The organism is Vibrio sp. V33_P6A3T137 (assembly GCF_009904835.1).
Lineage (GTDB): Bacteria > Pseudomonadota > Gammaproteobacteria > Enterobacterales > Vibrionaceae > Vibrio > Vibrio metschnikovii.
Genome location: NZ_WXWK01000010.1, coordinates 1 through 41,363 on the forward strand (window position 1 = coordinate 1; position 41,363 = coordinate 41,363).

Annotated in this window: 36 protein-coding genes; 13 read left to right on the forward strand and 23 right to left on the reverse strand. The window is 45.8% G+C overall.

What is annotated here, in order from left to right:
- Nucleotides 1–187: 187 nt before the first annotated feature.
- The 3 genes from CAG60_RS00725 to CAG60_RS00735 all read left to right on the forward strand — a co-directional run bounded on the left by CAG60_RS00725 (nucleotide 188) and on the right by CAG60_RS00735 (nucleotide 4,110).
- A complete protein-coding gene (locus tag CAG60_RS00725) occupies nucleotides 188–1,186 on the forward strand; it encodes an iron ABC transporter substrate-binding protein (protein WP_161438039.1) in 999 nt (332 codons plus the stop codon).
- A 231-nt stretch (nucleotides 1,187–1,417) separates the two neighbouring features.
- The gene (locus CAG60_RS00730) at nucleotides 1,418–3,022 is read left to right on the forward strand and encodes an ABC transporter permease (protein ID WP_158144708.1); all 1,605 of its coding nucleotides are present in this window, start codon (nucleotides 1,418–1,420) and stop codon (nucleotides 3,020–3,022) included.
- Nucleotides 3,019–4,110, forward strand: a complete 1,092-nt coding sequence (locus CAG60_RS00735; protein ID WP_154170210.1) for an ABC transporter ATP-binding protein — start codon at nucleotides 3,019–3,021, stop codon at nucleotides 4,108–4,110. The genes CAG60_RS00730 and CAG60_RS00735 overlap by 4 nt, the downstream gene beginning before the upstream one ends.
- Nucleotides 4,111–4,162: 52 nt before the next feature.
- Here the strand turns inward: CAG60_RS00735 and CAG60_RS00740 are convergent, their stop codons facing one another.
- From CAG60_RS00740 to CAG60_RS00750, 3 genes are all read right to left on the reverse strand, one after another.
- Nucleotides 4,163–5,392, reverse strand: a complete 1,230-nt coding sequence (locus CAG60_RS00740; protein WP_161438051.1) for an ammonium transporter — start codon at nucleotides 5,390–5,392, stop codon at nucleotides 4,163–4,165.
- A gap of 26 nt (nucleotides 5,393–5,418) precedes the next feature.
- Nucleotides 5,419–5,757 (reverse strand): P-II family nitrogen regulator, encoded by a 339-nt coding sequence (glnK, locus tag CAG60_RS00745; RefSeq protein ID WP_004394213.1) that lies wholly within the window; start codon nucleotides 5,755–5,757, stop codon nucleotides 5,419–5,421.
- A 206-nt stretch (nucleotides 5,758–5,963) separates the two neighbouring features.
- Nucleotides 5,964–6,350: a YacL family protein gene (locus tag CAG60_RS00750; protein WP_161425445.1), complete on the reverse strand. Its 387-nt coding sequence runs from the start codon at nucleotides 6,348–6,350 to the stop codon at nucleotides 5,964–5,966.
- Between the two features lie 140 nt (nucleotides 6,351–6,490).
- On the opposite strand from CAG60_RS00750, the gene CAG60_RS00755 reads away from it, so the two are divergent.
- The gene (locus tag CAG60_RS00755; RefSeq protein ID WP_161425446.1) at nucleotides 6,491–7,636 is read left to right on the forward strand and encodes a glycerate kinase; all 1,146 of its coding nucleotides are present in this window, start codon (nucleotides 6,491–6,493) and stop codon (nucleotides 7,634–7,636) included.
- A gap of 125 nt (nucleotides 7,637–7,761) precedes the next feature.
- On the opposite strand, the gene CAG60_RS00760 is transcribed toward CAG60_RS00755, so the two are convergent.
- The 16 genes from CAG60_RS00760 to hrpB all read right to left on the reverse strand — a co-directional run bounded on the left by CAG60_RS00760 (nucleotide 7,762) and on the right by hrpB (nucleotide 29,164).
- Nucleotides 7,762–9,957 carry a TonB-dependent receptor domain-containing protein gene (locus tag CAG60_RS00760; RefSeq protein WP_161438040.1) on the reverse strand — a complete coding sequence of 732 codons (2,196 nt, stop codon included), beginning with the start codon at nucleotides 9,955–9,957 and terminating at the stop codon, nucleotides 7,762–7,764.
- 313 nt (nucleotides 9,958–10,270) lie between these two features.
- Nucleotides 10,271–11,647, reverse strand: a complete 1,377-nt coding sequence (locus CAG60_RS00765; protein ID WP_161438041.1) for a HAMP domain-containing sensor histidine kinase — start codon at nucleotides 11,645–11,647, stop codon at nucleotides 10,271–10,273.
- Nucleotides 11,637–12,320 (reverse strand): response regulator transcription factor, encoded by a 684-nt coding sequence (locus CAG60_RS00770; protein WP_154170198.1) that lies wholly within the window; start codon nucleotides 12,318–12,320, stop codon nucleotides 11,637–11,639. Before CAG60_RS00770 ends, CAG60_RS00765 begins: the two co-directional genes overlap by 11 nt.
- Nucleotides 12,321–12,408: 88 nt before the next feature.
- Complete coding sequence (locus CAG60_RS00775) at nucleotides 12,409–13,302, reverse strand: metal ABC transporter solute-binding protein, Zn/Mn family (RefSeq protein WP_161438042.1); 894 nt, start codon at nucleotides 13,300–13,302, stop codon at nucleotides 12,409–12,411.
- A gap of 4 nt (nucleotides 13,303–13,306) precedes the next feature.
- Nucleotides 13,307–14,185: a metal ABC transporter permease gene (locus CAG60_RS00780; RefSeq protein WP_161438043.1), complete on the reverse strand. Its 879-nt coding sequence runs from the start codon at nucleotides 14,183–14,185 to the stop codon at nucleotides 13,307–13,309.
- Nucleotides 14,185–14,952, reverse strand: coding sequence for a metal ABC transporter ATP-binding protein (locus CAG60_RS00785; RefSeq protein ID WP_158139068.1), 768 nt, complete (start codon nucleotides 14,950–14,952; stop codon nucleotides 14,185–14,187). The genes CAG60_RS00780 and CAG60_RS00785 overlap by 1 nt, the downstream gene beginning before the upstream one ends.
- Nucleotides 14,952–15,884 (reverse strand): metal ABC transporter solute-binding protein, Zn/Mn family, encoded by a 933-nt coding sequence (locus CAG60_RS00790; protein WP_161438044.1) that lies wholly within the window; start codon nucleotides 15,882–15,884, stop codon nucleotides 14,952–14,954. The genes CAG60_RS00785 and CAG60_RS00790 overlap by 1 nt, the downstream gene beginning before the upstream one ends.
- 16 nt (nucleotides 15,885–15,900) lie before the next feature.
- Nucleotides 15,901–16,494, reverse strand: coding sequence for a DUF6162 family protein (locus tag CAG60_RS00795; RefSeq protein ID WP_161438045.1), 594 nt, complete (start codon nucleotides 16,492–16,494; stop codon nucleotides 15,901–15,903).
- Complete coding sequence (locus CAG60_RS00800; protein ID WP_158138867.1) at nucleotides 16,478–16,780, reverse strand: hypothetical protein; 303 nt, start codon at nucleotides 16,778–16,780, stop codon at nucleotides 16,478–16,480. Before CAG60_RS00800 ends, CAG60_RS00795 begins: the two co-directional genes overlap by 17 nt.
- 10 nt (nucleotides 16,781–16,790) lie before the next feature.
- A complete protein-coding gene (locus tag CAG60_RS00805; protein ID WP_154170192.1) occupies nucleotides 16,791–17,615 on the reverse strand; it encodes a DUF4198 domain-containing protein in 825 nt (274 codons plus the stop codon).
- 78 nt (nucleotides 17,616–17,693) lie between these two features.
- Nucleotides 17,694–18,206 (reverse strand): DUF2271 domain-containing protein, encoded by a 513-nt coding sequence (locus tag CAG60_RS00810; protein WP_154170190.1) that lies wholly within the window; start codon nucleotides 18,204–18,206, stop codon nucleotides 17,694–17,696.
- Between the two features lie 64 nt (nucleotides 18,207–18,270).
- A complete protein-coding gene (locus CAG60_RS00815; RefSeq protein WP_154170188.1) occupies nucleotides 18,271–18,897 on the reverse strand; it encodes a PepSY-associated TM helix domain-containing protein in 627 nt (208 codons plus the stop codon).
- 233 nt (nucleotides 18,898–19,130) lie between these two features.
- The gene (acnB, locus tag CAG60_RS00820; RefSeq protein ID WP_158138870.1) at nucleotides 19,131–21,728 is read right to left on the reverse strand and encodes a bifunctional aconitate hydratase 2/2-methylisocitrate dehydratase; all 2,598 of its coding nucleotides are present in this window, start codon (nucleotides 21,726–21,728) and stop codon (nucleotides 19,131–19,133) included.
- A 230-nt stretch (nucleotides 21,729–21,958) separates the two neighbouring features.
- Entirely contained in the window at nucleotides 21,959–24,268 is a 2,310-nt protein-coding gene (locus tag CAG60_RS00825; RefSeq protein ID WP_443275289.1) for a patatin-like phospholipase family protein, read from the reverse strand.
- Nucleotides 24,269–24,323: 55 nt separating this feature from the next.
- The gene (gene mrcB / locus CAG60_RS00830) at nucleotides 24,324–26,705 is read right to left on the reverse strand and encodes a penicillin-binding protein 1B (protein ID WP_161438047.1); all 2,382 of its coding nucleotides are present in this window, start codon (nucleotides 26,703–26,705) and stop codon (nucleotides 24,324–24,326) included.
- Nucleotides 26,702–29,164 carry an ATP-dependent helicase HrpB gene (gene hrpB, locus CAG60_RS00835; protein ID WP_161438048.1) on the reverse strand — a complete coding sequence of 821 codons (2,463 nt, stop codon included), beginning with the start codon at nucleotides 29,162–29,164 and terminating at the stop codon, nucleotides 26,702–26,704. Before hrpB ends, mrcB begins: the two co-directional genes overlap by 4 nt.
- A 229-nt stretch (nucleotides 29,165–29,393) precedes the next feature.
- On the opposite strand from hrpB, the gene sfsA reads away from it, so the two are divergent.
- The 7 genes from sfsA to panC all read left to right on the forward strand — a co-directional run bounded on the left by sfsA (nucleotide 29,394) and on the right by panC (nucleotide 35,418).
- On the forward strand, nucleotides 29,394–30,140 hold the full coding sequence (sfsA, locus tag CAG60_RS00840; RefSeq protein WP_161438049.1) for a DNA/RNA nuclease SfsA: 747 nt from the start codon (nucleotides 29,394–29,396) through the stop codon (nucleotides 30,138–30,140).
- A gap of 132 nt (nucleotides 30,141–30,272) precedes the next feature.
- Nucleotides 30,273–30,719 carry an RNA polymerase-binding protein DksA gene (gene dksA / locus CAG60_RS00845; protein WP_072671411.1) on the forward strand — a complete coding sequence of 149 codons (447 nt, stop codon included), beginning with the start codon at nucleotides 30,273–30,275 and terminating at the stop codon, nucleotides 30,717–30,719.
- A gap of 157 nt (nucleotides 30,720–30,876) precedes the next feature.
- On the forward strand, nucleotides 30,877–31,746 hold the full coding sequence (gene gluQRS, locus CAG60_RS00850) for a tRNA glutamyl-Q(34) synthetase GluQRS (protein WP_158138874.1): 870 nt from the start codon (nucleotides 30,877–30,879) through the stop codon (nucleotides 31,744–31,746).
- A 110-nt stretch (nucleotides 31,747–31,856) separates the two neighbouring features.
- A complete protein-coding gene (gene pcnB, locus CAG60_RS00855; protein WP_161438050.1) occupies nucleotides 31,857–33,227 on the forward strand; it encodes a polynucleotide adenylyltransferase PcnB in 1,371 nt (456 codons plus the stop codon).
- Nucleotides 33,224–33,715 carry a 2-amino-4-hydroxy-6-hydroxymethyldihydropteridine diphosphokinase gene (gene folK / locus CAG60_RS00860; protein WP_158138875.1) on the forward strand — a complete coding sequence of 164 codons (492 nt, stop codon included), beginning with the start codon at nucleotides 33,224–33,226 and terminating at the stop codon, nucleotides 33,713–33,715. Before pcnB ends, folK begins: the two co-directional genes overlap by 4 nt.
- A gap of 15 nt (nucleotides 33,716–33,730) precedes the next feature.
- A complete protein-coding gene (panB, locus tag CAG60_RS00865) occupies nucleotides 33,731–34,525 on the forward strand; it encodes a 3-methyl-2-oxobutanoate hydroxymethyltransferase (protein WP_040903811.1) in 795 nt (264 codons plus the stop codon).
- An 11-nt stretch (nucleotides 34,526–34,536) separates the two neighbouring features.
- Nucleotides 34,537–35,418: a pantoate--beta-alanine ligase gene (panC, locus tag CAG60_RS00870; protein ID WP_154170174.1), complete on the forward strand. Its 882-nt coding sequence runs from the start codon at nucleotides 34,537–34,539 to the stop codon at nucleotides 35,416–35,418.
- 113 nt (nucleotides 35,419–35,531) lie between these two features.
- On the opposite strand, the gene CAG60_RS00875 is transcribed toward panC, so the two are convergent.
- The gene (locus tag CAG60_RS00875; protein WP_004394238.1) at nucleotides 35,532–36,302 is read right to left on the reverse strand and encodes an ABC transporter permease; all 771 of its coding nucleotides are present in this window, start codon (nucleotides 36,300–36,302) and stop codon (nucleotides 35,532–35,534) included.
- Nucleotides 36,302–37,225, reverse strand: a complete 924-nt coding sequence (locus CAG60_RS00880; protein WP_154170172.1) for an ABC transporter ATP-binding protein — start codon at nucleotides 37,223–37,225, stop codon at nucleotides 36,302–36,304. The genes CAG60_RS00875 and CAG60_RS00880 overlap by 1 nt, the downstream gene beginning before the upstream one ends.
- Nucleotides 37,226–37,488: 263 nt before the next feature.
- On the opposite strand from CAG60_RS00880, the gene can reads away from it, so the two are divergent.
- Entirely contained in the window at nucleotides 37,489–38,157 is a 669-nt protein-coding gene (gene can / locus CAG60_RS00885; protein WP_004394240.1) for a carbonate dehydratase, read from the forward strand.
- Nucleotides 38,158–38,234: 77 nt separating this feature from the next.
- Here the strand turns inward: can and hpt are convergent, their stop codons facing one another.
- Nucleotides 38,235–38,765, reverse strand: coding sequence for a hypoxanthine phosphoribosyltransferase (gene hpt, locus CAG60_RS00890; RefSeq protein ID WP_004394241.1), 531 nt, complete (start codon nucleotides 38,763–38,765; stop codon nucleotides 38,235–38,237).
- A 386-nt stretch (nucleotides 38,766–39,151) separates the two neighbouring features.
- On the opposite strand from hpt, the gene CAG60_RS00895 reads away from it, so the two are divergent.
- Nucleotides 39,152–39,781, forward strand: a complete 630-nt coding sequence (locus tag CAG60_RS00895) for a LuxR/HapR/OpaR family quorum-sensing transcriptional regulator (protein WP_110167828.1) — start codon at nucleotides 39,152–39,154, stop codon at nucleotides 39,779–39,781.
- Between the two features lie 104 nt (nucleotides 39,782–39,885).
- On the opposite strand, the gene lpdA is transcribed toward CAG60_RS00895, so the two are convergent.
- Nucleotides 39,886–41,313, reverse strand: coding sequence for a dihydrolipoyl dehydrogenase (lpdA, locus tag CAG60_RS00900; protein ID WP_004394244.1), 1,428 nt, complete (start codon nucleotides 41,311–41,313; stop codon nucleotides 39,886–39,888).
- Nucleotides 41,314–41,363 lie beyond the last annotated feature (50 nt).

The following is a 41,363-nucleotide window of genomic DNA, read 5'->3' on the forward strand; positions in this document are numbered from 1 at the left end:
GTATTAAATCACATTCTTTCTTTTTGCAATTTTCCTCTCTGGGTAACTATTGACCCAGAGAGTACGATTAATAATAATTATCAAACTTATTTATACAATAGTATCGATAACGCTTAGTGCCATTCCATTGCAGTAAGTAAGTTAAATACCGTCGATTGTCCTACTCTTTGAGATAAAAGGTTTATTCATGCAAAAGAAGTTGCTCTCAACTGTCGCTTTAGTCAGTAGTTTCATCACCGCCCCATTACTCCACGCTCAAGACATCACGCTTTATTCAGGCCGTGGTGAAACGCTTGTTAAACCGATCATCGAACAATTTGAAAAGCAGAGTGGCATTAAAGTTAACGTACGTTATGGTGATACCGCTCAACTTGCGGTGTTATTGCAAGAAGAAGGCGCTCGCTCACCAGCTGATGTGTATTGGGGACAAGATGCAGGTGCGATGGGAGCACTGGCTAACGCAGGTCTCTTAGCCACGCTACCAGAAGCGGTTTACAAACAGCTACCTGAGATTTATACCAGTAAAACAGGTCAATGGGTTGCCGCCAGTGGCCGCTCACGCGTGATCGCTTATTCGACTGAACGCGCTTCTGCGGAAGATATTCCAGCCTCTGTGTTTGATTTAACATCAGAAAAATACCAAGGCCGTTTTGGTCTTGCACCAACCAACGGTGGCTTCCAGTCATTCGTTACCGCAATGCGTGTTGAGCATGGTGACGAGAAAACCTTGGCGTGGTTAAAGGCGATGAAAGCCAACCAGCCGAAAATTTATCGTAATAACACCACTCAAGTACAAGCCATTGGCGATGGCGAAATTGATTTTGCGTTGGTCAATAACTACTATTTACCACGCTTTGTTGCCGCCAATGCGAGCTTCCCAGCCAAGCAGACTTACTTTGCCGAAGGTGATATTGGTAACTTAGTTAATGTCGCGGGTGTTGCCGTGTTAAAAAGCAGTAAAAAGCAGCCTCAAGCGATTCAATTTATTGAGTACATGCTGTCTCCTGCCGCTCAGCAATACTTCACCTCAGTAGTTGGTGAATACCCAGTCACTCAGGGCATCATTCCTAACCCTGTGTTGGGTGAGCTAGATACACTATTGCAAGCAGCACCCAGTATTGACCTCGATCAACTGGCTGATTTACAAGGTACCTTAAAACTGTTGCGTGACGCAGGTTTGCTATAAGTTTTACGATAATTTCGTACCTTATTCATTACCCTTAATGGTAATATCTCGACCACAAAGCCAGTGCGCAAGCATTGGCTTTGCTATTTAATCGTAATTTATAGTATGCAACTTGGCCCTATAATTTGGCCTTGAACAGACTATCTCCGTCTCAGCGTTATCACGCTCAATCAAGAGATAGTAATAATTAGCAAACTCCACCAAGGACACTGAATACAGGTAGTAACTCCTATGAGTGTTTCATCACAACCAGACTTTTCTATACGAGCGATTCGTCAACGTCCTCCGTTTTATTTACTGCTCAGTGCTGGTGTTATCTCACTATTGATGATCATTCCGCTGTTTTACTTGGTTCTGCGTGCATCACAAGCTGATTATGATCAGCTGATTGAATTGGTGTTTCGAGCACGCAATTGGCAACTTTTGCTCAATACATTATCTCTGACCTTTGGCGTGTTAGCCGTTTGTACCTTTTTAGCACTGCCCATGGCTTGGTTAGTTACCCGTACCTCGATAGCAGGAAAACAGCTGTTAACCATTCTCGCGATTGTTCCCCTTGCGATACCCGGTTACGTGATGGCTTATGCTCTACTCGGTATCGGCGGCAATATGGGCGCATTAGCTCACCTATTTGATATTCGAATCAGTAATATCTCCGGCTATTGGGGGGCGGTGTGGGCGCTGGCGCTTTATACCTATCCATATATATTTCTGAATCTACGTGCAGCGCTGTTAGGATTAGACAGTAGCTTGGAAGAGAGCGCCTACAGCCTTGGTTATTCTCGATTCGCCACCTTTCGTTTTGTGATGCTGCCACATTTATTACCAGCGCTCCTCGCTGGCTACATGGTGGTGGCTCTTTATGTGCTCGGCGATTTTGGCGCCGTAGCCTTAATGCGCTATGAAGCGTTTAGTTTTGCGATTTTTAATCAGTATTCAGGGGCATTTGATCGGATTTACGCCGCTTGGCTATCACTGATGTTACTGGCTCTAGCGGGCAGTTTTTTATTAATTGAATACTCATTGTTAAAACGGAAACGCCTCTCCAGTGTCGGTAGTGGTGTTACTCGTCATGCAAAACCGTTCGCCTTAGGGGCTTGGACTCCTGCAGCCTGGCTCTATGTCACTGTTGTGTTTTCCGCCTCCATCGGTTTGCCTTTAACCATGCTCGGTTACTGGATGATCGTCATACCACCGGATATCAGTTTGCTCATGCAAGTCCCTTTCACTTTTGCACGCTCTGCCTTTGCCGCCGCACCCGCCGCGTTATTGGCGGCTTTGATGGCGCTGCCACTGTGTTATTTAGTGACTCGCTATCCATCGCCATTAACACGCACCATGGAACGCAGTGCTTACATTGGTTATGCACTGCCTCCTTTAACGCTGGCTTTAGCCATGGTGTTTTTTGCTCTGCATAGTGCATTTTTCTTATACCAGACCTTAGCATTGCTGATCCTGACTTGGAGTCTAGCCACTCTTGCCTTAGCGATGGGCCCTATTCGCAGCGCGCTCATCCAAACCCGTCAAAATACCGAAGAAGCGGCGCAGTCCTTAGGTTACAGTTCAAGCGCTAGTTTTTTTTATGTGGTTCTGCCTCGCTTAAGACGCGGTATTTTAGCGTCCATCGCTTTGGTGTTTCTATTCTGCATGAAAGAACTGCCGATCACTTTCTTACTCGCTCCTACGGGGTATCACACCTTAGCGGTGACTGTGTTTTCACGAACTTCGGAAGGATTGATGGCAGAGGCCGCCCCCTTTGCGACGGCGATTGTTTTATTTTCTAGTTTATCGATCGGTTTAATCTTAAATCGTGAAAAGATCAAAGGGACCCAATGAGTTCATACAACCTTGTTATTGACGCTATGCAAGACACCTTAGCGACTGAAAAATCGCCTCATTGCCAATACCAAATTCAAGCGCAGCAATTAAGTAAATGGTTTACCGATAGCGATCAACCTGCAGTCAGCGATGTCTCTTTTCAACTGCAAGCCGGTGAAATTTTGGCTTTATTAGGTCCCAGCGGCTGCGGAAAAACCACCACATTACGCATGCTAGCTGGATTTGAGCAACCTAACTCAGGTCAGATTGCCCTTCATGGCCAAGAGGTCACTCAACGACCCGCTCAAGAACGTAATATCGGCATCGTCTTTCAAGATTATGCGCTGTTTCCACACATGACAGTGGAACAAAACATTATGTTTGCTATGCGTACGACGCCCAAAAATCAACGTGCAGAAAAAGCGATCCCTTGGTTAGAGTTAATGGGACTAAGCCATTTATGTCATCGTTATCCCAACGAGTTATCCGGTGGACAGCAACAACGTGTAGCGCTTGCTCGTACCTTAGCCGCTGAGCCCGACTTAGTGCTGCTTGATGAACCGTTTAGTAACCTTGATGCGGCACTGCGTGAAGCCACGCGTAATGAAATGCGTCAATTATTTAAGCGCTCAGGAACAACGGTGATTTTAGTGACTCATGATCAAGCGGAAGCACTGTGCTTCGCCGATAAAATTGGCGTGATGCAACAAGGTAAATTGGTGCAAATCGGTACACCACAACAGGTCTATCAGCAACCGATCAATGCGTTTGTTGCTCAATTCTTAGGTCATACTAATTTAATCACCGGTCAAGTTGATGGCGATCAGGTACAGACTCGCTTAGGCAATATCACGCTTCCCGGATTGTCTGAACCCAGTGTTACTCTCTCTATTCGACCAGAAGATATTCAACTGAGCAGCCAGCTAAACGAGCAGCAGACACAAGCGACGGTGATCAGCCGTGAATTTCGTGGCCATGATTACTTTTATACCCTACAACTCGATGAACTGAATTTATCAGTTATCACTAACCGTCACGCTGAATTTGCCGTAGGTCAAACGGTCGCGATTACCAACATCGCTTACGCTTGCCGTTTACTGGCATAAAAAATCCCCTTACTGAGCCTTCAGTAAGGGGATGATCAACGATTCAATATCGCTATTTTAGAGTGACAAATTCAGGGTAAGCATCAACGCCGCAGTCATGAATGTCCATGCCTTGCATTTCTTCTTCTTCAGTGACTCGAATACCAATCGTCGCTTTGAGAATCGCCCACACCACTAAGCTAGCCGTAAACACCCAAGCAAAAATCACCGCAGCACCGAATAACTGAGCGGTTAATGTCGCCTCAAGGTTACTTAAAGGCACCACCAGCAAACCAAACAAACCACACACACCGTGTACTGAGATGGCACCGACTGGATCATCAATTTTGAGTTTATCCAAACCGACAATACTGAATACCACAATCACTCCAGCCACTGCGCCAATCGCCACCGAATAGAGAGGCGATGGTGACAGAGGATCGGCGGTGATCGCCACTAAACCCGCTAATGCACCATTAAGGATCATCGTCAGATCGGCTTTACCCCAAGTAGTTTTGCATACCAGTAGCGCTGCAATCGCTCCCGCTGCCGATGCCGCATTAGTGTTTAAGAACACTTGCGCTACTGAGGTGGCATTCTCAAAATCGGAGATCATTAATTGTGAGCCACCGTTAAAGCCAAACCAACCAAACCATAGAATAAAAGTACCTAAGGTTGCTAACGGCATGTTTGAACCAGGGATCGGGAAGATTTGGCCATTTTTACCATATTTACCTTTACGAGCACCGAGCAAGAGCACACCCGCTAAAGCCGCAGAGGCTCCCGCCATATGCACAATTCCTGAACCAGCAAAATCACTGTATCCTGCCGCATCCAAAAAGCCGCCGCCCCATGTCCAGTAACCTGAAACCGGGTAGATAAATGCGGTCAATACTAGTGCAAAAATCAAAAATGCCCACAGCTTCATTCGCTCAGCCACGGCGCCAGAGACCACTGACATCGCGGTAGCCACAAACACCACTTGGAAAAAGAAATCCGCTTGCAAAGCAAAATCAGCACCTTCTTCTTGGCTACCAATCAAGCCACCCAGTGAAGGAAATAAACCACCTTCAACATTATCAACATACATAATGTGATAGCCGACGATCAAAAAAGTGGTACAAGCTATCGCGTATAAAACAAAGTTTTTGGTTAAAATTTCGGTGGTGTTCTTAGAGCGAACTAAACCCGCTTCTAACATGGCAAATCCAGCCGCCATCCACATCACTAATGCGCCAGAAATTAATAAAAAGAACGTATCCAGTGCATAGCGCAGCTCAGTTACTGTCAGTGACAATTCCATAGTCATATTCTCCAATCCATTGAATGTTAAAGCGCTTCACTGTCGGTTTCGCCAGTACGAATGCGAACCGCGTGGCTTAAGTCATAAACAAAAATCTTGCCATCACCGATTTTCCCGGTGTGCGCCGCTTTAATGATCGCCTCAAGAACGCGATCAACATTATCAGCTTGAGTGGCAATTTCTAATTTCACCTTGGGTAAAAAATCCACTTGGTATTCAGCACCGCGGTATAACTCAGTGTGCCCTTTTTGGCGTCCAAAACCTTTAACTTCAGTCACCGTCATCCCTTCAATGCCAACATCCGCTAAAGCCTCACGTACATCATCGAGCTTAAAAGGTTTAATTATCGCGTTAATCAGTTTCATCGTATCCTCTCAATCGCAGTCATCCATTTCCTACTCATACAATCCAAGGTACGTGCCACCTTTTTAACGTATTGTTTATAAAGATTATTTACTTAAAATCAGCGATTAAAATATGCAAAACGCACCATAACGGTGCGTAAATTCCCACTATTGAAGCAACCGCTTCACGTTTCACTGATGTTGTGCAACGTATTGTCAGCCTCGACCTAACCAAGCGAAGTCGGCCGATAGCGAATAAATTCACACCACTGATCAATCATCAAGATAAAATCATCCAAACCACAGCTCGCTGTGCTTTCACAATCATAAAAATCAAAGTCACTCTCGACGTCTAACTCATCCTCATGAGACAACACATTGGCTTGCACAGTCACTTCATCGGCTAGGATCATTAAGCTAATTTCACGCCCTTCTAATATATGCTCTTGGTTCGGCGCTTGCTGGGCTTGATGAATGGCTTGTAACACTTGATCGACTTTTTGACGGTCATGACTGATCTCTTCTTGCAACCAGCGACCAATGATTTCATGGTCCATTGAAAATGCGCAGTAATAACTGCCATCGAGGGTATTTTTTTTAAATTCGTAGTCCATCAGGTTCTCTGCCATTGATGCTTGGGGATAAATAGAATCTTGTTATTATCAATGATTATCGACACTAAAGAAACTCAACTGTCTCCTTGCTCAGCGATGGTTTACTCTAATTAACGGCCTCAACCTAATAAGGTGTAATAATGAAAATTGTCATTGCTCCTGATTCATACAAAGAAAGCCTAACCGCAATGGAAGTGGCTACCGCGATTGAAAATGGATTTAAACAAGTATTCCCTAACGCCCAGTACCTAAAATTACCCATGGCCGATGGTGGAGAAGGTACGGTTCAATCTCTAGTTGACGCGACCGGTGGATCCATTTTTATGGCTACAGTCACCGCCCCTTTAGGTGAACAGATTGAAGGTTTCTACGGATTAATGGGCGATGGTAAAACCGCTGTGATAGAAATGGCAGCCGCATCTGGTTTGCACCTTGTCGCGCCAGAGCTGCGCAACCCAATGAAAACCACCAGCTATGGCACAGGTGAGTTGATCAAAGCTGCGCTCGATCACGGAGTTGAACGGATCATCATAGGGATTGGTGGCAGCGCGACTAACGATGGCGGTTTAGGCATGGCGCAAGCATTAGGGGTTAAAATGCTCGATGCACAAGGCGATGAGCTAGGCTTTGGTGGTGAAGAATTGGCTAAGCTGGCTCGCATTGATACCTCTGCTATCGACCCACGCTTAGCCAAGATCACGCTACAAGTGGCTTGCGATGTGAATAATCCTTTATGCGGTAAACAAGGGGCAACGCAGATATTTGGCCCACAAAAAGGCGCAACGCCAGAGATGGTTGCGCAGCTTGATGCCAATCTTGCTAATTACGCACAGATCATCAAAACGCAACTGACAATCGATGTCAAAGATATCCCTGGCGCTGGCGCGGCGGGAGGCTTAGGAGCAGCGCTGATTGGTCTGCTTGGGGCAAGCCTGCGTCCTGGCATTGAGATTGTTATGGAAGCCGTCAAGCTAAGTGATATGGTCAAAGATGCCGATTTAGTGATTACTGGCGAAGGGCGCATTGATAGCCAGACTATTTATGGCAAAACGCCCATCGGGGTAGCGCGAACCGCCAAACGTTTTTCAGTGCCGGTGATCGGCATTGCGGGAAGCTTGTCTGCCGATTGCGGCGTTGTGCATCAGCATGGGATGGATGCGGTGTTCAGTGTGGTACCAAGCTGTGTTGATTTAGCGACCGCTTTTTCTGAAGCGGAGCAAAATATCGAGCTCACTGCACGTAATGTGGCGGCGGTATTGCATTTGTCTCGCGCGGATCAATCTTAATCGTCGTTAGCCAATGACGATTAAGATTACACCAAGCAGCATGACATCATACTGATTAATAAAAATGCCAGTGATCGTCAGATCGCTGGCATTGTCTATTCACGACTTGTCACTCAACACGAGACTTAGAAAGTGTAGTTAGCCGAAATCCATAAGCGGCGTCCTTCTAAAATCGCACCTTTGGTCGATTGTTGAAGATTACTGTACTGACTTGCGTAGTAGGTATCACCGTCATACTCATAAGCGGTGAACTTACGAAAATCTTGGTTAAATAAGTTATAAATTGTCGCATTGACACTGAAGTTTTTATTGATCCGATAAGCACCACCCAGATCAAACAGGGTATACGCTTTAATATCACCTACCGCATCGTACATCGCTTTATTAGCGGCAGTGAGATCTTCCACTAAACCATTAAAGCGACGGCTCTCGCCACGATAATTCACTGCTAACCAAACATTAGCTTGCTCAGTCGCAGTCCAGTTCACTTTCGCACTGGCTTTATGTTTTGGTGTATCACTCAGTTCGCCAGCAACCTTGCCTTTTTCCTTGATTTCCGTTTCAGTAAAGGTGTAGTTCATCGAGAAATTCACCGTGTCGAGTAATGGCATCGCAAAAGCAAATTCCACACCTCGACTGTAAGCTTCATCAACGTTAGTTTGTTGGCTAAAGGTATCTTGAGTCCAGTTATCACCATAACTCACGCAGCCAGGACGGTTCGGATTGCTCGATGAGAAACAGTTGTATAATGGCGTACCCGTTGAGATCTTATCATCAAACTGGTTATGGAATAACGTGACATTGGTAGTAATGCCTTGCTCACCATTGTAGTAAAAACCAATCTCGGTAGTGCGAGTGGTCTCTGGTTTTAGATCCGGAGAACCGATGGTAATTTGTGTCCCTTGCCCGGTAATCCCATTAATGCCACTGTGTAACGCATTCACTTGTGGCGCTTTATAACCGGTGCTCACGCCACCTTTGACTGTCATTGTCGGACTCAGGCTGTACACTGCATAGGCACGAGGACTGAAGTGGCTACCAAAGGCATCATGATGATCGTAACGTCCGCCTAATGTTAAACTTAAGGCATCGGTAATCAGCCATTCATCTTCGGCAAACAGTGACCACGTTTTTTGCTCAAAATCTTCGCTGACCATACCGTCAGTCATAGAAGCATTCCAGTACTGCGCTCCCACGGTCAGGTAATGATCATCACCGATGGTCGTATTGAGTTTGGTATCAAACACAATATTGGTGGTTTCTAATTCACGCTGATCTTTAACATTCTTACCAGGGATACCACTCGGACGATTTGGATTCCCCGGAATGGTGCGACCAATGGTCTCAGAAACGTTATACATGACACTCGATTCCCATACCCCTAAATCTACTTGAGAAGTATGACCGAGTGCAAACTGACGGTTTTCATAGCGTAACTCGTCAGCATAACCGCGCCAATTGGTTGCAGTATCATTGTTGCTCAGTTTACGATTTTCTGGAGTACCGTTATCGTAATTCTGACGAGATAAGTCCATATCGAACCATAAGTTATGATCGTCTATCGCAATGTAATCAAAACGAGTACCAAAGGTATAGTTTTCATTATCGACTTTGCTTTGCCCACGGGCGTCTAGCTCGCGACCATCCGCTCCCTGCGCAGTCAGATTGGATTCATTACGTTTATAAAAACTACCGCGAACGGCTAGACCTAGCGTATCCGCAATCAGCGGACCACTGGTATGCAAACTGGTTTTATGAGTATCACCAAATTCACGCTCTTGCTGCCAAGTATAATCTTGGGTGATCGATGTATTCCAAGTATCAGTAACTTTACGAGTGATAATATTGATAACACCGCCCATCGCATCTGAGCCGTAGAGCGTTGACATCGGGCCACGGACAATTTCAATTCGCTCAATAGCATTAACCGGCGGCATAACCCCACCAGACATCTCACCAAAGCCATTTGGCGTGATATTTCCCGCGACATTTTGTCTGCGACCATCAATCAAAATCAGCGTATATTCAGACGGCATACCACGGATACTGATGTTCAAACCACCGGTTTTTCCAGTATTACCAAAAACATCAATCCCTTCTTGATCTTGTAGCGCTTCAGCAAGATTAGCAAAACGCTTCATTTCCAGATCAGCCCGCGAGATCACACTGATCGTAGCGGGAGCATGAGTCAATTTCTTTTCAAAACCAGAAGCGGTGACGACCATTACTTCATCCGCTTTACTTTCCACTTGGGCCAACACAGGCAAATGACACAGCGAGGCAATCGCCACCGCTAAGCTCGTTTTACGAGTTAACAACATGGTTCTATTCCTTTATCTTTATTGCATAATGCCCATTGTTTGGTCCAAGGAGGCGCTCAACAGCGATAACGATGGAGGCACTCACCATGATTGCCGTATAACGACAGCTTCACGTGGGTTGGAAATAAATGGGCTTGAACTATCACTGGAAGGAATCTAACTAATAATAATTATCAATTGTATTTACTTTACATTCTTTACACTGATAAAGGGAACTTTTCTCAACATCCTAATCGAAAATGATATTGCCCCCTCTCAATTGGATAATGTTCTGAGAAACAAAGTAAATCGTTAATCGTGACGGTGGCTTAACTCAGAGGGAGGGAAGGTAGACAGGAAAGCTCAGCGTAACGACTAAGCCGTGATTATTTTCAGCACTGACATGGCCATGCATTTTCTCAACCGATTGCTGAACAATCGACAAACCTAATCCATAACCATGACGAGAAGATAGTGTCGACATCGTTTGATAAAAAGGACGAAAAATCGCCTCTAATTGCTCACTCTCCACCCCAGGACCATCATCCATCACGATGATTTTGACTTGCCGATCCTGCTTTTTCGTCATCACTGTAATGCAACACTGCTCACCCGCGTACTTAGTCGCATTAGTCAATAAGTTATCCAATATACTGCCGAGTAACACTCGATCGCCACGTATCCATTCATCTTGTCCACTCGGCACAAATCGCAGTTGCTGAGTGGGTTGTAAATGTGGACGAAACTGCTCGGTTTGCTGACTTAAATACGCCTGCACATCCAACGGTTGTAATACCACATCACAATGAAGACTGCGCAACCGACTAAGCTCAAGGATTTTCTCAATCATTGAATCCATCAGCTGAGCTTCTTGTTCAGCGCGCACTAACCATTGAGTGCGCTCTTGGGCAACATCAGTATGGCTGGCTAAATGCAGAGCTAAGGCTTGCCGAGTCAGCGGTGTTTTTAACTCATGGGATAAGGTACGAACCAATTTTCGCTGCTCTTCAATCAATCCTTGGATCTGCTCGGCCATGTTATCGAAATCAGCCGCCAGTTGTTGAAACTCCCACGGACTATGGCCTATCGACTGTGAAACACGCGTTTCTGTGATCCCCTGAGCCACCGCACGACTAGCACACTGTAAACGTCCCAATGGCCTTTGCAATTGACGACTTAATACCCATGAGATCAAGGTTAAAATTAATAGGCTGAGCAACAGATTCGTTGACCAAAGATAATAGCCCGCTCGCGATGCAGGATGTTGCTGCCATGGTAACTGAACCATCAGCGAATATCCCTCGCTCATCGGCACAATGATCATCGGTTTCGAGACTCGAGTTCCCATCGGCTCGGTGAGCTGACGAGCGTTACGCATTTTCATCTGCACATGAGGGTGAATATCTCGCCCACTGACGACATGATTAGTACTGTCTATTACGTACAATAAATAAGGCTGAGATATTTCCCATTGCGCTAGCGCCTCTGCACCGAGCTGGCGCTGTTGATTGGCGCTGGCACTTAACTGTTGTAATTCTCGTTGGACTTTATTAGGCAGGGTTAAAAAACGCTCATAGAGCACCATCTCTACGGCAGTAAAAGAGAGCAAAATCAACAACACACTGAGCGCTAAACTGGCAAAAAGACGCACCACCAATCGCTGGCAAATATGGTTCCCAGAAAAAAGACACCATTGTCTTTTATTGAACATGGGCACTGGCAAATTGATATCCCACGCCTCGCGCGGTACGAATGGTGGATTTTGGCCATCCAGCTTGCGATAGCTTACGACGTATATTACTGATATGCATATCTAAATTACGATCAAACGGGCACAACTCTCGTTTTAACACTTGATGCTGTAGCTCAGATTTGGAGATCACTTGCTGCGGATGAGCCGCCAGATAAGTCACTAAATCGAGTTCGGTTTGGGTAAACGGCAGCCGACGCAAGGTATCCATATGCGCTGACAGTTGCCCTGAAAAATTCAGTGCAAAATGATGGGTATGACGCTGTTTCTCTAATGCAACTCGACGTAGTGTCGCTTTGATCAAAGTGAGTAATTTCGGAATACTGAACGGTTTGGTTAAATAGTGATCCGCTCCGGCTTCATAGCCATCGATTTTTGCCGCTTCGTCCGCAAAAGCACTGATCATGACAATCGGGGTCGAAAAACGCTGGCAGATGCGCCGTGCCGCCTGCAATCCATTGAGTTTAGGCATCATCACATCGAGTAACACCAGATCAAAGGGATGGCTGGCAAGCTGAGTTAACGCTTGCTCGCCATCATGGGCACAGATGACTTGATAGCCCTCATTCACCAATACAGATTCGAGCAGTTGGCACATCATCGGATCATCATCAGCAATTAGAATAGTCGGCATGAGCTTAATAATAACAAATAGGAATTGTTATTATTCTATTTATTATTAACTCAAATACAAGCACAACAGCCGATAGCCTTCATACGAGTTAATCTAAATCAATTTGCCAGCGCTGCCAGGGATGTTCAACATCAAATCCTTGCCCTAAACGGCTTAACGGATCAATCACAATATAGCGTGAAAACTCTCCCAATAAGGCCTTTAACGCAGGGCTTGGCGGACGAGTCGTCAATACCCAAACATCGGATGACGTTTGCAACCATTGTTTTAACTGTTGTTGATCTTGCGTATTCCACTCCAGCTCCAGCTTAAATTGCTGCCCTTGGATTGATAAACTGTAGCCCGCAGCAAAATCGAGCAGTGCTTCATCCAACAACACCACACTTTCGACCTCATGATTAAACAATCGAGCTTGATTGGCAAAAAGCTGCTGCTGTAGTTCACGCGCCACGCGCTGCTGATTCGCTTGAATAGCCGCTTGTTGCGAGCTGAATATTTGCTGTAAATCGAGACTAATATTATTCAGCATGGTGGTTAAATTGAGTGGATTGAGCCACACATACGGCGAGATCTGTCCTTGTCCATCTCGTAATGATGAAACCGCTGGCGCTCTTGGCGTTAAGGCTTGCGCAGCATCAATGGGCACCAGATGAATATTGTATTGACGCACCTGAGGATAAATCGGGTCTTGCGGCCAAATGGAGCGGATAGTCACGACTGCTGTCGCTTCTCTGGCGTACTTGGCCACTTTTTGCTGCTCGCTATCAAACCAGCTTTGGTGACGCTGTAAACTAAAACGAGGCGATGGCAGATAGACAACCTCTATTGGGGTCTGAGCAACCAGCTGCTTGGTTAACCAATAAGTAACCGGCAAAGAGGTTAATACTCGGTCTTGAGCTTGTGCTGATAGAGACACCAGCAGCAATGAACTACACAATAGCAACCACAATTTAGTCATGATGGTTCGGCAGTGAGGGTACATAACGTTATCCATTCGGTCTTAATACTCGCCATAAAGTGGCGCTGATGAAAAACAGGGTTGAGAGTAAAATAATCGCCGCCCCAGAAGGTAAAGGCCATTGATAAACAACCGGTAAAATGGTTCCACCAATGCAAGCTAAGGTCGCTAAGCAAGCCGATAACATCACAAAGCTGGCATTATTACGAGTTAATAGACGCGCCGTCGCTCCAGGAATCAACAGCAATGCACCAACTAAAATTGCGCCAATGACTTTGACCGAAACTATCGTCACTAGGGTTATCATGATGACAAATAGATAGTCATAACCGTTGACCAGATAGCCGCGGACTTTCGCGATATCTGGGCTTAAACAAGCCAGTAAGATACGGTTATAACTGAGCAGCAGTACTAACATGATCAAGCTACACACCAGAACCAGCAATATAATATCTTGCCGAGTGACGGTTAAAATCGATCCAAACAACACGTTTTCTAATAAATGAATATTGATTTTACGCGCTACATACATCAGTAACGCTGCGCCCAATGCCAAGGCCGCGGAGAGAAACACTCCCACTAAAGTATCGTAAGGTACTTGGGTGCGATTGCGCACATAATGCAGCAGTAAGGCAAAAATTAAGCAGAAGCTGAACAAACCAATCATCGGCGATTCGGGACTTTCACCTAATAAAATACCGATAGCAATTCCCGTAATCGCTGCATGGCCCACCGCTTCGGAGAAAAATGCCAAGCGTTTCGCTATCACTAAAGTCCCCAACCCACCAAGCAAAGGGCCTAAAATTACCGCAGCAATTAACGCATTGAGCATAAAAGCGTAGGCAAAGCTTTCTGCTAACCAACCACGTTCAACCCCGGTGATCAGCCATTGTTGTAATGTTTCCATTAAGCCGCTCGCTCTTGTTTGGACGCCAAATGCCCATGCTGACTGTAGTGCTCAAAAAGTCGCTCAATATTATCAGGATGCAAGACTTGTGCGACCGGTCCCGAGGCGACCAATTGACGATTGATGACATGGACTTGGCCAGGTGTAGTTTGCAAGATGCGCCGTACCGCGCCAATATCATGGTGTACCGCTAATACCGTCACACCTTCGGCTACTAAATCCGCAATCAGTTGCTCTAAGTACTGTACGCCTTGCTCATCCATCCCGGTTGTCGGTTCATCCAAAATCAGCAGCTCTGGCTTATCGAGTAGCGCCTGAGCAAACATCACCCGTTGCAATTCACCGCCTGATAATTGACCCAGACGTAAATGAGCACGACTCGCCATACCAACCCGCTGTAGACTGTTCAAAACCTGCTCGCGATTCGTTCGCTTGTAAGGTGACAGCGCTTGTAAAAACAGCGGTAACCGGCTGATATTGAGCAGCATAAAATCCATCACACTGATCGGTAAACTTGATTCAAATAAGGCTTTTTGAGGCACATAACCCATTTGCTGCTTAGCGCCCAGCGGCCACTCAAGAGCAATACTGCCCTGAAAAGGGGTTAAGCCCATAATTGAACGCAGTAAAGAGGTTTTCCCTCCGCCATTTGGCCCCATAATGATATGGCATTGGCCAGCGGCAAACGCATGATCAAACGGCATTAAAACCTGTTGATTGGCGTAACCTAAACTCAGTTGGCTAAGATGAATTGCCGGTCCCAGCATCATTGAGCTTGCTCGCTCATCTGATTAGCATAATGAATGGCTTGCACTAACGTTTGTGTGTTGTCTTGCATCTCTTTGATCACTTTATCGGCCGTAAAAGGGCCATGAGTCATGTGTGAAAACCGGTATAACTTGACGCCAGTTTCGCGCTCAATGGTATCGACAAAGCGATTCGGCATCTCTAATTCGTAAAACAGGACATTAATTCCAGACTGGCGAATTTTATTGATTGTATCTTGTAGCTGGCTGGCACTCGGCTCAACCCCGTGGGCAGGTTCAATCACCGCACTGACTTCAATCCCAAATTCTTGCAGTAAATAGTTATAGGCGTTATGAGTGGTTGCCACTTTTAAAGCTTGAACATTGGCATCGATCAATTGTTGCATCGCCGCCTGCTTCATTTGACGCATCTGGCGCGCAAATTGCCGCGCATTGGCGAGATAAAATTCACCATTATCAGGATCAAGCTGAGCTAAAGCCTGAGCAATGGTATAGACCTTTTGAATCGAGGTTGCGATACCCACAAAAGTATGGGGATTTTTGGCACCATCGCCAACACTCGCGCCCATTGCTGCGAGTAATGGCACCTGTTGATTAGCATAAATAACCTGAAGATCGGAACGCTGAGCGGCAGCAAGCACTTTCATCGCATAATCATCATGACCGATGCCATTGACCACCAAAACATCCATCTGCTGTAAACGCAGTAAATCCCCCGGTTGCGGTTGATAATTGTGTGGATTAAAGCCTGCATCAACCAGTGGCAAAATGGTCGCTCTATCTTGGACAATCGTAGCAACATAACTGTAGTAAGGGTGTAGCGTGATACCGATAGTCAATTTATCAGATCCTACCACCGCGTGACTGGCAAACAGTAAGGAGATCGTTAACAGCGTTCTATGAAAGACGGCTCTAATCTGGCTTGATAACATAACGATTTTTCTCTTATTAATGCGATAGTGAGGCAGACAGCGGCCAACGCTTCCACCCAGCTTGAATCCATGATGAATCAGTAAGTGCTAACCAGTCTGATAACTCTCCCACAATCGGCTGAGTAAAAAACCAGACTTGCGCGTCAGCATCAGGGCCTTTTGGATACCAGATCAATACATGTCCAACTTGACTAGGGTCTTGCGCTAATCCTAAATAGCCTTGAGCAACCTGCTGCCATTGATGTTCACCCAAATAATGCCAGCTACTATCACGCACAAAAGGCGCAATACCCTCTTCTGCCAGCCATTGCACCGAAGGCCACTGATGCTCTAGATGGTGAAAGAAACGCAGCTCTTGCTCAGCAAGACTCAGTTCAATCAACAGACTTTTTTGTTTTTCATTAAGATCCGTAGCATGCAGCTCAAAAGAGAGCGGCGAGGTCTGAGGCATATTATCCACTTGCATACCACGCAACAACAGTGCCGAGACCAGTAGGATCAACAGCATGCTGCCTAGCACCCACCATGTCTCTTGACTGCCCTTATCCGCCTTGACCTGAACGCGCACCGTCGAGGGCGTTGACGAGTGAGAGTTAAAGTTCAACGCCATCAATCTCAACAGGCGCTTCATGGCCGGGATCAAACACAATGTAATAGTCACCGTTTGGGATAGTAAACGTCACCTCAGAACGTTGATCGGTTTTTCCAATTTCAATCAGTACATCGTCATAATCAAACATACGTACCGTTTCATTGATCGCCGGACTACTGTCGCTGTATCCCGCTTGGCACAAGATGTGATCAGCCTGTTTTTGGCACTCCATGACTGGAAAATGAGCCCAACTCAAACTACTCAATAAACCACTCGTCAATACAAGCCACTGTTGCCACTTCATTGCATACCTCTTATTTTAAAACCGCTTCAAAAGTTAAATGGATAGAAGAACGCGCTTGTTCAGCAAGTGGATTATCATCTAAAGGACCGCTAAAACCGGCAATTAATAAATAGCGACCCGCTTGATGTGGCGTGAATTGAATTTTGCCATCCTTATCGCTAGTCAAAATCACCGCTTCTTGTTGATTACGGTACAAAGTACCATCTTGACGAATTTCTGCTTCTACACCAGCTTGGGGTTGTCCATTAAAGAAAAACTGCAAAACGGCCGCTTCACCTTCAATAATGTCTGCTGGATGAGTCACAGGAACCAATTCTAAGAATTTTTTTTCTAATTCAAAAACTTGTCTAGACGGTTGATTCACCGTCACGTAAGCTTCAGTACGGTTAAACACCAAAACACTTTGCACATTCTGTGCCCCTTCAGGCAACACCGCATCACGCTCTGCGGCATTGGCAGCAATACGTCGTGGCGTTTGACGAGCACCAATGGTGTAGGTGGTCATATAAAATGGCTGACCGGTAAGGCTGATTTTATGGGTTCCTGGCTCTGAGAAAAAGAAATCGAAGCTCGACTTACGCTTATGCTTAGCCACGAAAGCAAAGCGCTCGCGCTGACCACTTGGCGTGATCACTACGCCAGAATCTAATCCTAACGGCTTATCGAAGACAAAAGTTCCGTGTGACGCGCTGGCGTCAGTGGTGATCCAATCACCCTCTTGTGAAGAGACCGTAAACTCACTCGGTAATACCCAACGAGGATGGGCGACCGCAGCCGCTGACGCTAAGGCCGCAAGCGCTAATAAAGCCGTAGAAAATACGCGATACAACATCATTTATTCATTCCTATGTAGTGCTCTTAGTTGAAGAGCCGTCATACTATTAACGACTATCCTTGGATTAAATGGCGATCATTAAGGTTGATAACGTAGCCTGATCACGCCCGTTTCATAAGTAGCATCGAGTTGATACTGCTCAGGCTGAGCATGCAACGTCATTGCTTGTCGTACTACGTCTCGGCCACCGTGTTCACGGACTACTTCGGCATAAAACAGGTAGTCCCCTTGCGCTAATGGCTGACCTTGGTCATCTAAACCATCCCATTGCAAACGGTATTGTCCCGCCGGACGAGTCGCGGATGTCACCGCATCGATCAATGCCCGATCGTAACGACCCACTTGTCGCCACCAGCGACGAATATCTTTAAGCCAAGTATCTTCTTTCTGCCATAAGGCAACCGTACGCACTGGCTGACCTTGAGCGTCTTCTATCCAAATCGCAACATAAGGTCTGGCGTACATTCCAACGTCCAGCTTTGGCAGTTCAAACTCAATATCCAGCTTACCCAAAGGCGCGGCGAATACATTAACGCTCAGTACACTGAGTCCCAATAACCAAGCGTAAACCCGTCCTCGCTGTTTCTTCATGCTCTGTCGTCCACAAAAATAGTAATCATAACCAACCTAAAATAGCTGGGCGCATAGACAAGCTTTACGGCACTGCCAGCCAATAAATAACAAACGTGATCAAAGTGCCAAAACTGCACCAACGTATGGCATAACGCAGTGTGCTTTTCTTTGGCAGTAATAGGGCAAGGCCTGATAAGATAAACACCAGCATCAACAGAGATGAAACGTCAATCACCCACTTCCACCACTCACCACTATGACGCCCTTTATGGAGATCATTGAATTTAGCTACCCAGCCATAATCACTGATATCGAGCTCCGCTTCTCTAGAGACCAAATCGATAAACAACGCGGCACTGTAGCCGGGAGCGGTAAAGCTCGCACTCGCTTCACCTTCTTGTAAGACACCATTGTCTGAATCTAGATAGATATCGAGTCGCGACATCTGGCCACGGATCGGCGTATGCTGAGCAAGAAATTGGCGTAATTCCGGTTCATTAATCGCAACTTTACTTTCAACAAACAATAAATGCTGAGGAATAGTGACTCGCCATTCGGATGTCTTCGCCTGACTGGCTACAAATAGCTCCGGCCGATTAAGGGTTATCCCTGTGACAGCAAAAAACAGCATTAGCCCTAATACCGCCATAGAGACATAAATGTGTAAACGGCGAGCCCAAAGCTGAAAAGTACGGTGCTTATAAAACATGGCTGGTCTATTAACGAATAAAACTCCCAGAAAGCTACATGATAACCAGTCTCATTTTTATTCAATTTACATTATTTACATACAGAACGATGAAAACAACGGAAAAATCGGCTACCAAGAAAGCAAAAACTAGGTTTAGTCTCCAGCAGCAATAAAAAAGAGCCACCGGTACGGTGGCTCTTGATTGGTCAAAAGACGGCTAAACGATAAGATTTAGCGTTTGGGTATATCTATTATACGGCTTGCTGAACAATCACTGTATCTGCCTTCTTGGTGTAATGAGGCATCAGATGGAAGTTCAAATAGCGATAGGTATCGGCTGCCGTGGCATCAATCTGCTTCGCGTAATCCAAATACTCGGTCATGGTCGGAATACGGCCCAATATCGCCCCAACCGCTGATAGCTCCGCTGAAGCCAGGTACACATTCGCTCCAGTTCCCAAACGGTTCGGGAAGTTACGCGTTGACGTCGACATGACGGTTGATTTATCAGCCACTCGCGCTTGGTTACCCATACACAAAGAGCATCCCGGAGTTTCAATCCGTACCCCAGCACGGCCAAAGATACCGTAGTAGCCCTCTTCGGTTAATTGGTCGCGATCCATCTTAGTCGGTGGCGCTATCCATAAACGAGTATCGAGCTGACCATTGTATTTTTCTAGCAGTTTACCTGCCGCTCGGAAGTGGCCAATATTGGTCATACAAGAACCAATGAAGACTTCGTCGATTTTAGTTCCTGCACAATCAGACAATAAACGAGCATCATCAGGATCGTTAGGCGCACATAGAATCGGCTCTTTGATATCGGCTAAATCAATGTCGATCACATGGGCATATTCTGCATCTTTATCGGCTTCCATCAGCTCTGGATTCGCTAACCACTCTTCCATCGCTTTAATACGGCGCTCAATCGTCCGGCGATCGCCATACCCTTCAGCAATCATCCACTTAAGCATGGTGATGTTTGAATTCAGGTACTCGGCAATCGACGCTTGCGATAGCTTGACCGTACAACCGGCAGCAGAGCGCTCAGCAGAAGCATCAGACAGTTCGAAAGCTTGCTCAACGGTTAAATGTTCAACCCCTTCAATTTCTAACACCCGACCTGAAAACTCGTTGATTTTACCGGTTTTCTCTACCGTGAGCAGACCTTGCTTGATACCGAAATAAGGGATGGCATGAACCAGATCACGTAAAGTGATCCCAGGCTGCATCTGACCTTTAAAACGAACCAAAATCGATTCTGGCATATCCAATGGCATGACACCCGTTGCCGCCGCAAACGCCACTAAACCTGAGCCAGCAGGGAAAGAAATACCCAATGGGAAACGAGTATGAGAGTCTCCCCCCGTTCCGACCGTATCTGGCAGTAGCATACGGTTCAACCAAGAGTGAATAACACCATCTCCCGGACGCAATGAAACGCCGCCACGATTCATAATAAAATCAGGCAGGGTATGGTGCGTATTAACATCGACCGGTTTCGGGTAAGCGGAAGTGTGACAAAAAGACTGCATCACTAAATCGGCAGAAAAGCCCAAACAAGCCAAATCTTTCAGCTCATCACGAGTCATCGGCCCAGTAGTATCTTGCGAGCCAACCGTCGTCATTCTCGGTTCGCAATACGTTCCAGGTCGTACCCCTTTTACGCCACACGCTTTACCGACCATTTTTTGTGCCAGAGTGAAACCTTTTTTGCTTTCAGCCACAGGCACTGGACGACGAAACACCGTTGACGGCTCTAAACCCAGTGATTCACGTGCTTTATCGGTTAATCCTCGGCCGATAATCAATGGAATACGGCCACCAGCACGTACTTCATCAATCAAAACGTCCGTTTTTAATTTAAACGTAGCGAGTACTTCACCCGTTTGATGATTGCAGACTTTGCCTTCATACGGATACACGTCAATCACGTCACCCATATGTAGTTTGGAGACATCCACTTCTATCGGTAAAGCCCCTGCATCTTCCATCGTATTTAAGAAAATAGGCGCAATTTTACCGCCTAGGACATAACCGCCAGCACGTTTATTGGGAACAAAAGGAATGTCATCACCCATAAACCAAAGTACGGAGTTAGTCGCCGACTTACGAGAAGAGCCTGTCCCGACAACATCGCCCACATAAACCAGTTGATGGCCTTTTTGTTTGAGAGCTTCGATCTGGCCAATTGGTCCGATACTGCCAGGTTGATCCGGATGAATACCTTCGCGCTCATTTTTCAGCATCGCTAACGCATGAACAGGAATATCAGGACGAGACCACGCATCTGGCGCGGGGGATAAATCATCAGTGTTGGTTTCACCCGTGACTTTAAAGACCGTTAAGGTGATCTTTTCTGCTAAAGCGGGTTTAGATAAGAACCAATCGGCATCCGCCCAAGCTTGCATCACTTGCTGAGCAAAGGTATTGCCTTTTTGCGCTTTTTCTTCAACGTCATAAAAAGCATCAAACATTAATAGCGTGTGTGATAGCGCCTTAACCGCAATCGGGGCAAGCGTGGTATCGTCTAATAAAGAAACCAGAGGTTCAATATTATAACCACCTTGCATGGTGCCAAGCAGTTGCGCGGCTTTTTCCCGACTAACGAGAGGAGACGAAACCTCACCTTTAGTGATCGCGGTTAAGAAACCAGCTTTAACATAAGCGGCTTCATCAACACCAGGAGGAATACGATTTTCAAGTAAATCAAGGATGAAGTCTTCTTCACCCTGTGGGGGATTTTTCAATAATTCAACAAGTCCAGAAACTTGTTCAGCGTCTAAAGGTTTAGGGACCACTCCTTCAGCGGCACGCTCTGCGACGTGTTTACGGTAGGCTTCAAGCACGACTTTTTCCTCTCATTGCGGTTCACCCCAGTTGTTATTAAAAGGTGAGTGAACATCCTTGGAAACTTGGCTCTCCATTGCTGATGTTTTCATTCAAATATGATTGAGAAACCGCGCCCTAGAGGCCAAACTGTGGACAATAGAATAGCAAAATTAACGATAAATTAAAATCTCATCATGTTGACCAACATAGCAAGTTAAGATGAAACTTACTCGCTACCAAGCTGCACTTAAAATGTCGTGCCAATAATAAGATAAAATGAATCGTAATTTTGCTCGGTTCGTCCATAACCGAACATCACTGGGCCAATCGGCGAGTCGATACCCGCAAAAATCGAACCGGCAACATACTTAGGCGCCGTATCAATTTTCAAATCAGGATCCGACCATACGCCGCCATACTCAATTGACGCCCCTAAATAAAATGGCGCATTAAATAAACCAAAATCATTATCAAAACAACGGTAGCGATAGACTAAACTGGTGAATATTTTGTTCTGTCCCAATAAGCTTTTACGCGGAATACCCGATAAATTTAAAAAACCACCGATGGTTTTAGGTTCGACCGGAGTAATGGAGTTTTTACTCCTCACTTCTCCATAATCTAAATTAGCGACTAACGTGTGCCGCCCAACACTTTTTGCCGACATCAACTTAGCGGAAATATCGTATACCGTATCAGAACTGCTATTGGCTTGTTCGACTAAATCATTGACATCATCATGCGAAATAAAATATTCAAGATCGATGTAGTTACCTTCACGGGGTAAACTAAAATTATCCAGTGAATCAATTCGATAGTTGATAAATACGCCTTGGCGAGTAAACGTGCCATTGCCATAATCTGGCACCGTTGATGGCTGTACTTGTCCATCAACATAACGTGCGCCTACTCTTAACTGACGCCATAAGGTTTGTTGATAGCCAAGCGCCGCCTCTCCAGTCAAGGTCCGGTAAGTAATGGGAATATAATTGCGTGTCGCGGACAGTCCGGTATTTTCAAATAAATCATCGAACGGAATTTGGCGATTATCATCCCGATAACGCGCAGTAAACGACGCAAAGGTCTTTTGACTGGAGAACAGCGGCGAATAGAGCTCGGCTTCTAGTTGCTTATCCGTCCCTAAGTCCATATTCAACGCTAATTCGGCACCATGTGAACCCAAATCGGTAAAATTCAAAGACGCGCCTAACGAATATTGACTGGTGGTACTAAAATCATCCTCTAAAAAAAAGCGAAAATTTAAATAATTAGGACCCCAGCCTTTTTCGTAGACATCGATCAGCAAATGATTTTCTTGCTCAACTTGTTCATATTGGTAACGAACCAATTTAAATCGGTCTAAGGCATAGAGTCGATCAACGCTGGCTTCTATCTCTTCGGTACTTAACGTCGTATTTCGCGCTAGGTTCAACCTATTTTTTAGCAGTAAGTCACTATAATGAGAGTGGTTACGAATCGCGATATCGTCGACCGTTAGCATATCGCCATATTGCAACTGTCGCCGGCGCTCCGCTTTGCCATCAATATAGTTTTGATATTGAGCACTACTCAAAGCAAGCACTTGTAATTGCGGCTGATGCTCTAGCGCGGTCTGATAGCCTTCAATAAAAGCATCGGGCATTTTATAAAAATCGGTGGTTTCCATCAGCCCAACATTTGGTCTGAGTAAGATATCCTGCTCACTGAGATGAGAGACTTGACGCTCAGTCGTGCGGCGCACAAGGTAATTGGACAACTGATTGGCGGCACTTAAAAAGCTGCTGAATGAGTCTTGCTGTTTATAATCGGAGCTAATGTCCACCGCAATCACCACATCAGCACCCATTTGCTTGGCAATATCGACCGGCATATTATTGGTTACCCCGCCATCGACTAACCAACGGCCGTCAATATCATAAGGCGGCAAGGCACCAGGCACTGACATACTGGCCATCATCGCATCGACTAAGTAGCCTTTATCTAATACTACGGGTTGCATTTCAATAATATCGGTCGCTACCGCACGATACGGGATCACCAAATCATCAAACGAGTCTAACTTAGCAAGGTTACCTGAGGTTTCACGCAAAATACGCAGCATACTTTGCCCTTGTACCACGCCGCGCGGAGCACGAATTCCATCCCAACCAAAACCCAAATCGGTGGTTAATTGATAACGGTCTTCGTACTCTTTATCACGCACTCGACGCTGGCTACGACTGACCCGATCACGATAACCCGATTGCCAGTTAACGCTATAAATGATACTTTCAATTTCTTCCGCATCCATGCCCGTCGCATAAAGCCCCGCGACATAGGCTCCCATGCTGGTGCCAAGCACAATATCGACCGGTATTTTCATCTCTTCGAGCGCCTTAAGCACTCCCATATGGGCCGCGCCTTTCGCACCGCCACCCGCTAAAACAAGCGCAATGATCGGACGAGGGTGGTTGATATCATCGCGAGTGACAACGACATGTTCCGTATGTTCTGCTGATACAAACCAAGGGAACATTGTGGCAAAAATAACCATCACACTAAGCTGAAAACGCTTCACACCTTGTCCTCTCATCCTTAAAAATCAAGCCACTATAAATAAGCGAGATTATAGATTACCACCGAAAGAGATTTTTTAACCACTCTTGGGGGCGGTTCTCACACTGTTTCTTCATTTCACCGGTTCGATCCCAAACTGGCAAGGTAAATTCACTGCCGCAATCAACTTGTAAGGCGCCAGAGGCGGTAGGTTTAAAGCCCATCATCGTAATCCCATTTGGCCACGGTAATGATAAGACTTCAGGCATGCGCTGACGTAAATATTCGGCATAGACGCGCAGTGCACCACTCGCTCCGGTTAATTGTGTCGGTTGGTTATCATCGCGTCCAAGCCAAATGGTGGTCACTTCACGGCCATCAACACCGACAAACCAACTATCACGCCGATCACTACTGGTGCCCGTTTTTCCTGCTAATGCCGCCCAAGCAAACTGATTCGTGAGGTATCGCCCCGTACCTTGCTGAACGCCTTGTTTCATGGCGTAAGTGGTCAACCATGCGGCTTGTTCATCGACGACTTGCGAGACCTTAGGGATCGATTGATAAAGCACATTGCCTTGTAAATCAACCACTGAACGTAGCGCAGAGAGTGGCGCTTTTCTACCGGAATTGGTCACGGTTTGATACATTTGCGCCACCTGATAAGGTGTGAGTGAAAATGCCCCTAGTAACATGGCTGGTACAGGACGAATCTCTTGGCCATCGACACCCAATTGCTGCAAGGTTTTTGAGACGTTATCAATGCCTAATGCCATACCCAGTTGCACCGTCGGCACATTGAATGATTTGGCTAACGCTTGATACAAAGGCACATCGCCTCGGTATTGACGATCAAAATTGCGCGGTGTCCAAACACTGCCCTCACTGCCTTTTAGGCTGATTGGCTTATCAATTAAGGTGGTAGCCAAATGGTAACGTTCAGGCTGCGCGAGCGCGGTTAAGTACACGGCTGGTTTGACTAATGAGCCAATCGGACGACTGGCATTAAGGGCGCGGTTAAAACCATCATAACCCGTGCGCTTACCTCCGACCATGGCACGAATTTCACCACTGGTCCGATCGACAGCAATCGCCGCAGCCTCTAATTCATTACCTGCTTGCTTGGCTAATACTGGTACTTGCTCGGCAATGGCTTGCTCCAGCTTGGCTTGCGATACCGGATCAAGCGAAGTAAACACTCGCAACCCTTGATCCGCTTGAAAACGTTCTGCCAATTGCGATCTTAATTCAATCGAAACTTGCTGGAAATAAGCGGGTTGCCGACTGGCGATTCTTGGTTGTGGCTGCACATCCAATGGCCTGGCTATCGCTTGTTGATATTGTTGAGCGGTGAGAATGTTTTGATCCATCATTAATTTCAGTACCAGATCACGTCGTTCACGCGCGCGCTCAGGAAAACGTACTGGATGATAAAAAGACGGCCCTTTAACCATACCGACCAATAAAGCCAGTTGATCAATGCGTAACTCTTGCAGAGGCTGACCAAAATACAACCGCGACGCTAATCCAAAACCATGAATCGCTTCGCGACCATTTTGTCCAAGGTACACTTCGTTGAGGTAAGCCTCAAGGATCCGGTCTTTACTGTAGCGATAATCAATGATCAGCGCTAAATAGGCTTCACGAACTTTTCGCCATAAGGTGCGGTCACTGGATAAAAAGATATTTTTCGCTAGCTGCTGAGTTAAGGTGCTGCCGCCCTGCACCGTTCTTCCCGCTTTAAGGTTGGCAAGCATCGCACGTGCAATCGACCACGGAGAGATACCGTCATGCTGATAAAAATAGCGATCCTCCGTGGCAAGCAAGGCATCAACCATCACTTCGGGAAACTGTTCACGACGTAGGAATAAACGTTGCTCTAACGCATTACGTTCTAACATGCCGAGCATTTTCGGATCTAAACGAAAAAAACCGAGCTGACCTTGGCGCGCTTCTAAAGATTGGATCTGTTGTAAACCGTTTTGATCAAACGTCAGCATCACGTGCCGATCCGCCTCTGGTCCATCAGCGAATTCAAAGGGACGACGAATTAACTCAATACGCGTCGCCGAAGACGAATACTCACCAGCCAAACGAGGTTGACTCACTTTGCGATAATTTAAGATATCCAATTCATTACGCACCTCGGCTAAGGTAATGCTATCGCCCGGTTGCAGAGTCAATACTCGGGCATACATCACGGTAGGCAAATCAAACAATTGGCCTTCAAAGCGCTGTTTGACCACACTATCTAGATACAGCCCAGCAAACAGTAACACGGCCAATAAAGCGAGTGCACACTTCCAAGCGACACCCCACAATCGTCGCCACCAAGGAGAAGTTGCCCGTTGAGCCGTTGAAGAAGAATGGCTTTTGGCAGCCGTTTTTTTCGATGCTTTATTGGTAGGCTCGACTTTTTTCGAAGCTGGCCGTTTAAGCGGAGTTTTTTTATTGGTCATGAGTTTAGATGTCGTTTCGTTTTTGTCGTCGCACTATGGTTAGCCGGATCATCCGGCCAAATATGTTTTGGGTATCGCCCTTTCATCTCTTTTTGTACATCGCGGTAAGCGCCCTGCCAAAAACTGGCTAAATCACGGGTGATCTGTAGAGGGCGTTGCGCGGGGGATAACAACTCCATTACCACGGCTACCCGTCCTTTCGCTATTAACGGCGAGCTTTTTTCACCAAAGACTTCCTGCATTCTCACCGACAACACCGGATCATACCCAACTTGATAACGAATTTTTTTTCGTGTACCCGTTGGCAAAAGATGATGAGTGGGTAACCATTCGTCTAATTGCTGATTCAATGGCCAAGCTAAATAGGCATTCAGAGCTTCAATAATCGGCACTTGCTGCAAAGCCTTTCCAGAACGAATACCGATGAGATAAGGCGCTAACCAATCTGCCAGATGATTCAATAACCCTTCATCGCTCATATCAGGCCATGCCTCTTCCGGCAGCCATTGGCAAGCGCAGCGCACCCGCGCAAGCCATTCTTGGCTAGTACTATCCCAATGTAATACCGAAAGCCCTTGGCGCTGGACAAAATTAAGTAAAGCCTCGGTGATTTTTTCAGATTCAGGGGCAGGAAGCACTTGCCGAGCAATCAGTAACTTACCGAATCGCTGTTGCTTTTCCGCAACAAAGCGCTGGGATTTATCATCCCAATCAACCCACTCCTGCTCGATAAGACGCTCACAGTGATCGGTAACTAATGATTGAATATCAACCTGCAGAGCCGTAAAAATTTGACTTGCTTGCTGCTGGCCACGCAACAAATCCAGCGCAAGCAAATATTGACTACTGGCAAGAGGATGATCATCAAAGGTAAAGGCACCATGACCATTAGCTAAAACATATTGCCCATGACGCCCCCGTTGCTGGGCTAAACGATCAGGAAACGCAAAATAGGCAACACTGGCCAGCAATCGTTCATCCACATCTGAAAGACAAAAACGAGTGCTTAATAGACTCGCTAATGAGCTCGCTCGCTGATCCAATCGGGAAGATTGGCGGTGTAACCGCTGTTGCCAACGATGCAGACTGTGCTGAATATCCAATACTTGCCGTTCAGGCTCCTCCAATAAGGCCGTTAATGCCACAGCCGTCGATAAATAAGCGGGGCTTTGAGTTGCCGCCCAAATGAGCATGGCTGCTAGTCGAGGCTCAACACCTAATTGATGGGCTTGTTTTCCCGCGCTAGTCAGTTGCCCCCGCGTATCCAGTAATTGTAAATCAGCCAACAACGCTTGAGCTTGCTCAAGCGCCGATGGAGGAGGCATATCCAACCATAATAAATCACTGGCTGATTGCGCTCCCCATTGGGCAAGTTCTAAAGCCAGCGAGGCTAAATCACTGTGTAAAATTTCTGGTGGTGGTGTGGATGGCTGCTGCTTCAACTGCGCTTCACTGTACAGTCGCACGCACAAACCAGGCTCTAAACGCCCCGCACGCCCGGCTCTTTGCTGAGCCGAAGACTGACTAATTCTGACCTGTTCTAGGCGAGTAATACCCGTTTTCAAATCAAAACGAGCTCGCCGCTCAAGCCCTGAATCAACCACTAAGCGAATGCCCTCAATGGTTAATGAGGTCTCGGCAATATTGGTCGCTAATACCACTTTACGTTGACCACTCTTGGCAGGAAGCAGCGCTTGTTGTTGCTGCTCAAAAGGCATCTGACCAAATAAGCCATGCACGCTAATCTCGCTGGGCAAGTCGCTGAGCCGCTGTTGTAACTGAGCAATACTGGCCGCACTGGGTAAAAATGCCAGTAACGATCCGCTGTGCTGGGTGAGTAAGCCACGGATCTGCTGCTCCATCACCGCCTGCCAAGTTTGATTGGCCGATAGCGGACGATAGTCAACAGTGACGGGATAACTGCGTCCTTGTGATTCAAGGTAACCAGCGCGAGGCAATAGCGTTTGTAATGCAGAGCTGTCTAAAGTTGCTGACATAACAACAATTTTCAAGTCATCACGCAATGCCATTTGCACTTCCAAACTGAACGCTAAGGCGGTATCCGCGTGGAGACTGCGTTCGTGAAATTCATCAAAGATCACTAAATCGACACCACTTAACTCTGGATCGTGCTGAATCATCCGCGTCATGATCCCTTCAGTGACGACTTCTAAGCGAGTCTGTGCACTAACCTGATTCTCACCACGCACTCGATAACCCACCGTTTGGCCAACCGACTCACCCAATTGCTGTGCTAAATAATAGGCAATATTACGCGCGGCTAGCCTACGCGGCTCCAGCATAATAATCTTGCCGTCGATCAGATTAGCCTGCAAAAGTTGTAACGGAAAACGGGTCGATTTCCCTGCTCCTGGAGGCGCTTTAAGGATCACTTGATTTTGCTGTTGGATAGCACGAAGTAATTCAGGAATAACCGCATCGATAGGTAAAGCTGACAAAATAGCGTCCTTCTCAAAAAGCAACGCAGTATTGTACATAAAAACAGTAGTGAAACCCAACTAACTTACTTTCAGTACATTATGTTGTGTCCCGAAAGTAAACCTTTTACAAACAGTAAAAAGCCAGACGCGATAAGCATGATTGATGGTCAATCCGAATCACTCAACGTGCCTTTAGATTGTTTTTAACGTATAAAATAAGCCTTTCCCTTATCAAACTGGTTATCGGATGCAATTTATCCCTGAGCTACACAGCGCCATCTTAATTAAACGCTACAAACGTTTTTTAGCCGATGTCCAATTAGACGATGGCTCAATCATGACTATTCACTGTGCCAACACAGGAGCAATGATCGGCTGTGCTCAACCCGGTAGCCGAGTATGGTATTCCACCTCCGACAATCCTAAGCGTAAATATCCACACAGTTGGGAACTCACCGAAACCCTCTCCTCTCAACAGATTGTGGTGAATACCTTACGAGCCAATCAATTGGCATTGGAAGCGATTGAAAATGGGACGATTAAGGAGCTACAAGGCTACCCTCAGCGACAGAGCGAAGTAAAATATGGCCAAGAAAATAGCCGAATTGATCTCTTGCTTAGTGGTCCAGATTTGCCAAACTGTTATGTAGAAGTGAAAAGTGTCACCTTACTTGATGATCCTTCTCTCAATCATCACGTAGGAAAGCCATCTGTCGGTCAAGGTTATTTCCCAGACGCGGTAACCTTACGAGGACAAAAACACTTACGTGAACTGACCGAAATGGCCAAAAATGGGAGTAGAGCTGTACTTTTATTCACTGTTTTGCATTCAGGGATTGAAAAAGTCTCTATCGCTCACCATATTGACGCGAACTATTCACAATTGTTAACCATGGCTCAAGAAGCCGGTGTCGAAGTACTGTGCTATAAAGCGCAACTTTCACCACGAGAAATCCAATTAGTATCGCCAATCGAGTTTGTGCCTTCACAGTAAAAAATGATGACACCTTCACATTGACGATAAGTTTACGATTGAGTATTTGCCTCGGCCCCTTCTTTTTGCTATAGATACCCGCCTCAAATTAACTGCTCTCGCAGTTGACTAGGTGTTAGTAGGAGATGCTGTATGCCAGAATCCAAAAAGAAAACGCTAGGCACCCTAGCCATTGCAGGTGTTGAGCCGTATCAGACCAAACCCGGTGAAGAGTATATGTCGCCGGATCAGATCGCTCATTTTACTAAAATTTTAGAAGCTTGGCGTAACCAGCTTAGGGAAGAAGTCAGTCGCACCGTTCACCATATGCAGGATGAAGCAGCAAACTTTCCCGATCCCGTGGATCGCGCGTCTCAGGAAGAAGAATTCAGCCTAGAACTGCGTAACCGTGATCGTGAACGTCGCTTGATCAAAAAAATTGAAAAGACGCTCGATAAGATCAAAGAAGACGATTTCGGCTTCTGTGAATCTTGCGGTGTTGAAATCGGTATTCGCCGTTTAGAAGCTCGTCCAACGGCAGACTTGTGTATCGATTGTAAGACACTGGCAGAAATCAAAGAAAAGCAGATGATGGGCTAACCACAGTCGCAACGCTGATTGATGATAAAAAAGGAGCACCATGCTCCTTTTTTATTGGCGGTGATTTGCTTACTATTGCAAGCTAGCGCGGTTACTCTGCCGCAGCTATTTCAGACTCAACGGACTGTATTTTTTACTACATTTAACTGTTATCACTATGAATTACATCGGTCGCTTTGCTCCCTCACCTTCTGGTCCACTGCATTTTGGTTCGCTGATTGCCGCGTTGGGCAGTTATTTTCAAGCCAAAAGTCAGCAAGGGAAATGGCTGGTGCGCATAGAAGATCTCGACCCGCCACGAGAAATGCCCGGCGCGGCACAATCGATCTTACAAACACTGGAAGCCTATGGCTTAACATGGGATGGTGAAGTGGTTTATCAAAGCCAGCGGCACACTCTCTATCAAGACCAAATCGATGCTTGGCTTAAGTCAGGGCAAGCTTATCGCTGCCAATGCACTCGCCAACAGATCAAGCAAAGCGGTGGATTTTATACTGGCACTTGCCGAGGGGTATTCCTCAATCCGCGCCAGCCTTGTGCGATTCGTCTACGCATGGACTATCCGACTTATCAATTTACCGATCTAAAACAAGGTAACATCACCATTCCTAAGCCATTAGCGGAAGAAGATTTTATCATCAAACGTCGTGATGGCTTATTTGCTTATAATCTCGCCGTGGTCATTGATGATATCGCACAAGGCGTCACTGAAGTGGTCCGTGGTGCCGATTTGATTGAGCCAACCGGGCGACAAATTAGCCTGTATCACACTTTACAACAAAAGCCGATTCACTACTTACATTTACCATTGGCGATGGATGGTAACGGGAATAAACTCTCTAAACAAAATCACGCCCCAGCGATTGATATTGAACATCCCAAACCGACGTTGATTCGTGCGATGCAGTTTTTAGGCTTTGCAATACCGGACGAAGTTATCGATGCTCAGCTCGACGAAATCATTCATTGGGGGAGTCAACATTGGCAAGTCGCGCAGCTCCCTGAAGCGACAAAGATCACACCGTGATTCTCAAACGGCGCTATCTACGCTATTATTAGCCGCAATTCGGCCCATTTAAGCCACAACAGGTGCACCACAACGCTTGAATAGCCAACACCAATCATTGTCAGATGCACATGAATAATAATGAATTAGAAACACGCGAACCTCGCGTATACCCAGAGCTTGAGCTCAACGTAATCACTCGCCAAGAGCATAATATCTCTCGGCAGTTGATTAGCGAAAATGCTTTAAAAGTCTTGTACCGCTTACACGGTGCGGGATTCGATGCTTATTTAGTTGGAGGTGGTGTGCGTGATTTATTGCTCAACCATACTCCAAAAGATTTTGATATTGCCACCAATGCGACCCCAGAGCAGATCCGTCAGCTATTTCGTAACTGTCGCCTGATTGGCCGCCGCTTTCGTTTAGCACACATCATGTTTGGTCGTGACGTGATTGAAGTCGCCACTTTCCGCGGTCATCATCAAGAGATCAATCAACACATCGCAGCGCAGTCAGAAGCGGGCATGCTGTTGCGTGATAACGTGTATGGCACCATCGATGAAGATGCTGAACGCCGTGATTTCACGGTCAATGCGATGTACTACAACATTGCTGACTATAGTATTCATGATTATGCTGGTGGTATTGAAGATCTCGATGATAAGTTGATCCGCTTAATCGGCGATCCACAAACTCGCTATCGTGAAGATCCGGTGCGCATGCTGCGCGCGATTCGTTTCGCCGTTAAATTGGATTTTGATATCGAAGAAGATACCGCCGCCCCGATTGAAACGCTGGCTCCACTATTAAAAGAAATCCCTTCGGCACGCTTGTACGAAGAATCGCTGAAAATGCTGCAAAGTGGTCATGGTTTAGAGACCTATCATTTGATGCGTGAGTACAACCTGTTCCAACAGTTATTCCCGCAGGTTGCTGAATACTTTACGGAAGATTACTCATCACAAACCGAGCAGATGCTTGATTTGGTGCTTGACTCTACTGATTTACGTATCGAAGAAGGTAAACGCATCAATCCGGCCTTTATGTTTGCCGCGTTTCTTTGGTATCCAATGGTCACGATCGCTGAACAATTAATGGCATCCAAAGCGCTTAATTTTTACGATGCGGTGATGGAAGCAAGCAACGATATTCTCGACCAAGTCGTTAAGTCGATTGCGATTCCACGTCGCCATACCACGACCATTCGAGAAATTTGGCAGATGCAGTTGCGTTTACCTCGTCGTAACGGCAAACGCGCCTTCCGCTTATTAGAGCTCAATAAGTTCCGCGCTGGATTTGATTTCCTTGAAATGCGTGGTGAGATTGAAGGCGGCGACGTGCAAAAACTCGCGAAATGGTGGCAAACATTCCAAAATGCGGGACGTAATATGCGCCAAGCCATGGTCAACGACTTAGACAGTGCGGATAGTGACGGTCCGAGTACTCGTCGACGTAAACCGTCCACTCGTAAGCGCAAACCTAAGGGAAAAACAGCGCTATGACCATCGCTTATATTGCGGTAGGCAGTAATTTAGCAAAGCCCATATTACAAGCCAAACAAGCGATTGAGGCACTCAAACAGTTGCCGAAATCACAGTTTATTGCTGCCTCATCGCTGTACAGTAGTACGCCAATGGGGCCCCAAGATCAGCCAGAATACATCAATGCTGTTGTCGTAATTGATACTCAGCTCAGTCCATTAGCTCTGCTAGATTGCACTCAAGCTATCGAACAAGAGCAAGGACGTGAGCGTAAAGCTGAACGCTGGGGGCCAAGAACGCTCGATTTAGATATCCTTCTCTATGGCGATGAGATCATCGATTCACCACGCTTAACGGTACCTCATTACGGTATGAAAGTGCGTGAATTCGTACTTTACCCCCTAGATGAAATAGCCCCTGATTTATCTCTCCCTGATGGAACTAAGCTGAGCGATCTACTCTCAGAGGTTGATCGTAATGGACTTAGTATTTGGCACTCGCCAACCTGAGTATAAGGACATCCTATGAAAAAAATAACCATTAACGACCTGATAAACTGGAAACAGCAAGGCCGTAAATTTCCAACGGTAACCGCCTACGATGCGAGCTTTGCTCAATTGTTTGAAAGCCAAGAAATGCCAGTGTTACTGGTCGGTGACTCTCTAGGTATGGTACTGCAAGGACAAAATGATACGCTGCCAGTGACTATTGCCGATATTGCTTATCACACGCGCTGTGTGAGAGCCGGGAGTCCAAATTGTCTACTGATGGCAGACATGCCCTTCATGAGTTACGCTACACCGGAGCAAGCGTGTGAGAATGCTGCTCAGCTGATGCGTGCTGGAGCCAATATGGTCAAGATTGAAGGCGGCGACTGGTTGGTTGAAACGGTCAAAATGCTCACTGAACGCGCCGTTCCAGTCTGCGCTCATTTAGGGCTTACCCCTCAATCAGTCAATATTTTTGGTGGTTATAAAGTACAAGGTCGAGAACAAGACAAAGCCGATCGTATGGTGAAAGATGCGATCGCTCTACAAGAAGCTGGAGCACAAATTATTTTATTAGAGTGTGTACCAGCGGCCTTAGCAAAAAGAATCACCGAGTTACTTGACGTTCCGGTGATTGGCATTGGTGCTGGTAATAGCACCGATGGACAGATCTTAGTGATGCACGATATGTTCGGTATCTCGGCCAATTATATGCCAAAATTTTCCAAAAATTTCCTCGCAGAGACAGGAGATATGCGCCAAGCGGTCGCCAAATATATGGCTGATGTGTTAAGCGGCGCGTTTCCTGATGATGCACATACTATTGCCTAAAGGAGTAATCCATGCAGACTTTTGCTGATATTTCAGCTCTTCGCGAGCAGATAAAACAGTATAAGCGTGATGGTCGCCAAGTGGCTTTTGTGCCAACCATGGGCAATTTACACGAAGGTCATTTGACCTTAGTTCGTAAAGCCCGTGAATTGGCTGATGTTGTCGTGGTTAGTATTTTTGTCAACCCAATGCAGTTCGAACGTGCCGACGATCTCAATAACTACCCACGCACTTTAGATGACGATCTTAGTAAGTTGAATAGTGAAGGCGTTGAGTTGGTCTTTACTCCGACTGCCGAGACGATTTATCCCAATGGACTGGATAAACAAACCTTTGTTGAAGTCCCAGGGCTTTCCCAGATGCTGGAAGGAGCGTCCCGTCCAGGTCACTTTCGTGGTGTCGCGACGGTCGTTAATAAGCTGTTTAATATTGTTCAGCCTAACATCGCCTGTTTTGGCGAAAAAGATTATCAGCAGTTAGCCGTCATTCGACAAATGGTTCAAGACTTATGTCTAGACATTGAGATCGTCGGTGTCGCTACCGTACGTGAAATGGATGGTTTAGCGATGAGTTCGCGCAATAACTTATTAACCATTGATGAGCGTCAACGAGCTCCCGTACTCGCCCGCACGATGCGTTGGATAAGCAGCACCATCCGCGGTGGTCGAGATGATTATCCCTCGATCATTGAAGATGCAATTGACCAATTACGAGCGGCCGATATTGAGCCTGATAATCTGTTTATTCGCGATGCGCAAACCCTATTACCGATCAGTGCAGAGAGTAAACAAGCAGTCATTTTAATGGCGGCTTTTTTAGGTAAAGTGAGACTTATCGACAATCAAGTGGTTGAACTTAATGCTGATACTAAAAGTAGCAGTGAAGAAGAGTAACCCTTTGCCCTCGGTATATTGAGCGCGATTCTCTAAATAAAAAGGTCAACCTGCTAAAGGTTGACCTTTTTATTCGTGGCTTACCTATCGGTGATAACCATCGATAATAGTGATTAACTGCGTAATCCTTTACCTTTACTCACTAAGTAATGAGCAATCGAATAAAGGACGATAATAAATACCGCCAATACGCTAAATGAAGTCACCACATTAACATCCGAAACGCCTAAGAAACCATAACGGAATGCATTAACCATATAGACGATTGGGTTAATTTTCGATACCGCTTGCCAAAAGTCCGGTAATAAGCTGATTGAATAAAAAACACCGCCCAAATACGTCAATGGCGTAAGAATAAATGTCGGGATGATCGAAATATCATCAAAGGTTCGCGCAAAAACGGCGTTAATTAATCCACCTAAAGAAAACACAATCGATGTCAGAAAAACCGTTGCACAGATAATGCCCCAATGTTCGATTTGTAAGTTGACAAAAAACAATGAAACAAACGTCACTAATGCACCAACCAACAGACCGCGTACCACTCCCCCCATAACGTAACCGGCAATGATCACGTAATTCGGTACTGGCGCAACCAATAACTCTTCAATATTCTTTTGAAACTTAGCACTAAAAAATGACGAAGCCACATTAGAATAAGAGTTGGTGATCACCGACATCATGATAAGACCAGGGACAATATATTCCATATAGCTAAAGCCATTCATCTGACCAATGCGTGAACCGATCAAATTACCGAAAATCACAAAATACAGGCTCATGGTGATCACGGGAGGCACCAGCGTTTGCACCCAAATACGAGTAAAACGAGTAATTTCTTTGCGCAGTAGACTACAAAAAGCCGTCCAATAAATAGCGTACATTAGTTATCCCCCCGATTCGAATCACGCACAATCGTGACAAACAACTCTTCTAAGCGGTTGGCCTTATTACGCATTGAACGTACGCTAACGCCTTGTTGAGTTAACTGTTGAAAAACGGCATTTAAGCCTTGGCTTTTATCGAGTTCAATTTCTAAAGATCCATCAACCATGCGCTGAGAGATCACTTGGGATAACGGTTGCACTTTCTGCTCATCATCGATATCGAGAATAAACGTCTCGACACTCAGTTTACCCAACAGTGCCTTCATGGTGGTGTTTTCAATCAACTCACCACGATGAATAATACCAATATTACGACAGAGCATTTCCGCTTCTTCCAGATAGTGAGTAGTCAGAATAATCGTAATGCCCTGCTGATTAATTTTTTTTAAAAACTCCCACATCGAGCGACGCAGCTCAATATCAACCCCTGCCGTTGGCTCATCTAAAATCAGCAGTTGTGGCTGATGCATCAAAGCTCGAGCAATCATTAAACGCCGTTTCATGCCGCCGGAGAGATTACGAGCACGCTCTTTGCGCTTATCCCATAAATCCAGTTGGCTGAGATACGTTTTCGCTCGCTCTTTCGCTAAGCGCTTCGGTACGCCGTAATAGCCCGCTTGCTGAATAACAATCTGCTCTACGGTTTCAAAAGGGTTAAAGTTAAACTCCTGCGGGACCAACCCCAAATACTGCTTAGCCTGTTCAAGATGAGTATCGATATCATATCCAAATACGTTAACTTGGCCTGAGGTTTTGTTCACCAGAGAAGAAATAATACCGATAGTAGTCGATTTACCTGCCCCATTTGGCCCGAGTAACGCGTAAAAATCGCCTTTTTTTACCGTTAAACTAATGCCTTTCAATGCTTCAAACCCACCTTGATAGGTTTTACGCAACTGATCAATTTCTAATGCATACATATTAATTACAGACTCTAGGCTATGACGATAACAACATCACTAGATGTGCTGGCGAGATGACGTTTTTTCAACCCCTTACATTAGGAAATAATAAAATATCCCCCTATCACTACCATTGCCTCAAATAAGCCGTAGAGGACAAGATTATTTTGCATAAAAACCACTATGATAAACTGCTCAGATGAGTAATCTATCTGCTAATTTATCAGAGAATCGTGTAAGCACATTGTGTATAGTTGGCTCAGTTAATAAAGGGAACGAAGATGCCAGTACTTAAACAGCTTTTTGAAAATAACTCTCGTTGGTCAGAGTCAATCAAATCCGAACGACCAGAATACTTCGCAAAGTTAGCCAAAGGACAGAACCCCGATTTTTTATGGATTGGTTGCTCGGATAGCCGTGTCCCAGCAGAACGCTTAACTGGATTGTACTCCGGAGAGCTGTTTGTTCATCGTAATGTCGCCAATCAAGTGATTCATACCGATCTTAACTGTCTGTCGGTTGTGCAATACGCGGTCGATGTACTAAAAGTGAAACACATTATTGTCTGTGGTCATTACGGCTGTGGCGGTGTGACGGCAGCGATCGATAATCCTCAATTAGGCCTAATCAATAACTGGCTGCTGCATATTCGCGATTTGTACTTTAAGCATCGTCACTATTTAGAGCAGATGCCAGAGAAAGATCGCTCAGACAAACTGGCAGAAATTAACGTCGCAGAGCAAGTCTACAACCTAGGTAACTCCACCATCATGCAAACCGCTTGGTTACGTGGTCAAGACGTTGAGCTGCATGGTATGGTCTATGGTATTGAAGACGGTAAGCTTGAGTATTTAGGTCTACGCTGCGATTCTCAAGAACTGGTTGACGGAAGCTATCATAAAGCGATGGAGAAGATCCTTAATCCACAACATCAGCTATTGTGTCGTTAAATCATAGCTAGGATGCGCTTTAAGCGATGAGGTAATGCCCACATGATGGTGGGCATACTTTTAGGTGAAGATTGATCTTACTCTTGCGGTACGACTTTACCAATGTAAGGCAAATGACGGTACTTCTGTGCATAATCAATACCGACACCGACCACAAATTCATCAGGAATTTCAAAACCAACCCATTGGACATCGACATGAACTTCACGGCGTGAAGGCTTATCTAATAGAGTACAAATATTGATGGAGTTAGGCTCACGTAGCGCTAAAAACTCCTTAACCTTGGTTAGGGTATTGCCAGTATCGATAATATCTTCAACCAGTAAAACGTCTTTGCCTTTGATGTCATCATCCAGATCTTTCAAAATTCGTACATCACGCGAACTTTGCATGCTATTGCCGTAACTTGATGCTGTCATAAAATCGACGTGATGAATTTTATCAATCGCACGAGCTAAGTCGGCCATAAACACAAATGAGCCACGCAATAATCCAACCAAGACTAAATCTTCACTCTCTTGGTAATGCTCAGTAATCTGTTTACCTAATTCACGAATGCGTTGCTGAACATCGTGCTCAGAAATCATCACTTCTACTGTATGTTTCATACCTATCTCATGGGTTAGAGCGACATTCGACACCAGTGTGCAGCCTATCGCAGGTTGGTTCGGTAGGTATAATAACATCGCCGACGCGGGGTGTTAACCTTTCACCACCTTACTGCGCATAATTACCCGACTAAAACACCTATCCTCTTTAACGCTCTGTTTTCCCTCGCCTATTAATATCAGAATGATCAACATCATTCGCTAAACCATCAATAAAACTCATTGAATGACAAGTCATTTCATAACAAAGCGCACTTTTTACCCACAACGTATTGACCTGAAACATATGCACCATTACACTCATACGGTTTTTTAAACAAATTATAAAAAAATCATTAGCGTAACTAAATACGCAACAACTCAGTCAATTGGCAAGGAAAACAACTATGGACGCATCTATTGAGAAACGCCCTAGAACAAGGCTATCTCCACAAAAACGTAAACAGCAACTCATGGAAATCGCGCTAGAAGTCTTCGCGAAACGAGGTATTGGTCGTGGCGGCCATGCTGACATTGCTGAGATTGCTCAGGTCTCAGTAGCCACGGTATTCAATTACTTCCCGACCCGTGAAGATCTCGTCGATGACGTTCTCACTTTTGTGGTGCGTGAGTTCTCTAATTTCTTAACTGACCATATCGATCTCGATTTGCATGCAAAGCAAAATATGCACAATATCGCGTCGGGTATGGTGAGTTTGGCTATCGACGATTGTCACTGGTTAAAAGTGTGGTTTGAGTGGAGCGCCTCTACGCGTGATGAAGTATGGCCACTCTTTATGTCGAGTAATCGTACCAATCAACTGCTAGTGAAAAATGTCTTTTCAAAAGCGATTGAGCGCTCAGAAGTATGTAGCAAACATAACCCTGAAGATCTTGCTACCCTGTTTCACGGCATCTGCTACTCGCTGTTCGTTCAAGCCAATCGAGCGCGTGATGAGGCCGATATGCAGAAACTGGTTAATAACTATTTAAATATGCTCTGTATCTATCAAGGCGATCGCGCAGTAGCTATCTAGTCAGCTGTATCTTGAATAACGGGAGGATCGAATCCCGTTAACTTCAAGAGATAGCAAAAAGCCGCTGAATCATTCAGCGGCTTTTATTATTCAAAAACGATCAATTACTTTTTCTTTTTGGCTTTCGCGTTTGGCAGGTCAGTAATTGTCCCTTCAAACACTTCTGCAGCAAGACCAACTGATTCATGCAACGTTGGGTGAGCGTGAATCGTGAGCGCGATATCTTCTGCATCACAACCCATTTCAATCGCAAGACCAATTTCACCAAGCAGTTCACCACCATTGGTACCGACAATCGCACCACCGATCACACGATGAGTCTCTTTATCAAAGATAAGCTTAGTCATACCGTCTGCACAATCAGAAGCAATAGCACGACCTGAAGCAGCCCATGGGAAAGTAGCGACTTCGTAGTTAAGACCTTCCGCTTTCGCTTCTTTCTCAGTCTTACCAACCCAAGCAACTTCTGGCTCGGTATACGCGATAGATGGAATCACTTTTGGATCAAAGTAGTGTTTCTTACCAGAGATCACTTCAGCAGCAACGTGACCTTCATGGACACCTTTGTGTGCCAACATTGGCTGACCGACAATATCACCAATCGCAAAAATGTGCGGTACATTGGTACGCATTTGCTTATCGACATGGATAAAGCCACGCTCATCAACTTCAATGCCCGCTTTTTCAGCGTCCATCAGTTTACCATTTGGCACACGACCGATAGCAACTAAGACCGCATCATAACGTTCAGCTTCTGCTGGTGCTTTCTTACCTTCCATTGACACGTAGATACCATCTTCTTTGGCTTCTACAGCGGTCACTTTGGTTTCGAGCATCAAGTTAAATTTGTTCTGAATGCGTTTGGTGTACACCTTCACAACATCTTTATCTGCCGCAGGAATCACTTGATCGAACATCTCAACAACGTCGATCTTAGAACCGAGAGAGTGGTAAACCGTTGCCATCTCAAGACCGATGATACCACCGCCCATAATAAGCAGTTTCCCTGGAACTTCTCTTAGCTCTAGTGCATCGGTTGAATCCCAAATGCGAGGATCTTCATGAGGAATAAACGGCAATTTAATTGGACGAGATCCGGCAGCTACGATCGCATTATCGAAGTTAACCAGTGTCTTACCTTCTTCACCATCGACTTCAAGCGTATTCGGACCGGTAAATTTACCAAAGCCATTCACCACGGTTACTTTACGCATCTTAGCCATACCGCCAAGACCACCCGTTAGCTGGTTAATGACTTTTTCTTTCCATAAACGAACTTTATCAATATCGGTTTGTGGTTCACCGAATACAATGCCGTGATCAGCGAGCGCTTTCGCTTCTTCAATCACTTTAGCAACGTGGAGTAGCGCTTTTGATGGGATACAGCCGACATTCAAACAAACACCACCAAGGGTGCTATAACGTTCAACGAGTACGGTTTCAAGACCTAAATCCGCACAACGGAAAGCCGCGGAGTAACCGGCAGGACCTGCGCCCAGTACAACAACTTGGGCTTTAATTTCTTTGCTCATTTCGACCTCTTATAGTCAATATCCCTAACAGGCTGAGTGGAGGGTTCTAT

What these genes read in the sequence shown, in the direction of transcription:
- CAG60_RS00725 (WP_161438039.1), top strand. Translation starts at nt 188, where the DNA reads ATGCAAAAGAAGTTGCTCTCAACTGTCGCTTTAGTCAGTAGTTTCATC.
- CAG60_RS00730 (WP_158144708.1), top strand. Translation starts at nt 1,418, where the DNA reads ATGAGTGTTTCATCACAACCAGACTTTTCTATACGAGCGATTCGTCAA.
- CAG60_RS00735 (WP_154170210.1), top strand. Translation starts at nt 3,019, where the DNA reads ATGAGTTCATACAACCTTGTTATTGACGCTATGCAAGACACCTTAGCG.
- CAG60_RS00740 (WP_161438051.1), bottom strand. Translation starts at nt 5,392, where the DNA reads ATGGAATTGTCACTGACAGTAACTGAGCTGCGCTATGCACTGGATACG.
- glnK (WP_004394213.1), bottom strand. Translation starts at nt 5,757, where the DNA reads ATGAAACTGATTAACGCGATAATTAAACCTTTTAAGCTCGATGATGTA.
- CAG60_RS00750 (WP_161425445.1), bottom strand. Translation starts at nt 6,350, where the DNA reads ATGGACTACGAATTTAAAAAAAATACCCTCGATGGCAGTTATTACTGC.
- CAG60_RS00755 (WP_161425446.1), top strand. Translation starts at nt 6,491, where the DNA reads ATGAAAATTGTCATTGCTCCTGATTCATACAAAGAAAGCCTAACCGCA.
- CAG60_RS00760 (WP_161438040.1), bottom strand. Translation starts at nt 9,957, where the DNA reads ATGTTGTTAACTCGTAAAACGAGCTTAGCGGTGGCGATTGCCTCGCTG.
- CAG60_RS00765 (WP_161438041.1), bottom strand. Translation starts at nt 11,647, where the DNA reads ATGTTCAATAAAAGACAATGGTGTCTTTTTTCTGGGAACCATATTTGC.
- CAG60_RS00770 (WP_154170198.1), bottom strand. Translation starts at nt 12,320, where the DNA reads ATGCCGACTATTCTAATTGCTGATGATGATCCGATGATGTGCCAACTG.
- CAG60_RS00775 (WP_161438042.1), bottom strand. Translation starts at nt 13,302, where the DNA reads ATGTACCCTCACTGCCGAACCATCATGACTAAATTGTGGTTGCTATTG.
- CAG60_RS00780 (WP_161438043.1), bottom strand. Translation starts at nt 14,185, where the DNA reads ATGGAAACATTACAACAATGGCTGATCACCGGGGTTGAACGTGGTTGG.
- CAG60_RS00785 (WP_158139068.1), bottom strand. Translation starts at nt 14,952, where the DNA reads ATGCTGGGACCGGCAATTCATCTTAGCCAACTGAGTTTAGGTTACGCC.
- CAG60_RS00790 (WP_161438044.1), bottom strand. Translation starts at nt 15,884, where the DNA reads ATGTTATCAAGCCAGATTAGAGCCGTCTTTCATAGAACGCTGTTAACG.
- CAG60_RS00795 (WP_161438045.1), bottom strand. Translation starts at nt 16,494, where the DNA reads ATGGCGTTGAACTTTAACTCTCACTCGTCAACGCCCTCGACGGTGCGC.
- CAG60_RS00800 (WP_158138867.1), bottom strand. Translation starts at nt 16,780, where the DNA reads ATGAAGTGGCAACAGTGGCTTGTATTGACGAGTGGTTTATTGAGTAGT.
- CAG60_RS00805 (WP_154170192.1), bottom strand. Translation starts at nt 17,615, where the DNA reads ATGATGTTGTATCGCGTATTTTCTACGGCTTTATTAGCGCTTGCGGCC.
- CAG60_RS00810 (WP_154170190.1), bottom strand. Translation starts at nt 18,206, where the DNA reads ATGAAGAAACAGCGAGGACGGGTTTACGCTTGGTTATTGGGACTCAGT.
- CAG60_RS00815 (WP_154170188.1), bottom strand. Translation starts at nt 18,897, where the DNA reads ATGTTTTATAAGCACCGTACTTTTCAGCTTTGGGCTCGCCGTTTACAC.
- mrcB (WP_161438047.1), bottom strand. Translation starts at nt 26,705, where the DNA reads ATGACCAATAAAAAAACTCCGCTTAAACGGCCAGCTTCGAAAAAAGTC.
- sfsA (WP_161438049.1), top strand. Translation starts at nt 29,394, where the DNA reads ATGCAATTTATCCCTGAGCTACACAGCGCCATCTTAATTAAACGCTAC.
- dksA (WP_072671411.1), top strand. Translation starts at nt 30,273, where the DNA reads ATGCCAGAATCCAAAAAGAAAACGCTAGGCACCCTAGCCATTGCAGGT.
- gluQRS (WP_158138874.1), top strand. Translation starts at nt 30,877, where the DNA reads ATGAATTACATCGGTCGCTTTGCTCCCTCACCTTCTGGTCCACTGCAT.
- pcnB (WP_161438050.1), top strand. Translation starts at nt 31,857, where the DNA reads ATGAATAATAATGAATTAGAAACACGCGAACCTCGCGTATACCCAGAG.
- folK (WP_158138875.1), top strand. Translation starts at nt 33,224, where the DNA reads ATGACCATCGCTTATATTGCGGTAGGCAGTAATTTAGCAAAGCCCATA.
- panB (WP_040903811.1), top strand. Translation starts at nt 33,731, where the DNA reads ATGAAAAAAATAACCATTAACGACCTGATAAACTGGAAACAGCAAGGC.
- panC (WP_154170174.1), top strand. Translation starts at nt 34,537, where the DNA reads ATGCAGACTTTTGCTGATATTTCAGCTCTTCGCGAGCAGATAAAACAG.
- CAG60_RS00875 (WP_004394238.1), bottom strand. Translation starts at nt 36,302, where the DNA reads ATGTACGCTATTTATTGGACGGCTTTTTGTAGTCTACTGCGCAAAGAA.
- CAG60_RS00880 (WP_154170172.1), bottom strand. Translation starts at nt 37,225, where the DNA reads ATGTATGCATTAGAAATTGATCAGTTGCGTAAAACCTATCAAGGTGGG.
- can (WP_004394240.1), top strand. Translation starts at nt 37,489, where the DNA reads ATGCCAGTACTTAAACAGCTTTTTGAAAATAACTCTCGTTGGTCAGAG.
- hpt (WP_004394241.1), bottom strand. Translation starts at nt 38,765, where the DNA reads ATGAAACATACAGTAGAAGTGATGATTTCTGAGCACGATGTTCAGCAA.
- CAG60_RS00895 (WP_110167828.1), top strand. Translation starts at nt 39,152, where the DNA reads ATGGACGCATCTATTGAGAAACGCCCTAGAACAAGGCTATCTCCACAA.
- lpdA (WP_004394244.1), bottom strand. Translation starts at nt 41,313, where the DNA reads ATGAGCAAAGAAATTAAAGCCCAAGTTGTTGTACTGGGCGCAGGTCCT.